The organism is Paracoccus sp. (in: a-proteobacteria), from assembly GCF_035556475.1.
GTDB lineage: Bacteria > Pseudomonadota > Alphaproteobacteria > Rhodobacterales > Rhodobacteraceae > Paracoccus.
In genome coordinates this window covers 1-46,327 of the sequence record NZ_DATMFA010000068.1, presented here as the reverse complement: position 1 = coordinate 46,327, position 46,327 = coordinate 1, and the positions used below count along the sequence as shown (strand labels likewise).

Genomic DNA, 46,327 nt, shown 5'->3' with positions numbered 1-46,327 from the left:
AAAACAACCCAAACCGCGCCATTTCCTTCGTGGCGCCGTCCAAGCCATCTCATTCCCGAATTTTCCCAGAACCAACCGCCGTCACCAACGCCTCGCTCCGTCCCGTCTCAGCGTCTCGCCGTTTCGGTGAGGCGGTATTTACGGATCACCACCACCACCCGCAAGTGCAAAAATGAAGGAAATGCGAATTATTCTTTAACTAACTGATTTTACAATATAATTATAGGAGATTGCCCCATGCCGGTCCGACTCGCCTCCCGACGGGACCAGGGCTGGGCAGAAGGCTTTCCCGGCCGTCCGTAGCGCTTCGCCCAGCATATGCTGGCCTTTTCCCGATCACTGCCGCCGAAGAATCGGCGAGTCACCCGAATCCCGTGCCGGGGTCATGCGGCACGAGCGACAGGTTTTCACCTTCGAGCCAGACGGCAGCACTCCCTCCTCGAGATGCATGGGAGCGCAGGCCGTCCCGATCCCTGCCCTCGGGCCAGAAGCGCAGCCCGGGCGGATCGGCCATCCTGACCCTGCCCATTTTTGTCCCAGTGCTGGTCGCGGACATGGAGAGCGTGATCTTAGAGGGGGGAGGTGTGAACATAGGGCGAGCCGATTCCTTTCCTCGGACCGCACGATCCGCGGGTATATGCACGACATCTCGCGGGTCGAGGCGGTCGGTGCCCCCGCGGCAGAGTGAGGGCGACAATTCACTCTCCCGTCAACTGGCCTTGCGCCGCCCCGAATTCCACGCGGTTTCAGGCGGCGCGGTGCTATAATCGGATCGAAATTGAACCAGGGCGTGGCTGAGACGCAGTTGGACCCCCTGCCCTCGCGCACAGCGCGCCGGAGGCGGACGATCCCTCGCCATGACCGGCCCCGGCATCGAGGGAGGAGGAGATGAAACCGCCGGTCCGCCTACTTGCATGGCTGCTGGTCGGGATGCTGGCCGCCAGCCCGGCGGCTGCGTCGAAATGGCTTTATGAACTGGACGGAACGTCGCAGGTCGCGTTCTCGGCCGATTCCGGCGCGGGCCGGATCACCGGGTCGATCCCCGTCACCGATGCGAGGCTGCGCCTCGACCTCGATCGGGTTTCGCAAAGCAGCATCAGCGTGGTCCTGAATGCGGCATCCGCCAAGGCAAACTCGCCCTTCGCGGCGGTGGCGATGAAGGGTCCGGGGATCCTCGACACGGGACATTATCCGACGATCGAGTTCCGCAGCACCTCGGTCACGCGTCGCGGAAGCGGAGTGCAGGTTATCGGGGATCTGACGATCCGCGGCATGACGCGGCCGTTAAAGCTGGAAGGCGCGCTTTCGCGCAGCCAGCAGACCGATCCCGAAAGCCTCGATCACCTGCGCATCCACCTGACCGGCGCGATCCACCGCAGCGCCTTTGGCGCGTCGGGATGGTCGGACACCGTGGGCGATGTCGTCCGCCTCGACATCATCGCCCGGATCTCGCGCAGGCAATGAACGTCCTCAGGCTTTTCCGGGCGCTGGGGCCGAACGGTCAGCCGGCCTTTCGGCCCAGCTCAAGCTCGGGGAAGGCGCGCCAGGGCACGTCGTCGCGGTTGCAGATGGGATGGTCCAGCGTTCCGCCCGCCAGCTTGCCGTCCCGGATCGGGATGCCGATGCTGCGCACGCCGATATAGCGGCCCGAGACGTTCTTGCTGTCAGCCCGGACGCAGACCCCCTGCAGCCCGTCCGAGAAGGTGGCGACATTCGAGATCTCGGCCTTTCGGATCGACGTCGGATCATAGATCAGCTGTTCTGCCCCTTTGACGATCTCGGCCTTCAAGGCTTCGCTTGGTGGGACCGACCGCGCAATGACCTCACCATATCTGTCCTGGGCCGCGCAGGCCGCCAGGAGCGCGAGGCTGCCGCCGATGGTCAGTACGAGCTTCATGTTCCGTCCCTTTTCGCGTGAGAGGCTTTCCACCGGCGACGGTAAGGACGAATGGAAACGAAGGAAAGGGCGCCGCCGGCCGATCCGCGAATTTTGGAAGGACCGTCGCAAATGAACATCGGAAAGCTGTCACGGCAGAGGTCAGGAACCTGCCTTAACCTGCTGAATTATACCGCTAAAGATTGATGGCGGACAGTGAGGGATTCGAACCCTCGAGACGGTTCCCCGCCTACACACTTTCCAGGCGTGCGCCTTCGACCACTCGGCCAACTGTCCGTGGCGGTCCGTCTAGCGTGATCTAGGGACCGGTGCAAGCCGTCACAGCTTTGAAATTCGCTTCTGAAGCTCGGCAAGCTGGCGGCGGATCTCGTCCATGTCCTCGCCCTCGGCAGAGTTGCGAAAACCGGCGCGGCGCGGGGCGGCCGGGTCGTCCTCATCGGCTTCGGGTCCGCTGCTGCCGCCCGTTGCCCAGCCGGCGGTCAGCGCCTTCAGGAACAATTGCTGCTGACGCTGGAGAGCCTCGAAACCCGGCATCGACGACATCGGGTTCGGGAATGTCGCCATGTTCTCCATGATCTTCGACTGTCCCTCGCGCAGCATCTCGAAGCTTGCTGCAAGAAATTGCGGCACGACCGATTGCGCCTGCGTCGTATAGCTGCGCACGAGGTCGGTCAGCACCTCGATCGGCAACACGTTCTCGCCCCGGCTCTCGTGCTCGGCGATGATCTGGAGGAGATATTGCCGCGTCAGGTCGTCGCCGCTTTTCAGGTCGACGATCTGGACCTGCCGTCCGGCACGGATGAAGCCCGCAATATCCTCAAGCGTGACGTAGTCGCTGGTCTCGGTGTTGTAGAGACGTCGGCTGGCGTAGCGCTTGATCAAAAGGGGCGAGTTATTGTCAAGCTCGGCCATGAACCCTCCGGCAATGCATTTGCAGCATGATGGGAAAACAGTCGGACAAATGCAAAGAAAATCGCCCGCGGGAAAACCCGGGGCGATTCCATGACAGGCAAGAGCCGGGCGGACGCTCCGCCCCGCTCATGTCGATCCGAAGATCAGGCCTTGGCGGGGGCCGGCGGCACGATCCCGGCTTTTTTCACGGCAGCCTGAGTTTCACGCGCAGCGGTCTCGGCGACCTTCTGGGTCTCGGCGGCAATGTCCTTGCCGGCGGTCAGCATCAGATCGACGGTGTCCATCTGCACTTTCTTGGCAACCTCGGCGAAGGCGGCCATGTGCTCGGCAGCCATCTCGGCCGCGGCGGTCGCGAAGTCGCTGACAGCCTTGGCATATTCCGACGGCTCTTCCTTCGAGCTGGTCAGCTCGCCCATGCGGGCGATGGTGTCCTTGGCCCATTGGGACGAAATCTCGGTCGAGCGCTCGGCAGCGGCCAGCGCGACCTTGGCCATCTTCTCGCCCAGCGCGGTCTGCGATTTGAAAGCGTCCTGGAAGGACGAGGTATCCACCGGGAATTTCGCCATCATCTCTTGCAGGGTCTTGGTGAAGTCAGGGGTCTTGACCATTTTCCGTCTCCGTTATGCGGCGCATGAGATACCGGGCGCCCGTTAGCCATCTACCTGACCGAATATAAATGCTGCAGCGCAGCATTTCAACATATTTCGCTGCATCGCAGCAATAAACTTCCTACGCCCTTTCATGCACATATTGGCCCGGCGCCGGACCGAAGCCCTCGCCCGGGTCGCGTGCCGGGACAAGACCGCCCGCGCGCGGGCCGAGCCAGTCGCCCCAGGTCGGCCACCAGCTCCCCTCGCAGAAGCTCGACTGATCGCGCCAGCCCTCATAGCCGCGGGCGAAACCGCCATCCGAAACGTAATGGCCGTATTTCTTCTTGCCGGGCGGGTTGATGATTCCGGCGATATGGCCCGATTGCGACAGGATGAAGGTCTTGTCGGCCGCGCCCATCAGCGAGACGCCACGCCAGCTGTCCCGCGCCGGAGCGATGTGATCGCTCTCGCAGGCGATGGCGCAAAGCGGCACGGTCACCTCCTTCACGTTCAGGGTATGGCCGAAAAGCTCGAACCCATCCGTGACGAAGCGGTTCTGCTGGCAGAGGCCGCGCAGATATTCCAGCGCCATCCGGCGCGGCAGGTTGGTGCCGTCGCCGTTCCAGAACAGCAGGTCGAAGGCCGGCGGCCGCTCGCCCATCATATAGCTGCGGATCGCCGGGCCCCAGATCAGGTCATTGGCGCGCAGGAAGCTGAATGTCCGCGTCATCAGCTGCGAACTCAGCACGCCCGTCCTCGCCGCCTCCTGCTCGATCCCCGAGACGAAATCCTCCTGCAGGAAAGCGGTGAACTCTCCCTGATCCGAGAAATCGGTCAGCGTCGTGAAGAAGGTCGCCGAGTTGACGCGGTCGTCCCCCCGCTGCTTCAGCAGGGACAGTGTCAGTGCCAGCGTGGTGCCCGCGATGCAATAGCCGACCACGTTCAGCTTGGGCTGGTCGGTCAGGTCCAGAACGCGGTCCATGACCTCCAGATAGCTGGAGACGTAATCATCCATCCCCGTCTCGCCATAGCTGGGATCGGGGTTCTTCCAGGCCACCACGAAAAGCGTATAGCCCTGATCGACGATCCACTTGATCAGGCTGTTCTGCGGTTTCAGGTCGAGGATGTAGAACTTGTTGATCCATGGCGGAAAGATCACCAGCGGGATCTCATGCACCTGCTGGGTGGTCGGCTTGTACTGGATCAGCTCGTAAAGCGGCGTCCGGGCGACCACGGTTCCCTCGGTCGTGCCGATATCCTCGCCCACGCTGAAGGCGTCGCGATCGGCCAGCGAGACGATCATCTCGCCCCCGTGCTGCTCGACATCCCGGACGAGGTTCTCGAGACCCTTCACAAGGCTCTCGCCCTCGGTCGCGACGGCCCGCTCCAACGCGTCGGGATTGGTGGCCAGGAAGTTCGTCGGCGACATCATGTCGATCATCTGGCGCGTGAACCATTCCACGCGGCGGCGGTCGGTCATGCTGGAAAGGTCCAGATCACTCGCGGCCTGCCGCATCGCCTCGGCATTGATCTGATACTGGCGCTTGATGAAGTTGAAGAAGGGATGGCTTTCCCAAAGCGGGTTGGCGAAGCGGCGATCCTTCTCCCCCTCGTCACGAGGAGCGCGCAGCGTGCCGCTGGCAAGGGCCGCCTGCGCCTCGGCGAAATGGCGTAATGTCTCGCCCCAATAGCTGACCTGCTGGCCCAGCACGCGCTCGGGCTGCTCGGCCACAAGCTTGACCCAGGCGGCGGCGGCGGTGGTGAACAGATCTGCCCCCGGCGCCTCGACTCCCGGATTCTTGGGCCGGCGCAGGGCAAGGGCATTCACCAGCCGCTGCGTCAGGCTTTCGATTCGCTCGATATTCTGGGCAAGCTGCTCGGGCAGGCGGCTCTGGGCGCCGAAGGCAGCCTCCATGAACTCCGCGCTCAGCGGCGACGGCGCTGCGCCCGTGGCCGGCTCACCCTGCGGCGGAATCTCTCCTCTTGCCCCAGCCTCGGCAACCGGCCCCGCAGAGGAGAGCGGCTGCGGCGCGGCATCGGCAGGCGACAGTTCGGCGGTTTTGCTTGCCCGGCCCGGCTTTCGATGCGTCGTCGTCCGTGTGTCGGCGCGTTCCGGGCTACGCGCCCGCGCCCCGGCACCGCGCACGCCGGGCTTCGATTTCGCCGCCGCTGCCTTGGGCTTTGCCACTTCGGCCTTCGCGGCTGCGGGCTTCGTGGGCTCGGGCCGGGCGGCCTTGGCAGCAGCCGACCGTCTCGCGGCGGTTTTCGCGGCCGCGGGCTGGGCGGCCGCCGGAGCTTTCGTCGCCGCGGCACTGCGGCCGGCACCTGCCTTCGCGGCAGCAGCGCCCGACGAAGCGCGCGGCTTTCTTGCAGGCTTTTCGGCGGTCGAGACCGTCTCCGGTTGGCTCGTCTCGCTGGCCGCGCCCGGTTTCCTGGCGCGCGTGCGGGCGCCCGATCCCGAAGCAGTCCTGTTGCGCGGAGGTTTGCCCTGAATGTCGTCCTTGTCAGCCATAATTGACAATCCTCCTTGACCGTAAAATCATTATGCCTGTCCCGAAACGCAGGTAAAGCCGTGTCCTGCACGGCAAGCCTCGATCATACAGGTTCAGTGGATGGCGACTTACAAGGGCGTGAAGGGAATTGTTTCCTACGACGCGATGGAAACGATCCGTAACACCAACGAATGGCTTGGGGCGACCGCACGCGCCCTCGGCTCCTACCCCGCCTTCGCGCTGGTGCCCAATCCGATGTTCAAGCTGATGTCCGCATGGGGCCGCGTGACCGAGCGCAGCTTCGCGCGCATGGTCATCAAACCCAGCTGGCGCCTGGCCCCGATCGTGTCCGAGGACGGGCAGGACCACATCGTCTATGTCGAGCCGGTGCTGAAGCGTGATTTCGGTGATCTGGTGCATTTCCGTGTCGCGCGGCGCGACCCGATGCCGCGCAAGGTCCTCCTCGTCGCCCCGATGTCCGGCCATTATGCGACCCTCGTGCGAAGCACGGTCGCATCATTGCTGCCCGATTGCGAAGTCTATGTGACGGACTGGCACAATGCGCGGGACATCCCGGTCAGCGCCGGCAAGTTCGATATCGAGGATTATACCCAATATCTCGTCGACTTCCTGCGCCATCTCGGCCCCGGAACCAACGTGATCGCGGTCTGCCAGCCCGCGCCCTTGGCGCTGGCCGCGACCGCCATCCTTGCCGAGGACGAGCCCGCGCTGCAGCCAAGCTCGCTGATCCTGATCGGCGGGCCGATCGACCCCGACGCCAAGGCCACCGAAGTCACCGATTTCGGCAACCGCATGACGATGGGCGAACTCGACTATCTCCTGATCCAGCAGGTCGGCTTCAAATATCGCGGCGCCGGGCGCATGGTCTATCCGGGGCTGGCCCAGCTCAGTTCCTTCATCGCGATGAACGCCGATACCCATGCCAAGGCCTTCGTCGACCAGATCTTCGCCGAGGCGCGGGGCGAGGCATCAGACAGCGACCGCCACAACACTTTCTATGACGAATATCTCGCGGTCATGGACATGACGGCCGAATTCTACCTCTCGACCGTCCAGCGCATCTTCAAGGAAAACCAGATCGCGCGGAACGCCTTCACCGTGAACGGCCGCAAGGTCGATCTGGGCGCGATCAAGGATGTCGCGATCATGACGGTCGAGGGGGCGAATGACGACATCTCGGCGCCGGGCCAATGCGTCGCGGCGCTGGACCTCTGCACCGGCGTCCCGGCCGAACGCAAGACCCAGCATCTCGAGCCGAATGCCGGCCATTACGGCATCTTCGCCGGGAAAAGCTGGCGGCTGAACATCCGCCCGCTGGTCCTGGACTTCATCGACGAAAACCTCAGCGCGAAGCCCGGGGGCAAGCGCCGCCGCAACGGCCCGCAACCCGTCGATTGCGGCCGCGTGACGCCGAACGAGGAAGACGGCAAGATCGCGATCTGACCGGAAAATTGAGAGGGTCGCGGGATCAGCCCGCGGCCCGCTCCAGCACCTCGCCGAGCATCGCCCCGACCAGATCGAGGCAGTCGGGCGTCGAAAAGCGGTGATCCGCCCCCTTCACCAGAACAAGGCGCATGTCCTCCCCCTCGGCATGGGCCAAGAGGTCGGTCGCCCATTCGACGGGCACGTCCTCATCGGCAGTCCCTTGCAGGAACCGCGCCGGAAAGGGCAGCGCCAGCGGGTGCGACAGCACCAGATGATCGCGCCCATCCTCGATCAGGCGCCGGGTGATCACATAAGGCTCGCCATAGTCGCTCGGGCGCAGCAACCGCCCCTCGCGCATCAGCTCCGCCCGCTCGGACTCGCTGAATTCCGGCCAGAACCCGCGTTCGGTGAAATCGGGCGCCGCCGCGATGGTGACAAGCCCCGCGACTCGCCCCGGCAGGCTCCGCGCGACCAGAAGGCTCAGCCAGCCGCCCATGCTCGACCCGACCAGCACCTGCGGCCCCTCGGTCAGCGCCGTGATGGCGGCGGTCGCGTCGGCCAGCCAGTCGCCAATGCTGCCGTCCTCGAAGGCGCCCTCCGACTCGCCATGCCCGGAATAGTCGAAGCGCAGGAAGGCCCGCCCCCGCGCCTTCGCCCAATCCTCCAGCCAAAGCGCCTTGGTGCCCTGCATGTCGGACCTGAATCCGCCCAGAAACACCACGCCGGGCCCCTGCCCTTCGGTCCGATGATAGGCCAGCTGCCCATGCGGCCCGTCCAGAAACTCAGTCATTCACCGTTTCCCAAAATACCCTGCGGGGGGAGTCGCGCTCGCGCGACGGAGGCGCAAAGCCCCCCTCTCCCTAACCGCATTGACAACGCCCGGCAATCGCGCGACACCCGCGCGACATAACCCGCAACCGGGCGTTCCGTGGGCGCCAAACCGACGAGGAGGACTTCATGTCCCAGATCTCCCTCACCTTCCCCGATGGCAATTCGCGCGACTATCCCGCCGGCATCACCGCCGCCGAAGTCGCGGCCTCGATCGCGCCAAGCCTCGCGAAGAACGCGATCTCGGCCAATCTCGACGGCCAGCATATCGACCTGGCCTGGCCGATCGAGCGCTCGGGCAAGATCGCCATCAACACCATGAAGGACCGCGACCCCGCGCTGGAGCTGATCCGCCACGACCTCGCCCATATCATGGCCCGCGCCGTTCAGGAACTTTGGCCCGACGTGAAGGTCACCATCGGCCCGGTCCGCGATCAGGGCTGGTTCTACGATTTCGACCGCGCCGAGCCCTTCACCCCCGACGACCTCGGCCAGATCGAGGCGCGGATGAAGCAGATCATCGCTGCCCGCGACCCGGTCCGCACCGAGGTCTGGGACCGCGCCCGCGCCCGCGCCCATTACGAAGCCGCGAACGAGCCCTTCAAGGTCGAACTCCTCGATCGCATTCCGGGCGACGAGCCGATCCGCATGTATTGGCATGGCGACTGGCAGGATCTGTGCCGGGGCCCGCATCTGCAGAATACCGGGCAGGTTCCGGCCGACGCGTTCCGGCTGACCCATGTGGCGGGCGCCTATTGGCTGGGCGACAGCACGCGCCCGATGCTGCAACGCATCTACGGCGTCGCCTTCAGGAACCGCGACGACCTCAAGGCGCATATGACCATGCTCGAGGAGGCCGCGAAGCGCGACCACCGCAAGCTGGGCAAGGAAATGGAGCTGTTCCACTTCCAGGAGGAAGCGCCGGGCATGGTCTTCTGGCACCCGAATGGCTGGACGATCTATCGCGAGCTTGAGGCCTATATGCGTCGCCGCCTGATCCGCGCCGGCTACAAGGAGATCAAGACCCCGCAGGTCGTCGACCGCATCCTGTGGGAGAAGTCGGGCCATTGGGAAGCCTATCGCGAGAACATGTTCATCGTCGAGGTGGACGAGGAAGGCGCAAAGGAAAAGCGCATCAATGCGCTGAAGCCGATGAACTGCCCCTGCCATGTCCAGGTCTACAACCAGGGCCTGAAATCCTATCGCGACCTGCCGCTGCGCCTGGCCGAGTTCGGCTCCTGCCACCGCTACGAATCCTCGGGCTCGATGCACGGGCTGATGCGGGTGCGCGGCTTCGTTCAGGACGACGCGCATATCTTCTGCACCGAGAACCAGATCGAGGCGGAATGTGCGGGCTTCATCAGCCTCTTGTCCTCGGTCTACAAGGATCTCGGTTTCGCGAAATTCGACATCAAGCTTTCGACCCGGCCGGATGTCCGCGTCGGCTCCGACGAAATCTGGGACAAGGCCGAGGCCGCGCTTTCCGGCGCGATCGAGCATCTGGGCCTGCCCTATGAGGTCAATCCCGGCGACGGCGCCTTCTATGGCCCGAAGCTCGACTTCAAGCTGACCGACGCGATCGGCCGCGAATGGCAATGCGGCACGTTCCAATGCGACTTCAACCTGCCCCAGCGCCTCGAGGCGGAATATGTCGGCGAGGACGGCGCCAAGCACATGCCCGTCATGCTGCACCGCGCCGTGCTGGGCAGCTTCGAGCGTTTCATCGGCATCCTGATCGAGAACTATTCGGGCAAGATGCCGCTCTGGCTCGCCCCGCGTCAGGTCGTGGTCGCCTCGATCGTCTCGGGCGCGGATGACTATGTCCATGAGGTCGTCGAGGCTCTTCGCGCCGCCGGATTGCGCGCCGAAGCCGATACCAGAAACGAGAAGATCAACTACAAGGTGCGCGAGCATTCCCTTGGCAAAGTGCCGGTCATCATGGCGATCGGCATGAAAGAGGTTGAGGAGCGCAGCGTATCTTTGCGCAGGCTCGACAAACAGGGTAGTGAAAGCCTCGAATTGACCCAAGCGGTTGAGTCGCTTCGCCTGGAAGCCACTCCTCCCGACCTGCGCTGAGACACCGGCAAGTATCAGCGACAATTTGTTTAGCTTCGCGTGCATTCTGGTCTGTGATCAGAATGCTAGGCGCTTTATTGCTTGCGTTTTTTAAGGAATCGTTCATCCTCTCGGACGCGTGAGCACGACTTTCTACCCGCCTCCCTTCACGGGGCAGCCGGACTTACGGGAAAGGGCTGCACGGCCCGGGCGCAATCTCGCCCCGGGAGAACTGAAGGAGAGACGGTATATGGCTACCGGCACTGTGAAATGGTTTAATGCCACCAAAGGCTACGGCTTCATCGCACCCGATGATGGCGGCAAGGATGTGTTCGTGCACATCTCGGCTGTCGAACGTGCGGGTCTTACCGGCCTGAATGACAACCAGAAAATCGCCTACGAACTGCAGTCGGGCCGCGACGGCCGCAGCTCGGCTTCGGATCTGAAACTGCTCTGAGCAGACGATCCGGTGATTACCAAGCGGCCCGTCCTTGACGGGCCGTTTGCGTTTTCGGCGACCTTCTTCCCTGCCCTCCTGCGCGCAAGAATCCGGCGCCGTCCGCCTGAAGCAGGAAGGTCGCCGCGCCCCGGCATTGGCCCGGTTTCCCACCCTCTTGCTGCATTTGCCGTCTACGCCCCGAATCAATGCAACGTCAACGATTCGAATGCCGAATCACGACGCTACAGGATGGTCTTCAACCCCCTCTGCGGCAGCGGAAGCGAGATCGTCTCGCGCCGGACAAGCGAGGGGCCGGATACCAGCAGCCGCCGCGCATTTCCAAGGGCGGTTCCCGCGACAAGCCAGGTGATCGGGGTCAGGGTCGCATTCGGGATCAGGTCGACAATGTTGGTCGCCACTGCCACGGCCATCGCCGCGACCAGATAATGCTCGGTCTCGATGTCCTTGCCGGCGCGCGCCACCGCACGATAGGCAAGGACCACGGGCGAGGCGAGCAGCAGGAAAGTCGCGAGATAGCCGATCATCCCCCGCGCCCCAAGATAGATGACCCAAAGCCCGTCGGGAATGACCGTCACCTTACCGTCGAAAGGATCAATGATCAGCGACCGCCCCGATCCGCCCCATCCCCAGAGCGGCTTTTCCATGGCGCGGACAAGCAGATCCTCTTCGTTCATCAGCCGGAATTCCAGCGACCGGCCCCGCTCCTCCGAGACGCTTTTCGCCATCTCGACGATACGTTCGGCCGGCATCAGGGGCGTTGACCGCAGCATCGGATAGGCCACCGCCGCGGCGACCAGCGCGCAGGCGACCAGAAGTGCCAGCCGCGGCCGCAGGAACCCCAGCAAAGGAATGAACAGCGCCGAAAGCAGCAAGGCCCCCGCCGATTTGCAGATCAGGAGCAGCCAGCCCAGATACAGCATGATCGTTCTGGAGCGGGAATCCCGGTTGGCGCGGAAAATCCCGATCGAGAACATGAAGGCCGTCGCCGTCAGCGAGGCGACCCATAGCGGGTGTTCGAGAAAGACGATCGGGCGGAAGCCGCCATAGCGGATGGTCTGGATGAAATCGTGCTGGAAAAAGCCATAGACCCAGACATTCATCTGGGGGCTTAACCTGACCTCGGCCAGCATCAGGATCGAATACCACAGCATCGCCATCACCACCAACCGGCAGGTCAGTTCCGCGCCGCGGGCATCGCCCAGATAGCGATAGCCCAAGAGGAAGGGCAGGATCTGCACATAGGCCTTCATCATGTCCTTGACGCCGCTGACGACGGTAAGGCCCGGTCGATGCGCGTTTCCGTCGATCAGTTCATTGCCGTTCAGCAGGTTCGAGACCAGCGGAGAGCCGATGAAGATGATGATCAGCGTCAGCAGGACAAAGCCGTAGGGCGGCACCTCGCGAAGACGGGCCTCCCGCCCCTTGCCCACGAGGAGCAGCGCCGCCATCACCGTCGGCAGCGTCGACTTGTCGAATGGCGGCAGTCCCGGGACATAGAAGGCGATCAGGGGCGGAAGTATCAGATATCCCACCAGAATCGAGAGGATCAGCGCCCTCTGGATATCCAGCTTCGAGAACAGCATCATCACGACCAATGGCCAGGACAGCAAAACCAGATTGGCCATGACCTCATCTCCGATGACCTGCTTCAGCGTCCCGCAGGAGGCGCCGATTGCCGCAGGAACTCTCTCGGACTCTGGTCCGGTTTCGCATCCGCGATCAAGGCCTTGTTGGCCGCTCGGCTGACAAAGGCGCGCGCCGCGACGGGAAGGGCGGCGGCTCCGTCAGGATGGCGAGACCCGGAGGCCGGTTGCCACGGGTGCGGGCTTCCGGCACAGGAACAGGAACAGCCCCATCAGGCAAAGCAGGCTCAGCTCCCTCGTCCGGGCCATCAGTTCCATGTCGAGCTTTTCCCATATGCGCTGCGGGAAGAAGAGGACGCAGACCAGAAAGACGATCAGCGCCAGATATTGGGGCTTGCCCCGCGCGGCCATCAGCATCGGATAGGCCATGATCGCCACCGGCGCGACGTCATAGTCATGCGCGTAAAGAAACAGGTTCGACACGATCAGGATCACGTTCAGGAGCCATATGCCCTCATATCGCCGCCTGCCCCAGTAGAGCGCCGCGACCACGGCGATTGCCAGCGGCAGCAGCGAGGGAAGGATGACCCCGACGGACGCCAGCGTGCTGCGCAACCCGAACACATGCTTGAACGCAAGGGTGTTGTAGGCGCCGCCCTGATAGTCCCTGAGCGAGTGCAGCCAGGCCAGCCATGACCCGTCGATCCCGTTCGCGATCACCGGCCAGACCGACAGCAGCAGGGTCGTGGCGGCCGCCGTGGCCAGCAGCAGCCAGCGGCGGTCCAGCAGGAACCAGACCCCGACCAGAAAGACCAGCTGCGGCTTGAAGGCGCTGAGCCCCAGCAGCACCCCGGCGAGGACGTCCATCCTCCGGTCGGCCAGCAGCCAGCAACCGAAGAGGAAGGCCGCGGCGATCAGCGTCGTCTGCCCCATCCAGACGACATGCGCCGTGAAGGGATTGCCGATCATCACCGCCGAGGCGACCAGCACGACCGCCCGCGAGGTCGCCTCATCCCCCATGGGGACGCGGCGCGCGGCGGCATCGATGAAATAGACGAGGAACGCGATGGCGGCGAGGTTCAGGATGCCGATAACGAGAGCCGCCGCATCGGGCGACCCGGCCGAAAGCAGCAGCCCCAGCGGCGAGGAATTGGGCGGATAGGCATAGCTGACCGAGTCGATATTCGCGATCGACTTCATACTCTGCTTGAAGGCCCCGACATCATAGGGCGAGGAGAACCCCTCCCACATTTCGCCCGCGACATAGAGATAGCGCATGTCGAAGGCGAAATTTCCACCGCCGCGCCCGATCCCCATGAAGCCGAAAAAGGTCAGCGCCAGCAGCGCAAGACCCAGCAGCAGAACCGGAATGGCCGTGAGGTAGAACCTGTTGGACCCTGAAACAGCTTTCATCAATAACAACTCCGACTGCGAAAACAACGCGGCAGGTCACGGACCTGACGATAGCAGACACTCCAGAGTTGCGCCAACCTGCCCTTTTGGTCGGATCGGGACATTGCGGGAAGGGGGCGACGCCCCCTATCCTGCGGCGGCGGACTGCCCCCGCCTCCGGGTGGCAGCGCGAGGGAGGATAAACAGGATGCCCGTATTTCTGATCGCCGAAGTGAAAGTCACCGACGACGCGTGGATCCCCGATTATGCCGCGAAGGTCCATGACATCGCCGCCAAGCATGGCGGCCGCTATCTGTCGCGCAGCGGCAAGATCGAGACGCTCGAAGGCCCTGAGACGGATGAGACCCTGATCGCGCTGATCCAGTTCCCCTCGCGCGAGGCGGCGAAGGCCTTTGCCGGCGACCCGGAATACGCGCCCTTCGCCAAGGCGCGCCAGGACGGCTCGGAAAGCCATTTCCGGCTGATCGACGACACCGATGTCGCGGGCACGATCCCCTATCTTAGCAAACCGGCCTGACCTGATCGGGCCGGACCCGCGGCCAGCTTCCGCTGGCCGCCCCTGACCATCCCGCCTATAGTGGCGCCGAAACCCGTGCCGGCGCTGCCCGGCCCCTCCACCCCTTTCGCAGACGGAACCTCAAATGCGCCTTTATTCAATGCCTTCCTCGGGAAACAGCTACAAGGTGCGGCTGCTGCTCTCGCTCCTGGGACGGGCATGCGAGACCGTCGATGTCGAATACGAGACCGAGGCGATGACGCAGGCCAAGGCCGAAGGACGCCTGCCTTTCGGCAAGGCTCCGGTCCTGGAACTGGACGACGGCCGCCTGCTGCCGGAGTCGAACGCCATCCTGTACTGGCTGGGCGAAGGCAGCGGCTTCGTTCCCGCCGATCCTTATGAGCGCGCCCAGATGCTCGGCTGGATGTTCTGGGAGCAGAACCAGCACGAGGGCGTCATCGCCGTGCGCGCCGCACTGCTGTTCTATCCGCAACGCCGCCACCTCGCCACGCCCGAGCGTCTGGCGGAACTGCTGGAGCGTGGGCACGACCTGTTGCAGATCATGGAAAACCACCTCTCGGGCCGCGAATGGCTGGTCGGCAATGCCCCGAGCCTCGCCGATATCAGCCTTTACGGCTATACCCATACGGCGGGCGAAAACGGCGGCTTCGACATGACGCGCTTCCCGGCGATCAATGCCTGGCTGGGCCGCGTCAAGGCTTTGCCGGGCTACAAGGAGCTCAAGGCATGAAGCGCGAGGGTTCGGCGGGGCGGTCTTGCGCATGACCGAGCTTTTTGCATGGACCGACGGCGCGTGCAGCGGCAATCCCGGGCCGGGGGGCTGGGGCGTGCTGATGCGCGCGATGGACGGCGAAAGCATCCTGAAGGAGCGCGAGCTTTCCGGCGGCGAGGCGGCGACGACCAATAACCGCATGGAGCTGATGGCGGCCATCGCTGCGCTGGAGGTTCTGACCCGCCCCACCAGCCTGACCGTGACCACCGACAGCGCCTATGTGAAGAACGGCGTGACCCAGTGGATCCACGGCTGGAAGCGCAATGGCTGGCGCACGGCGGACCGCAAGCCGGTGAAGAATGCCGAGCTTTGGCAGCGTCTCGACGCGGCGCAGGCACGCCATCAGGTGCGCTGGGAATGGATCAAGGGCCATGCCGGCCATCCCGAGAACGAACGCGCCGATGAACTGGCGCGGGCCGGAATGGCGCCCTACAAGCCCCAGAAAGCCGCTGGATGACGCCAGAGCTGCTGACCGAGCTTCTGGACCATGCGAGCGTCCTGATCTTTGCCCTGACCGGGGCGCTGGTCGCAAGCCGGGCGCAGCTCGATCTCGTCGGCTTCATCTTCTTCGCCACATTGACCGGCATCGGCGGCGGCACGCTGCGCGACCTGCTTCTGGGCCAGGATCCGGTCTTCTGGGTCGGGCGCCCCTCGCTCTTGATCCTGACTTCGGCGGCGGCGACGCTGGTGTTTTTCACCGCCCACCTCTTTGAAAGCCGTTACTGGCTGCTGCTCTGGCTCGACGCGCTGGCTTTGGCCGTCGCGGTGCCGGCAGGCGTCGGTGTGGCGATCGAGGCGGGCGCCCATCCCGCAGTCACAGTGGCGATGGGCGTGATCACCGGAACCTTCGGCGGCATGGCGCGCGATGTCGTGGCCAACGAACTGCCCATGGTGCTGAAACAGGGCGAGCTTTACGTGACCGCCGCCTTTGGCGGCGCGGTCGCGACCGTGGTGCTGATGGCGGTGGGATGTCCACAGCCCTATGCCCTCCTCGCCTGCGCGGTGGTGGTGCTGGGCTTGCGGGTGGGCAGCCTGACCCTTGGCTGGCAACTGCCCACCTATCGCGCGCGGCCGCCCCGCAACTAGCGTTCGGACCAGACCGCCATCTCGGTCCCGCCCGGCTCGCGGAACTGAAAGCGGCGGCCGCCGGGGAAGGCGAAGATCGGCTTCGTGATTTTGGCCCCCGCCCCCGCCACACGCTCCAGCGCGGCTTCGAGGTCATCCGCCTTCAGGATCACCAGCGGCGGCGCAAGCGGCGCGGCGGCGATCCCGCCCGAGATCCCCGCATCGGCGAGTTCCTGATATTCGGGACCGTAATCGTTGAACCCCCAGCCAAAGGCCCGGGCGAAGAAGTCCTTGGTCGCTGCGATGTCGGGAGAGGTGAATTCCAGATAGTCGATCTTCATGGCAACCTCCGGTTTGTTCCCGTTTTGTTTTAGGTTGCCGGATCGCTCAGCGCAAGACCGGAGGTCCGCCGCCACGCCGGGCCATGTTCTCGACCCCCATGCGCAGACCCGCGCCGATGCGATGGGCAAGCGCCGACCAGCCCTTTGCCGTCTCCTCGGGCAGAGTGCGCCGCAGCGTTTCGTCAAAGAGCATCAGCCAGATCGCGAAATGCGCTGGCTCGACATTCCCGGCCCGCCGATGGGCCTGCATCGGGCTGCCGTCATAGCTGCGCTCGTAAAGGATCGCGTTGCGCCAGAAGGCCGCGATCTTTGCCTCATGCGCGGGCCAGTCGGTGATATGCGCGGCGAAGACCGGGCCAAGCACTTCGTGGCGGCGGATGGCGGCATAGAAGACCGCGACGACGCGGTCGATCTGCTCGGATGTGACGGGAAAGCGCGGAGGGATCATGCCGCCGATATGGGTCGAGGGCCGGCGCGACGCAAGGCGGCGGCTTGTCGCGCTTGCAGGGGCCGCACCCGTTTCCTATAACCGCGCGCATGTTCATCGAGGGCCGGATCTTTCGAATTATCCGCCCGGCGGCGTAGGGGTTCCTCGCCGCCGGGTTAAGCGCGCCTGCCCCGTGACCGAAGGATTCCCGCCAGATGAGCGAAACTACAGATACCGCGCCCGACTATCGCGACACCGTTTTCCTGCCCCAGACCGATTTCCCCATGCGCGCCGGCCTGCCCAGCCGCGAGCCGGAATGGCTGGACCGCTGGGAGCGGATGGGCATCTATGACCGCCTGCGCCGCAAGGAAGGCCGCAGCCCCTTCATCCTGCATGACGGCCCGCCCTATGCGAACGGCCATCTGCATATCGGCCACGCGCTGAACAAGGTGCTGAAGGACTTCATCACCCGCAGCCAGCAGATGATGGGCCGCGACGCGCGCTATGTGCCGGGCTGGGATTGCCACGGGTTGCCGATCGAATGGAAGATCGAGGAACAGTATCGCCTGAAGCAGCAGAACAAGGATGACGTCGACGTCGTCGAGTTCCGCCAGGAATGCCGCAAATTCGCCGAAGGCTGGGTCGAGACCCAGCGCGAGGAGTTCAAGCGCCTCGGCATCATCGGCAAGTGGGAAGACCCCTACCTCACCATGAACTATCACGCCGAGGCGGTGATCGCGGCCGAGTTCATGAAGCTTCTGATGAACGGCGCGCTGTATCAGGGCTCGAAGCCGGTGATGTGGTCGCCGGTCGAAAAGACCGCGCTGGCCGAGGCCGAGGTCGAGTATCACGACCATACCAGCCACACGATCTGGGTGCGGTTCCCCTTGCAGGCCTCGCAGGGTATTTGGGAAACGATGAAAGACGCGAGCGTGGTGATCTGGACCACGACGCCCTGGACCATCCCGCAGAACCGGGCCGTGGCCTATAACCCGACGATCGCCTATGGCCTATATGAGGTCGGAGCGGTGGCGGAAAACTCGACCGCGAAGACTGGCGAAAAGCTGATGCTGGCCGATGCGCTGGCCGAAGCCGTGATGAAAGCCGCGAAGGTCGAGGGCTTCACCCGGTTGCGCGACGTTCCTGCCGCGGAGCTTGAGGGCGTGGTGCTGGCCCATCCCTTCCGCGGGGTCGAGGGCGGCGAGGGCGAATGGGATTACGACGTTCCGCTGCTGCCGGGCGATCATGTCACCGAGGATGCCGGGACGGGCTTTGTCCATACCGCGCCCAGCCATGGCGATGACGATTATCAGCTTGGCCTGAAGTTCGGGCTGCCGATGACCTATAATGTCGAGCCGGATGGCAGCTATCGCGCCGACCTGCCGCTGTTTGGCGGTCAGGCGATCCTGACCCCCGAGGGCGCCGAAGGCCCGGCCAATGTCAGCGTCATCAAGCAGCTTGCCTATGCCGGCGCGCTGCTGGCCAAGGGCAAGATCAAGCACAGCTATCCGCATAGCTGGCGCTCGAAAGCGCCGCTGATCTATCGCAACACCCCGCAATGGTTCGCCGCCATCGACAAGAAGCTCGAGGACGGCATGGGTGAATATGGCGACACGATCCGCACCCGCGCGCTGGCCTCGATCGACAAGCTGGTGCGCTGGACGCCGCAGACCGGCCGCAACCGCCTGTTCTCGATGATCGAGAACCGCCCTGACTGGGTTCTCTCGCGCCAGCGCGCCTGGGGCGTGCCGCTGACCTGTTTCGTGAAGAAGGGCGCGCGCCCGGACGATGCCGATTTCCTGCTGCGCGACCCGCGCGTCAATGACCGTATCATCGAGGCTTTCGAGAAAGAGGGCGCAGATGTCTGGTATCTTGCCGATTTCAAGGCGCGGATGCTGGAAGGCGTGGCCGATCCCGAGGCTTACGAGCAGGTCATGGACGTGCTGGACGTCTGGTTCGATTCCGGCTCGACCCATGCTTTCGTGATCCGCGACCGCGCCGATGGCTCGCCCGACGGGATCGCGGACCTGTATCTGGAAGGCACCGACCAGCATCGCGGCTGGTTCCATTCCTCGCTGCTGCAAGCCTGCGCCACCAAGGGCCGCGCGCCCTACAAGGGCGTGCTGACCCACGGCTTCACGCTGGACGAGAAGGGCATGAAAATGTCCAAGTCGCTTGGCAATACCGTGGCCCCGGCTGATGTGATCAAGGAATATGGCGCCGATATCCTGCGCCTCTGGGTCGCGCAATCCGACTATACCGCCGACCTGCGCATCGGGAAGGAGATCCTGAAGGGCACCGCCGACAGCTATCGCCGCCTGCGCAATACGCTGCGCTTCGTGCTGGGGAACCTCGACGGTTTCAGGGACGCCGAGCGGGTCGCGGTCGAGGACATGCCCGAGCTGGAGCAATGGGTGCTGCACCGGCTGGCGCAGATCGACCACCAGCTGCGCCGGGGCTATGACGCCTATGACTTCCAGGGCGTGTTCCAGACGGTGTTCCAGTTCGCGACCGTGGACCTGTCGAGCTTCTACTTCGACATCCGCAAGGACGCGCTTTACTGCGACGCGCCGGACAGCCTGCGCCGCCGCTCGGCCCGGACGGTGCTGGACATCCTGTTCCATCGGCTGGTGACCTGGCTTGCCCCGATCCTGCCCTTCACCATGGAAGATGTCTGGCTGAGCCGCTTCCCCGGCGAGGAAGAATCGGTGCATCTGCGCGACTTCCCGGTCACGCCCGCCGATTGGCTGAACGAGCCGCTGGCCCGGAAATGGGAGGCGATCCGCCGCACCCGCCGTGTCGTGACCGCCGCGCTGGAGGTCAAGCGGACCGACAAGGTGATCGGGGCCAGCCTCGAGGCCGCGCCGGTGGTTCATGTCGAGGACGCCGAGGTGCTGAAGGCGCTGAAATCGGTCGATTTCGCCGATATCTGCATCACCTCGGACCTGAGCCTGACAGCCGATCCCGCGCCGGGCGAGGCATTCCGGCTGACCGACGTGGCGGGCGTGGGCGTTGTCTTTGAACTGGCCGAGGGCGAGAAATGCCAGCGTTGCTGGAAGATCCTGCCCGATGTCGGAACCCATCCGCATCCCGCGACCTGCGCGCGCTGCGATGACGTCCTGAGCCACGCGGAGTGAAGAAACGGGGCGTCGCGAAAGCGGCGCCCTATCGTTTCCAGAGGCCCTGTTTCTTCAACTGCTGCCGGGTGCGCCCTTCGTTCAGGGGCAGGCTGCGGTCGAACATCGGACGGATCCGATCGCGGCCGACCCCGTTCACCACGAAATCCTGCGCCATCGGCCAGTCGCCGATCCTGTCGCTCAGCGGGGGCTGCCGCATGAGCGCCTCTAGCGTATTGACCGCACGATCATCTTCACGGGCGTAAAGCAGCGCGAGGTCGCGGTAATGGCAGGTCACCGCGCCATCCAGCCCATCGAGTTCGGGGCCGGGCCGCCCTCCGCCAAGCGCATGGATCACCAGCGGCAGCGCGACTTGATCGAGCAGAACCTCGACCGACTGGCAGGCCAGCGCCTCGCCCGGCTCGTCGCGGATCCCGAGGGCGAAGTCTAGGAAGCGCTCACCGAAGGCGCGCGGATCGGGGCCGAGAAACCAGCCGGCGTTGAAATAGAGATAACGCTCCCAATGCTCGTCAGGCTGGGTCTTGTCCAGCGAGCTGGCGAAATCCAACCCGAAGCGGTCGTAGAGCGAGCGCCAGATGTCGCTGTATCCCGGTCCGTAAAGCGGCGGTTCGGGCCAGGTGCCGGTCCGGCGCATCGAGGCCGTGGGCCGCGAGAAGTCGATGGCAAGTTCGGCCAGTTCGCCCGTGACCAGCGTGTCGCTGTCGAAAAACACGAAAGGCGCGCCCGCAGGCAGCACAGACAGCGCCTCGATCTTGTTGCCATGGGGGTAGCCCTGGCCGAAATGCTGGGCGGTGAAGGGCGTGATCTCGGCCCCGAAGGCGGCGAGGGCGGCGCGTTCGGCATCGGTCAGGGCGACATCCGCCCCCGCCCAGGCCCCGTCCGCGCGCGGCTCGGCGATGATCAGGCGTCCGCGCCAGTCGGGCGCGTTGCGGCGAAGGCTCGCGGCAAAAAGCAGCGCCTCGCGCGCAAGCCGGCCTTTCTGGGCGATGACGAGGATGTTGAAGGCGGCGGGTTCCCCCCCGGCGCGGCCCCTTGCCCCGGAGGGCAGTTCCTTGCCCGTGACACGCGAGGCGCGCCGCGCCTCTCGCTCCTGCTGGCGGATCGCTTGCCGCTCCTGTCGCAGCGCCTCGCGCTCGGCCCGATTTGCCGCTTGTCGCACTGCGCGTAATGCCGCCTTGTCGTCCAGGTTATTTCTGTCTGAAACCGGAGGATTATCCCCAGTCTGCTTCGGAGTTTCAGACAAGGCCACGTCCTGCACCTCGGAAATTGAAAATCGGGACACCAAGGTCCGTTTGCAGTTCACTCAATCGCCGGGAGAGTTTCAAGCCTTGAGATGAAAACAGATTGAGAAACGCAATTTATGGTTGAGAGGTGCGGATAATCGGCAGCGCATTGCAACAACTGACGCGGTGATCGAAATTTCACGCAAAACTTCACCAAAAAGTCAGGTTTCAACTGCTCCGCTTTCAGGGCAGTTTGAACGCGCCAGAGTAGTGATCATTTTGTTATCTTGTAAGGCCGACCGGGTGAGGCGGGCAAGGCTCTCACCCGGTCGAGATTTCTTAATATATTCTTAAACAATTCGTCGCTGTCGATATTCAAGTGAATTCAATGGCGCCAATTCGCCGAAATTCTTTGCTCCGGCCCTATGGCTATGCCGCGACATCCTGCCAATCCGCAAGAAATTCCGTTCTCGGCGGCGCAGTTGGATGATTATGCTTGATAATTAAGCGCGTGCCGCGACGAGGGGCAATTGCCTTGCCCCTTCAGGTCGCTGGTCGCCCGGCTCGAATCAAGACGCCCTGCCAAATCGACCACCGGGGTCAGACCGAAATGCCCTGCCGCCCCGCGAGATCGGTGAAGAACTGCCAGGCCACGCGACCCGAGCGCGCGCCACGGGTGGCCTGCCACTCGATCGCTTCGGCGCGCAGCTCCTCGTCGGCGACGCGGACGCCATAGGCGTCGCAATAGCCCCGGACCATGGCAAGGTACTCGTCCTGATTGCAGGGATGGAAGCCCAGCCAAAGCCCGAAGCGGTCCGACAGCGAGACCTTCTCCTCGATCGCCTCGCCCGGATGGATCGCGGTCGAGCGTTCGTTGTCGATCATGTCGCGCGGCATCAGGTGGCGGCGGTTCGATGTGGCATAGAGGATCACGTTCGAGGGCCGTCCTGCGATGCCGCCATCCAGCACCGCCTTCAGCGACTTGTATTGCGTGTCGTCATGGCTGAAGGAGAGGTCGTCCGAGAAAAGGATGAAGCGCCGGTCGCTGGCCCGGCCGAGGATCGCAAGCAGCCGTGAGACCGAGCCGAGATCCTCGCGCGCGATCTCGACCAGCACCAGCGGCAGGCCGCGCCCGACAGCCTCGGCATGGACGGCCTTGACCAGCGAGGATTTCCCCATCCCGCGCGAGCCCCAGAGCAGCGCATTGTTGGCGGCATGGCCGCGCGCGAATTGCAGCGTATTGGCCAGCAGCGTATCGCGCGCGCGGTCGATGCCGATCAGCTGGACCAGATCGACTCGGCTCACTTCGGCCACCGGCTCGAGCCGGTCGGGATCGGGCTGCCAGACATAGGCCGTCGCCTCGGTAAAGCTGGGTTCGGGCGCAGGCGGGGGGGCCATACGCTCCAGCGCGGCGGCGATACGGGTCAGGGCCTGATCAGACATCTTCTTCTTCCAGTTCGCGCTTCTTCTCCATCCGGCGGACAAGGAAGATCGAGATTTCGTAAAGCCCGTAGATCACGCTGAACAGCACGACCTGACTGATGACATCGGGGGGCGTGACCATGGCCGCGAGGATCAGGATCACGATCACCGCATAGCGCCGGACGCTGGCCAGCCCCTCGGAGGAGACGAGCCCGGCCTTGCCCATCAGGGTCAGCGCGACCGGCAACTGGAAGCTGAGGCCGAAGGCCAGGATGAACTTGGTGGTCAGCCGCAGATATTCCTCGACCGAGCCTTGGAAGACGATCCCGGCCCAGGGGTGGTCGGGATCGGGCGGCGCCGCCGCGCCTGCCGCCGCCGTCGGATCGTCGGGCAGCATCAGCGGCCCCTGCTGGAAGCCCAGGAAGAAGTCGAAGGCCCAAGGCAGGATGACGTAATAGGCGAAGGCCGCGCCGATCAGGAACATGACCGGAGAGGCGATCAGGAAGGGCAGCAGCGCGTTCTTCTCGCTGCGGTAGAGACCCGGCGCGACGAAGCGCCAAAGCTGGTAGCCGACGACCGGGAAGGCCAGCACGAAGCCGCCGAAAAAGGCGATGCGCATGGCCACGAAGAAGCCTTCCTGCAATTTCAGCAGGATCAGGCCGCAGGTCTGGCCGCGCTTTTCCAGCGCATGGCAGATCGGCTGGGTCAGGAAGTCGAAGATCGGGTTCCAGACGAAATAGCACAGGACCATGGCCAGAACGAAGGCCAGCACCGACCAGATCAGCCGCGTGCGCAGCTCGGCCAGATGCTCGATCAGGGGGGCGGAAGAATCGTCGATATCATCCGACTTGGCAGATTTAGTCGCCACGCGGCAGCCTTTCCTGTCCTATTGGTCCGAGCGGCGGACCGCGTGCAATCGCCGCCTGCCGCCTGCCGTATCGCCCTCGGCCCCCGCAGCCGGCAAGGGCGCGGCAATGCCGGGCGCGGGCGGAAGCGCGTCTTCAGCAGCCGGTTGCGCGGGCGCGGCAACCTCCTTCGGCGCCGCCGGGGCCGAGGGATCGGGCACGGGAGAGGTCTTGCCCGCCGCATCCTTCGGATTCAGCGGATCCCATTTCTCGAACCGCTCGGTCGCCCGTTCCAGCGCGTCGAGGCCAAGCGCGCGCTTGGAGGTGAGCGAATTCACGTCCTTCAGCGCCTTGCCCGCCTCGTCGAGACCGGAGGACTTGGCCGCGTCCTCCATGGCGCTGGTGAATTCGCGCGCCATGCCGCGCGCGCGCGCCGTCAGCCTTCCCAGCGTATGAAACAGCTTGGGAAGATCCTCGGGACCGATGACGATCAGCGCCACAACGCCGATCAGCAGAAGCTCACTCCAGCCGACATCCAGCATGACCGTTCGATGCGCGCCGGATCAGAGTTTGTTCTGATCGGCCGGCGTCACGTCGCGCAGCCCGCCATCCGCAGCCACGCGGGCGCGCTCGGCGTCAAGTTTCGCGCGCTCGGCCGCCAGTTCGGCGCGGGCCTTCGCGATATCCTCGGGAGAGTTGAGTTCGAGTTCCTTGGCCTCGACCTTGTCCTCTTCCGCGCCGTCCTTGACGCCCTTCTTGAAGGCGGTGATTCCCTTGCCGACCTCGCCCATCAGGGACGAGACCTTGCCGCGCCCGAACAGGACCAGAACCACGATTGCGATCAGCAAAAGCGCCATGGGGGAAGGTGCGTGCATGTGTTTACCTCCGTGACACGACATTTCGCTGCCGTGCATTAGCATAGACTGCATCTGATATAGGACCCGCAGGGACTTGGCGAAAGCCCCAAACGCGTGATGCGCCAAAGCGTGACGGGGCCGCTTCACAGGTGCCGCGTTACAGGCCATACTGGCCTAACCCATGGACATGACCCAGATCATCAGCGCATTTGTGACACTTTTCGTGGTCATCGACCCGATCGGACTGGTGCCGATTTTTATCGTGCTGACCCAGGACATGCCGCCGATCCAGCAGCGCCGAATCGGCTGGCGGGCAATCGGCATCGCCGCCATCCTGCTCATGCTCTTCGGCCTTGCGGGAGAGGCGCTGCTGACCGCAATCGGGATCTCGCTACCGGCCTTCCGCATCGCGGGCGGGCTTTTGCTGTTTCTGACCGCGCTCGACATGTTGTTCGAAAGACGCACCCGCCGGCGCGAGGGGCAGACCCGCGACACCCCGCCGGGCGACGACCGCGACGACCCATCGGTCTTTCCGCTGGCGACGCCCCTGCTGGCGGGGCCGGGCGCGCTGACCACCATCATCCTGCTGATGAACCAGAGCCCGGGCGCCGCGCATACGGCAATGATCCTTGTCGTCGTGCTGGTCGTGCTGGCGATCGTCGCGCTGCTTTTCGTGCTGGCCGGGCCGATCGCGCGGCTTCTGGGACGGACGGGCACGATGGTGATGACGCGGCTGTTCGGAATGCTGCTCGCCGCGCTCTCGATGCAATTCGTGATCGACGGGCTGAAGGGGTCGGGGCTGGTCTGATGGGGGACGGGATCGCGCGTTTCGCCTATCTCGTGCTGCTGCTGGTCGCCATCGGGGGCTTCCTGCTGGTCGAATTGCGGGCCCAGCCCGGCCGCACGCTGCGGCTGGCGGCGGCATGGGGGATGATCTTTCTGGGCGTCATTGCCATCGCCGGGCTGTGGGGCGACATCCGCCACAGCATCATACCGCAGGCGCGGATGATCGGCGACGACCGGATCGAGGTGCCGATGGGCCCTGACGGCCATTTCCACCTGACGGCCCAGGTCAACGGAACGCCCGTCCGCTTCATCGTCGATACCGGGGCGACGACGATCGCCCTTGGCCAGCGGGACGCCCGCCGGGTCGGGATCGATCCTTCGCGCCTCGGCTATGCCGGGCAGGCGCGCACCGCGAATGGCACGATCGCGACGGCAAGCGTGATGCTCGACACCGTGACCATCGGCGAGATCAGCGACAGCGACGTGCCGGCGCTGGTGCTGCGCTCGGACCTCGACCTGTCACTGATGGGGATGTCCTATCTTTCACGCTTCGCCCGCGTCAGTATCGAGGGGAACCAGCTGGTGCTGGAACGCTGACGGGCGCAAGGGGGCGCTACTGCTTGCGCTCCCAGCGGCCATCGGCCTCGGACCAGTATTCCGCGGTGACGCCGGCGGCCCGGATCTCGCGCCATTGGGCGCGCGCCCGCTCCAGCGCCTCGGGATCATTGCCGTCGAAAAGAATGCAGATCCGGTCCAGGCCCGCGCATTCGTCCTCTGCCACGGCAGCGCCGTCGAGTGCGATCAGGCAGCGGGGCGCGTTCGCCGCCGCCTGACCCTCGACCGTCAGCAGGACGGGCTGGCGGGTGTCATGCGGCCCTCCGGCAAGGCCATGGGGCAGGAAGCCCTCGCCCAGCCAGAGGGTTTCGTCCAGTGCCGCCTGTCGCGCGCGATCCCTGCCCCGCAGCTCGACCCGCCAGCCGGCCTGCAGGCTTTTGCCGATCAGCATTGGCAAAAGCTGCGCCGGCCCCGAACGGGTCAGGTGATAGAACAGGGCCGAGCCCATCAGGCCTTGGCCTCGAACCGGTCGCGGATCAGCCGGTTCAGCGTGGCGACACCCCAGCCGCTGGCGCCCTTGGGCGCCATGTCGGTCGCGGCGGGCGGCAGCGCCACCCCGGCGATGTCCAGATGGATCCAGGGCGTGTCCTTCTTGACGAAGCGCTGGAGGAACTGCGCCGCCGTGATCGACCCGGCCGCCCGGCCGCCGCTGTTCTTCACATCGGCGAGGCGCGAGTTGATCAGCTCGTCATAGGCCGGGGCCAGCGGCAGGCGCCACGCCCCCTCGCCCTCGGCGCGCGCGGCGGCAAGCAGCTGGTCGGCAAAGCCGTCGTCATTGGCAAAGACGCCGGCATTCTCGTGGCCCAAGGCGACGATCACCGCACCCGTCAGCGTGGCAAGGTCGACCATGGCCTTGGGCTGGAACCGCTGCTGCGCATACCAGAGCACGTCGGCCAGAACGAGGCGGCCCTCGGCGTCGGTATTGATCACCTCGATCGTGTCGCCCTTCATCGAGCGCACGATGTCGCCCGGCCGCTGGGCCTTGCCGTCCGGCATGTTTTCGACCAGCCCGACCAGTCCGACGACATTGGCCTTGGCACGACGCAGGGCCAGCGTGCGCATGACACCGGCGACGACGCCCGCGCCGCCCATGTCCATGGTCATCTCCTCCATCCCGGAGGCGGGCTTGATCGAGATGCCGCCGGTATCGAATACGACGCCCTTGCCGATCAGCGCCAGCGGCGCTTCATCCCCGCCGCCGTTCCAGCGCATCACCACGACCTTCGAGGGGCTTTCCGACCCCTGCCCGACGCCCAGCAGCGCGCGCATTCCCAGTTTGGCCAGCTCCGCCTCGTCCAGAACCTCGACGTCGAGGCCAAGCTCGCGCATGGCAAGCAGCCGGTCGGCGAAATCGCCGGTCGTCAGCACGTTCGCGGGCTCGCTGACAAGGTCGCGGGTGAAATGGACGCCCTCGACCAGCGCCGCGCCATCCGCCGCCTTGCGGGCCAGCCCCTCGGGATCGGCATGGACAAAGACCACGCGCCCGCGACGCGCCGGACTGGCCGTGACGGTCTCGGCGGCCTCGCCCGTCCCGGCGGCATCCGAAAGGCGCGCATCCTCGGCCGCGCCGGTATGGCTGGTCGTTTGCGCGGGATCCGCCGCAGCCTCGCTTTCGCTGACCGTGACCGGGCCCGATTTCGCGGATTTGTAGGCGTTGAAGTCATAGGCCCGCAGCGCCAGCCCCAGCGCGACCTCGGCCGCCTGCGGATGATCGCCGGCCAGAACCACCGTCTCGGCCTTGCCAAGCTTCGCGCCGATCGTCGCGCCGGCCTTGCGGGCGGTCAGGGCGTCGGTCCGCCAGGGCAGCGCGACAAGCTGGATCGCCTGCGCCTCGATCCCGGCCGGGAAGGCAAGCTCAAGCGACCCGCCCGGCTTCACCTCTTTCCATGCATCCGAGCCGACGGCGCGCAGCAAGGCGGCGCGCGTCACGCGCGGCAGGCGCGTCGGCAAACGACCGCTCGGAGGCACGAGAATGGCGATGCGTCCCTTGCGCGTGGCAAGATTGGCGCTTTCGCCTGATGTGAAAGAGATTTCAACCGGATGAGTCATCGTGCTGCTCCTCGCATTGATCCGTCTGGGCGGAAACTAGTCGGCGATGCGCAACTTGACCAGAGCCGGGGCTTTCGCAGAGGCTATACTCCGGCTAAGCAACGAAAAAGAGCCTCAGCGAAAGCGCCCATGCCACGGATCGATCGTTACATCCTGACGCAGTTCCTGACCTTGTTCGGGTTCTTTGCGCTGGTCCTCGTCTCGGTCTACTGGATCAACCGCGCCGTGTCGCTGTTCGAGCAGCTGATCTCGGATGGCCAGACCGCGCTTGTGGTGCTTGAGTTCACCGCCCTGACGCTGCCCTTGGTGATCTCGGTCGTGCTGCCGATCGCGGCCTTCACGGCCACCGCCTATGGGACGAACCGGCTCTCCTCGGAATCCGAGCTGGTGGCGATGCAGGCCACCGGCATGTCGCCCTGGCGGCTTGCCCGGCCGGTGCTGGTCTTTGGCGTTCTGGTCGGGCTGATGGTCGCGCTGCTGGTCCACGCGATCGTTCCGCTTGCGCGCGGGCGCATGGCCGACCGACAGGCCGAGATCGCCCAGAACGTGACCGCCCAATTCCTGCGCGCGGGCTCGTTCCAGTTCCCGGTCAAGGGCGTCACGCTATATATCCGCGATGTCGCGGGCGACGGCGTGCTGAAGGACTTCTTCCTCGAGGATGCGCGCGACCCCTCGAACCAGACCACCTATACCGCGACCGAGGCGCTGGTGGTCAGGACCGAGGCCGGCCCGCGGCTGGTCCTGATGCGCGGCATGGCCCAGACGCTGCGCGTCTCGGGCGGGCGGCAACAGCTTTCGGTCACGCGCTTCGACGAGCTGGCCTATGACATGGCCTCGCTGATCGAAAGCGACGAGGCGCGGAAGCGCGACATCCGCGCCTATTCGACCCTGCGCCTGCTGCGCCCCGATGCGCAGCTTCTGGCCGACACCAGCTCGACCCGCGACAAGGCGCTGGCCGAGGCGCATGGCCGTCTGGCGAAACCCCTGCAATCGCCGGTCGCGGCGATGCTGGGCTTTGCCATGCTGCTTCTGGGCGGGTTCAGCCGCTTCGGGGTCTGGCGGCAGGTGATCTGGGCGGTGATCGCGCTGATCTTCGTCCAGTTCCTGACCACCGCCGCCGAAAATCAGGTCGCGCAGAATGCCGCGCGCTGGCCGCTGATCTATCTGCCCCCGGCGATCGGAGGGCTGATCTGCGCCGCAATCCTGTGGACGGCGACACGGCCGAGGCGGCTCCGGCGCTCACGCCCCGACACCGGCAAGGCGGAGGCCGCGACATGATCCTTTCCGCCTATGTCGCGCGCCGCTTCCTGCGCCTTTTGCTGCTGATCGCCGCGCTCTTTGCGGCAATCCTGTTCCTGATCGACATTGTCGAGCAGATCCGCCGCTTTTCCGAGCAGGGGATCGGCCTCAGCGGTGCGGCGGGGCTTTCGGCGCTGAACATCACCTCGAGCTTCTATTCGATCCTGCCGCTGATCACCGTGCTGGCGGGGATCGCGCTTTTCCTGAACCTGTCGCGCAGTTCGGAGCTGGTCGCGATCCGCGCCTCGGGCCGGTCGGGCATCCGGGTGCTGGCGGCCCCGGCCATCGCCGCCGCCCTTGCGGGCATCCTCGCGGTCGCGGTGATGAACCCGATGGTTGCCGCGACGACCAAGCGCTATGACGACGCCGTGACCCGCATCCGCAGCGATGGCGGGCAGACGGTCAGCCTTGGCGATAGCGGGGTCTGGCTGCGCCAGGCCCTGCGCGGCACCGCGCCGGACGGGACCGAGACCTCGGGCCAGGTGGTGATCCGCGCGACCCGCGCCAGCCCCGACGCGACCACGCTTTACGATGCGACCTTCATGGTCTTTGCCCCCGATTCCGGCCCGACCCGCCGCATCGACGCGGCCGAGGCGCATTTGCAACGCGGCTCATGGCGCCTTGACGGGGTCAAGGAATGGCCCCTGACCGATCCCAACCCCGAGGCCACGGCCCGCACGGTCGAGACCATCGAATTGCCGACCGACCTGACCGCGGCCCGCATCCGCGACAGCTTCGGCCGCCCCGAGGCGATCCCGGTCTGGCAGCTTCCCGCCTTCATCGGCGGGCTTGAGCGGGCGGGCTTCTCGGCCCAGCGGCACAAGGTCTGGTTCCAGATGGAACTGGCCCGGCCGCTGCTGATGGCGGCGATGGTCGCGATCGCGGCGGTCTTTACCATGCGCCACATGCGCGGCCGCAAGATGGGAATGCTGGTCCTTTGCGCCTTCGGCTGCGGGATCGGTCTGTTCTTCCTGCGCAACCTCGCGCAGGTGCTGGGAGAGAATGGCGACATTCCCGCCGCGCTGGCGGGATGGGCCCCACCCTTGGTCGCCTTGCTGTTCGCGCTCGGGGCACTCTTGCGTCTGGAGGACGGCTGATGAACGCGCGCGCCATCTCACTCAAGGGCAAGCGCCCGGCCCCTCGCCGCGCCGCCTGGCTCGTCGCGGCTTTCGCCGCCCTCGCGCCCGCGCCCATGCTGGCGCAGGGCCTCCTGGCCGACGGCCAGACCCTCCCCGCCTATGATGGCAGCGAGGGGTTCTGGACCGACAATGACCAGGGCCCGGCGCTGGCCCCGACCGAGACGCCGGACGGCAATACCCGTTTTGCCGACGGGACCGAGGCGATCAACCTGCCGTCGGTCGCGTCCCGCTCGCGCCCGGTTCGGATCGCGCCGAGCCCGAACGCCCCCGCACGCGGCACCGCCGCGACGGTGCTGGCCGATCAGGTGACGCTCGATGGCGAGCGGAACCTGACCGCCTCGGGCGGGGTGGTGATCTGGTATCAGGGCACGCGGCTGATCGCCTCGCGCGTGATCTATGACGGCCAGACCGGCAGCGCGGTGATCGAGGGTCCGATCCATGTGACCCAGCCCGACCGCCGCGGCACCCGCGACGAAACCATCGTCGTCGCCGACAGCGCCCAGCTTGACCCGAACCTGCAGGACGGGATCCTGCGGGGCGCGCGGCTGGTCCTCGCGCGCGAGTTGCAGCTTGCCTCGCGCCAGATGCGGCGCGAGCAGGAGGGCCGCATCACCGTCATGGACAACGTGGTCGCGTCGAGCTGCCAGATCTGCGCCGAGGATCCTGTGCCGCTATGGGAGATCCGCGCCCGCAGCATCACCCATGATGCCGAGGCGCGGACCCTGCATTTCGAGCAGGCCCAGTTCCGGGCCTTTGGCGTGCCGCTGGCGGCGCTGCCTTCGCTGACCACGCCCGATCCCACGGTTGAGCGGATGACCGGCTTCCTGCGCCCGCAGTTCCGCACCACCTCGAAGCTGGGCCTCGGGATCAAGCTGCCCTATTTCATCACGCTGGGCGATCATGCCGACCTGACGGTCACGCCCTATGTCGCGGCGAACCGCACCTCGACGCTGGAGATGCGCTATCGCCAGGCCTATGCGAATGGCGAGATGGAATGGAACGGCGCCATCAGCCGCGACGACATCGAGCCGGGCGAGACGCGCGGCTATCTGTTCGGCGCGGCGCGGTTCGAATTGCCGCGCGGCTACCAGCTTGGCGTCCAGCTTCAGATGGCGACGAACCGCGCCTATCTGCTGGATTACGACGTGACCGATGCCGACCGGCTGTGGAGCGGCGTGACGCTGGACCGGGTCCGGCGCGACCGCATGGTGATGGCGCGGGTCGGCAACTACGAATCCCTGCGCGATGACGAGCCGGACGACATCACCCCTTCGCTGGTGGCGGATGCGCTGTGGCAGCGGCGCTGGGAGCCCGACCGGATCGGCGGCATCGCCACGCTGGAATGGTCGATGCACGCGCATCGCCGGTCCTCGAACGAGGATATCCTCGGCCGCGACATGGCCCGCGCCTCGGTCCTGCTGGACTGGCGCCGGAGCGAGATCCTGCCCGGAGGCGTGGTCGGCGCTCTCGAGGCGCAGGTGAACACCGATTTCTACAGCATCAATCAGGACAGCCGCTATGACGATTTCGTCGCCCGCGCCGACCCGACGCTGGCGGCCGAGCTGCGCTGGCCGCTCGCCCGCCATTCCGGCGGAGTGACGCAGATCATCGAGCCGGTGATGCAGGTGATCTGGTCGCCCGAACGCGATGCCGAGGACCAGGTGCCGAACGAGGATAGCCCCCTGATCGAGTTCGACGAGGGCAACCTCTATTCGCTGGACCGCTTTCCCGGCTGGGATGCCCGCGAATCGGGTTTGCGCGCCAATCTGGGCGTCACATGGACGCGGATCGACCCCGCCGGCTGGCAGCTTGGCCTGACCGCCGGGCGGGTGCTGCGAAGCCAGCCCGACCTTGCCTTCGACGGCACCGGCCCGCTGGGCGGCAAGCGTTCGGACTGGCTGCTCTCGGCCAATTATTCGGGCATGAACGGGCTGGCGCTGGTCAACCGCGCGCTGTTCGACGACAGCTTCTCGATGAGCCGCAACGAGTTGCGGCTGGGCTGGCTGAAGCCGGGGCTGCAGCTTTCGGCGGGCTATCTCTGGCTCGACTCCGACCCGCGCGAGGACCGGATGGACGATGTCTCGGAACTGACCGCGACCGCCGGCTGGCAGATCCGCGACGGCTGGTGGGCCAGCGCCGAGACGCGCTATGATTTCTCGGCCGATCGCGCGCAGAAGGCAGAGCTGGGCCTTGAATATCGCAACGAATGCGTGACGGTCGAAATGTCGGTCGAGCGGCGGTTCAGCTCCTCCGAGACGCTGAGTGAGGATACCAGCTTCGACCTCGGCATCCGGCTGGGCGGCTTCGGCAAGCAACAGTCGGGTCCGGGAACGGTGGCGCGTCGCGCCTGCCTGCGATAAGGTCCGGCAAAACCAAACGGCGAGGGAGCTGATGCGGCGAATTCTTCTGGGGGCGGCCATGGCCGCAATGCTGACGGGGACGCAACTCGCGCCCGGCATCGGCGCGCATCCGGCCGCGGCCCAGTCGGGCGGCATGTTCCAGCCGGTGGTTTACGTGAATGACGGAGCCGTCACCCGGTTCGAGATCGACCAGCGCATGCGTTTCATGGAAATCCTGCACGCCCCCGGCGCGGATGCCGCCTCGGCCGAGAAGGCGCTGATCGACGACCGGCTTCGCAGCTTTGCCGCCAAGCAGGCCGGAATCCGCGCGACCGAGGAGCAGGTCAATGCCGGGCTGGAGGAATTCGCGAGCCGCGGCAACCTGACCGTCGACCAGTTCGTGCAGCTTCTCGGCCAGAACGGCGTCGAGCGCCAGACTTTCGAGGATTTCGTGGTCTCGGGCATCGTCTGGCGCGATTTCGTCCGCCAGCGCGTCGTCGGCCAGGTCCGCGTGACCGATGCCGAGGTCGACGAGGAGATGAAGAAGATCATCGAGACGCCGCAGACCACCCATGTCGGGCTGTCCGAACTGATCATCCCCGCCCCCGAGGGGAAGGAGGACGAGGCCATGGCGCTGGCCGAGCGCATCGTGAGCCAGACCCGGTCCGAGGCCGATTTCGCCGCCTTCGCCCGGCAATATTCGGCGACGCCCTCGGCCGAGCGCGGCGGGCGGCTGCCGCTGACGCCTTTGGCGAACCTGCCGCCGACGCTGCGACCGATCCTGCTGCAATTGCCGCCCGGAACCGTCAGCCAGCCGCTGACGGTGCAAGGGGCCGTGGTCCTGTTCTTCATGCGCGAGACGCGGGGCACGCTGCGGCCCGGCGCGACCGAGCAGGTGCTGGATTATGCCCGCCTGCGCCTTGCCACCGCCGAGGAGGCCGCGCAGATCGCCACCCTCTCGGATACCTGCGACGACCTGACCGTCCAGGCGAGCCGTCTGCCCGCCGACCGGCTGCTGCGCCAGACCCTGCCCCAGGGCCAGATCCCGACCGGCGAGGCGGTGCGGCTGGCGGTCCTCGACGATAACGAGACCACCATCGTCAATTACGGCGGCACGGTCGACCTGCTGATGCTATGCAAGCGCAGCCCGGCGCTGCTGGCGAACCGCCCTGACGCCCCGGTCGCGACCAGCAACGAGGGCGACCAGTCGGTTCCCTCGGACACGCTGCCGGCGCGCAATGACGTCCGCAACCAGATCTACAACCGCAAGGTCGGCGAAGCCGCCGAGAGCTATCTGGCAGAGCTGCGCGCGAATGCCGTCATCCGCCGGCCCTGAAACGGCCCGCCGGGGGCGCTTCGCCCCCCGGACCCCCCGAGGGTATTTTTGAAACAGTGAAGACGATGCGTGAACCTCGCCCCATCATCCTGACCTGCGGCGAGCCTGCGGGTATTGGCCCCGAACTTGCGCCGAAGGCGCTGGCCTCGGGCATTCCCTTTGTCTATCTGGGCGATCCGCGCCACCTGCCTGAGGGCACGGCATGGGCCGAGGTCTCGGACCCCGGCGAGGCGGTCGCGGAAGGCGTGCTGGCGGTCCTGCGCCATGATTTTCCGGCGGAAGCCCGGCCCGGGCGGCCCGATCCCGCCAATGCGGCTGGGGTGATCGAGGTCATTGCGCGCGCGGTCGGGCTTGCCAGTTCGGGCGCGGCAGGCGGGATCTGCACGCTGCCGATCAACAAGGAGGCGCTGAAGCGCGGGGCGGGCTTCGCCTTTCCGGGTCATACCGAATACCTCGCCCATCTGGCGGGGGACGTGCCTGTCGTGATGATGCTCGCCTCGACCACGATCGAGCCGCCCTGCCGGGTCGTGCCGGCAACGATCCATATCGCACTGAGCGAGGTGCCGCGGAAACTGACGCCGGATGTGCTGGAAGAGGCGATCCGGGTGACGCGGGCCGGGCTTGTGCGGGATTTCGGGATCCCGGCGCCGCGCATCGCCGTGGCCGGGCTGAACCCCCATGCCGGAGAGAATGGCGTCATGGGCGTCGAGGAGCTGCGCTGGATCGCGCCTTTGCTTGAGCGCCTGCGGGCGGAGGGGATGGATCTCGCCGGTCCGCTGCCAGCCGATACCATGTTCCACGCCCCGGCGCGGGCGGGCTATGACGCGGCGATCTGCGCCTATCACGACCAGGCGCTGATCCCGATCAAGACGCTGGATTTCGCGGGTGGCGTCAATGTCACGCTGGGTCTGCCCTTCGTGCGGACCTCGCCCGATCACGGTACGGCCTTTGACATCGCCGGGCGCGGCATTGCCGATGCGGGCAGCGTGATCGCAGCCTTGCGCATGGCTCATGAGATGGCGGGACGCAGATGAGCACGATCGACGGTTTGCCGCCCCTGCGCGAGGTCATCGCCCGGCACGAGCTGAAGGCGAAAAAGCAGCTGGGGCAGAACTTCCTGCTGGACCTCAACCTGACCGCCAAGATCGCGCGGGCGGCCGGGGATCTGAGCGGTTGCGACGTGATCGAGGTGGGGCCCGGACCGGGCGGCCTGACTCGCGGCCTGCTGGCCGAAGGAGCGCGTCATGTGCTGGCGATCGAGAAGGACGCCCGCGCCCTGCCCGCTTTGGCCGAAATCGCCGAGGCCTATCCCGGTCGGCTGGAGGTGATCCACGGCGATGCGCTGGAGATCGACCCGCTGGCGCATCTGACACCGCCGATCCGCATTGTCGCGAACCTGCCCTATAATGTCGGGACGGAATTGCTGGTCCGCTGGCTGACGCCGAAAAGCTGGCCGCCCTTCTGGCAGTCGCTGACGTTGATGTTCCAGAAAGAAGTGGCCGAGCGCATCGTGGCGCGGCCCGGCGGCAAGGCCTATGGCCGGTTGGCCGTGCTGGCCCAATGGCGCAGCGATGCCCGGATCGTCATGACGCTGCCGCCCGAGGCCTTCGTGCCTCCGCCCAAGATCCATTCGGCGGTCGTGCATCTGACCGCCCTGCCCGAGCCGCGCTTTCCCGCCGATCCGGCGGTGCTGAACCGTGTCGTGGCCGCGGGCTTCAACCAGCGCCGCAAGATGCTGCGGGCGTCGCTGAAGGGTTTGCATCCGGGGATCGAGGATCTGCTGCTGGCCGCTGGCATTCCGCCGACGGCGCGGGCCGAGGAGATCGGGCTGGAGCAGTTCTGCGCGCTGGCGCGGGGTCTGGCCGCCGCGCCGCGCTGACCTTGTTGTCGGGCGATTACTCGCCCGACGCGCGTTCGGGAACGGCCGGGGCCGCAGCCTCGTCACCGCCCTTGGGCTTGGCCGGGGACTTGCGGCGCGGGCGCGGAGCGGCCGGCGCATCCGGGGAAGCTGCCGCCGCGCTGCGCGTGCGGCGACGCGGGGTCGGCGCAACCTCGGCCTCTGCCGCAGGTTCGGCGGCCGGAGCCGGCTCTTCAGCCGCTTTTACCTCGGCCTTCGGCTCTCTTGCCGGTTTCGGGGCACGCGTGGCTTCGGGCGCGGGCTTGGCCGGAGTGGTTTCCGGCGTCTCGACCGGGCCGCGATCCTCGTCGGCCGAGATGGCCAGAGGCAATCCCGGCTGCTCGACCGCCTGCGCGGCGGGAGCGGGGGCCGGTCGCTCGTCCCTGCTGCGGTCTTCACGACGGTCCTCACGGCGGTCTTCGCGCCGGTCGTCCCGGCGATCGTCGCGACGCTCGCCCTGGCGGTTGTCGCGGCGGTTGTCGTTGCGCGCCTCGTCACGGCGGTTGTCGTCCCGGCGCCCTTCGTCCCCGCGATCGTTGCGGTTCGACTGGTGGTAGCCGTTGCCATTGCCATTCTGGCCGTGGCCGCCCTCGCCCGAGGTGCCGTCTTCGCGGTCGTCGTCGCGCGTGCCGCCATTCTGCTGCTGCTGACGCTCGGCCTGCTCGCGCTGCGCCTCGCCCAGCATGCGGGTATAATGCTCGGCATGCTGAAGGAAGCTCTGCTCGGCCACGCGGTCGTTCGAGAGCTGGGCGTCCCGCGCAAGCGTCAGATATTTCTCGATAATCTGTTGCGGGGTACCGCGCACCTTGCCCTCGGGGCCCGAGCTGTCAAAGACGCGGTTGACAATGTTTCCCAGCGTGCGCTGGCGGTTCGACTTGTTACGCGAACGGGATTTGGATGATCTCATCAGCTTGCTGTCATTCGTGGACCGGCATTGGCCGGCTCAGGTTAGGGTCATCTCTTGCAGCGGGTGCCAGTTCAGGAGGAGCCCGGGGGCCAGGTTTTCCTGTGTGACCAGTTTGAGGCTGGGAGGGCAACTGACCCGTGCGTGGGCGCTTGGCCCCCGTCACATCTGTCACTAAACATCCTGCACCGTTGCTGACAAGCAGAAACTTTGCCAGATGCGGGCTTTTCGGTGATTAAATTGCCCGAGCAGCCGGTTTTCGCCCCATGACGACGCGATCGCGCCCGTCGAAGTCCTGGTGAACCTGGACCTCGACCAGTCCCGCCTGCCGCATCTGGGATGCGACGGCCTCGCCCTGGCTTGGTCCGATTTCGACCATCAGCCGCCCGCCGGCGTTCAGATGTTCTGCCACGTCGCGGCAGATGGCCCGATAGGCGGCAAGTCCGTCGCCGTCGTCCGTGAGGGCAAGGCGCGGCTCCCAATCCCGGACCTCGGGGGAAAGCCCCGCCATCTCGTCCTCTGCGATATAGGGCGGGTTGGAGACGATCAGGTCGAACCGACCCGAAACGGCCGCGAACCAGTCCGACAGGACGAATTCGGCCGCTGTCCCGATCATCTGGGCATTCCCGCGCGCCACATCAAGGGCCGCGGGCGAGAGATCGGCCCCGACCCCCCTTGCCCCCGGCCGCTCGGCCAGAAGCGAGATCAGGATCGCCCCCGTCCCGGTGCCAAGGTCGAGAACCGAGGCGAAAGGCTCGCTCAGCGCAAGCTCGACCAGCCGCTCAGTCTCGGGGCGGGGGTCGAGCGTGTCGGGCGTCACGCGGAAATCATGCTTCCAGAATGCCCGCCGGCCGATGATCTGGCTGACCGGCTGGCGCGTCGCCCGCGCGGCGATCATGGCCTCATAGGCGGCGGCGGCGGCAGGCGATACGGGCGCGGTCAGGTGATCGCGCAGAGAATGGCGGGCGACCGGCTGGCCCAAGGCGCGCGAAAGCGCGTTGAGGAACAGGGTCTGCGCGTCGCCTGCGGCATTCTCGACCCCGGCCGCGCGAAGCCGGGCCTCGGCCGCGGCGCAAAGCTCGCGCCCGGTCCGGCTCATCCGACCTCGGCGGCAAGGCGCGCCGCCTGGTCATGGGCGATCAGCGCATCGGTGATCTCGCCCAAATCGCCCGCAATGATTCGGTCCAGCGCGTAAAGCGTCAGCCCGATCCGGTGGTCGGTCATCCGGCCCTGCGGGAAATTATAGGTGCGGATACGCTCGGAGCGGTCGCCCGACCCGACCTGACTGCGCCGGTCGGCTGCGCGTTCGGCGTCAGCGCGCGAGCGTTCCATGTCATAGAGCCGCGCGCGCAGGACCGCCATCGCATTGGCGCGGTTCTGGTGCTGCGATTTCTCGGAACTGGTGACGACGATCCCGGTCGGCAGGTGGGTGATCCTGACGGCGGAATCGGTGGTGTTGACGTGCTGGCCACCCGCGCCGCTGGCCCGCATCGTGTCGATGCGGATGTCGCCGGCGGGAATGTCGATATCGACCTCCTCCGCCTCAGGCAGGACGGCGACGGTCGCGGCGCTGGTGTGGATGCGGCCGCCGGATTCGGTCTCGGGGACGCGCTGGACGCGGTGGACGCCGGATTCGTATTTCAGCCGGGCAAAGACCCCCTCACCCTCGATCCGGGCCACGGCCTCGCGCACGCCGCCAAGCTCGGATTCGGAAAGCTCCAGAAGCTGGAAGTTCCAGCCCCGCGATTCCGAGAAACGGCGATACATGCCCAGAAGGTCGCCCGCGAACAGCGCCGCCTCCTCGCCTCCGGTGCCGGGCCGGATCTCGAGGATCGCGGGCCGGGCATCGGCCGCGTCGCGGGGCAGAAGCGCGATGCGAAGCTGCTGCTCAAGCTCGGGCAGCGAGGCGCGCAGGCGGGCCAGTTCATCCTCGGCCAGTTCCCGCATCTCGGGATCGGCCAGCATGGCCTGCGCCTCGCGGATGCCGCTTTCGGCGGCGTTCCATTCGGTGATCTGGGCGACGACGGGCTTCAGCTCGGCATATTCGCGGCTGATCCGCGCGATTTCATCGGCAGAGGGACCGGCATTCAGCTGCGCCTCGAGAAACTCGAAACGCTGAACGATCTGGGAAAGTCTGTCCTGGGGCAGCATGTGGGCGGGATTATCCGCTGCGCCGCCCTGCTGCAAGGCTGATCGCTGCCGCAGGCCCGCCCACCGGAAACGGTGGAAGGAAAATTCGGTGATTGGCAGATGCGATCCATAGGGATACACCTGTCCTTACGAAGACAGAGACTTACGCGTATTTTCCTGCCCGTTTTTTTCTGACGCGGGTCGCAAGTCCCGCATGCAACTGAATGCAGAACCACCCTACTGGAACAGCACAGGAGCACGATCGTGAAATCCCCCCTCATCATTGGCGCATTGGTACTTGCCGCAAGTGCCTGCGCCAACCAGACCCCCGAGCAGCAGCATGAGGTTGCCTGCATCGGTGGCAGCTTCATGGGCGCAGTCCTTGGCGGCGCGGCCGGCAGCCTGATCGGCGGCGGCGTCGGCCGCGACGTCGCCATTGCCGCAGGCTCGGTCGCCGGCGGCTATGCTGGCCAGCGCTATTCCTGCGGTTAAGGAGATATGACCATGAAAAGGACAATTTCTGCCACCGCTGCGCTGCTGCTTGCAGCCCCCGCCCTGGCACAGGTCACAGCGGACCATCTGGCCGCGATGGATGCGAATGGCGACAAGAAGGTCGACGCCGCCGAATATGCCGCCTTCGCCGACAAGGTGTTTGCCAAGCTGGACGCTGACGGCAACGGGGCGGTTACCCCGGCCGAGGCCGGCAGCACGGTTTCAGCAGACCAGTTCCGCGCCGTCGATACCAATGGGAATGGCAGCCTCAGCAAGGCCGAGTTCACCAAAGCAACCACCGCGGACTTCACGGCGTCGGACCTCGACAAGAACGGCGCGCTGGACTGACCCCGCCGTCCTGCGTGGGCATTTTGCAAAGAAAAAGGGCCCGTCGGGGCCCTTTTTCCATTGTCGCGCCTCTGCGCTTATCCGGCCTTGATTGCCTCGACGGTGATCGAGACCTCGACCTCGTCCTCGACCGCCGGGGCGAATTTCCCGAGATTGAACTCCGAGCGGTTGATCTTCGTCTCGCCGTCGAAACCTGCGGCTTCCTTGCCGGTCATCGGATGGGCGGCGACCTGGTTCAGGTCGATGTCGAGCACGATCGTCTTGGTCACACCGTTCAGCGTGAAATCGCCGGTCACTTTCGCTTCCTTGTCGCCATCGGGCTCGACCTTGGTGGATTTGAACGTTGCGACGGCCTCGCCCTGATCGGTGTCGAAGAAATCCGCCCCGAACAGATGCTTGTCGAGATCGGCCGAAACCGTCCGCAGCCCCGAGAGCGGGATCGTCGCCTCGACGCTGGAATTTGCCGGGTTCTCGGCATCCAGCATCAGCTTGCCGGTGACGCCGTTGATGATGCCCGTGCTGGTCGAGAAGCCCATGTGGCCATATTCGAACACCACCTGGCTGTGCGACGGATCGAAGTCATAGGCCACCGGCTCAGCAAATGCTGCGGTCGCGCCGACAACGGAAAATGCCGCGAGGGGAGCGAGAAGGGATTTCATGCGAAAGCTCCTGATTGATTGGTCACGCCGCGACTTGTGCGGGGGAAATGTGACAGTCGCAACAAGGGTTTCGGTGAAATTTCCTGACATTATCGTGTTGCCGCTCTGCGTGGAAACAGTTTCGCCGTCAGGGCGACTTTCCGGGCTTGCGGTGGTTTTTCCTTGCATTCACTGGCTTCGCCGCTATAAGGCCGCATCCTTCCGCAAATGCGAAACCGGCGCAGCCTCTCGTGGCGGGGAGCGGAATGGATGTCCCGCCGTTGAAGTGCGCCCCGAATGAAGGTTGCAGTCATGCCGCTTTATGAGCATGTGCTGATCGCCCGCCAAGACCTGTCGAATGCACAGGCCGAGGGGCTGATCGAACATTTCTCGACCGTTCTCGCCGACAATGGCGGCAAGGTCGTCGAAAACGAATATTGGGGTGTGCGCACCCTCGCCTACAAGATCAACAAGAACCGCAAGGGCCACTATGCCTTCCTGCGTTCGGACGCGCCCTCGGCCGCCGTGCAGGAGATGGAGCGCCTTGCCCGCCTGCATGACGACGTCATGCGCGTGCTGACCGTCCGCGTGGACGAGCACAAGGAAGGCCCCTCGGTCCAGATGCAGAAGCGTGACGAGCGCGAGCGCGGCGACCGTGGTGATCGTGGCGAGCGCCGCGACCGTGACGGTGATCGTGGCGAACGCCGCGAGCGTCGTGACCGCGACGAGCGGAACTGAGGGAAGGAACCAGAACAATGGCAAACAAACCCTTCTTCCGCCGCCGGAAAGTCTGCCCCTTCTCGGGCGACAACGCTCCCGCGATCGACTACAAGGACACGCGCCTTCTGCAGCGTTACATCTCGGAACGCGGCAAGATCGTGCCCTCGCGCATCACCGCCGTCTCGGCCAAGAAGCAGCGTGAACTGGCCCGCGCCATCAAGCGCGCCCGCTTCCTCGCCCTGCTCCCCTACGCCGTGAAGTAAGGAGAGACGATCATGCAAGTCATCCTGCTGGAACGTGTGGCCAAGCTGGGCCAGATGGGCGAAGTCGTCAAAGTCAAAGACGGCTTTGCACGCAACTTCCTGCTGCCGCAAGGCAAGGCGATGCGCGCCTCGGACGCCAACATCAAGGCTTTCGAAGAGCGCAAGGCCGACCTGGCCGCCCGCAACGACGAAACCCGCGACGAGGCCCTGAAAGCCGCCGAGAAAATCGACGGTCAGGTCTTCGTCATCATCCGCTCGGCTTCGGATGCCGGCGCGCTTTACGGCTCGGTCACCCCGCGTGACGCCGCCGAGGCCGCTGCTGCCGAAGGTTTCTCGGTCGATCGCCGTCAGGTTGTCCTGACTGCTCCGATCAAGGATCTGGGCCTGCACGACGTGCGCGTCCACCTGCACCCGGAAGTCGATGCGACGATCACCCTGAACGTCGCCCGTTCGGTCGAAGAAGCCGAACTGCAGGCCTCGGGCAAGTCGATCCAGGAACTGGCCGCGGAAGCTGACGCCGCCGCCGATTTCGAGATCGCGGAACTCTTCGACGAGATCGGCTCGGCCGGTCGCGACGAGGACGATGTCGCGAACTGATCGCGCCCTCAGCCGTTGAAACAGGAAGAACGCGCCGCAACCCGGCGCGTTTTTTCATGCTTGCTGCGCCCGTCCAGTCAACGGAACATTCGCCCGGCTGCCGTGTTGACCCGGGCAGCAGCGCGCCTCGCACAAGGATCAGACCGATGAGCCATCAGCACCCGCATGACGACCTCGACGCCCCCGGCATCACCCATACCGAGGCCGACGAGGCGAGCGAGACCCGCTTTGGCCCCCGCCCCGTGCCCGAGGGTCACCGCCATCCGTCGGGGCCGACTGAATCGCGCCGCATCCCGCCGCATGGCGATGTCTCGCCCGATGGGCGCCACGCCTATCCCCGGCCGTCGCGGCTGGCTAAATGGCTGGTCTGGGGCGGCACCGGGCTGGCAGCGGCGGCGCTGACCGCCGGCACCGTCTATGCGGCGCGGCATGTGGCCGACATGATCTCGGGACATGGAGGACCGAAGCCCCGCCGTCGCCCGGCCGCGCGCCCCTATCAACCTGACGATGCCGCAGCGCCCCGCATGGGGTTCAGTACGCCGGTCCATGCGGGCGACGAGCCCGCGCCGCCGCGCCCCAGACGGCACACCAACCGGCCGAGCCTGATGGAGGAGGTCGAGGCCAATACCGCCTCGCTGACGCATAGCGTCGAGGATGTGATGCGCACCGTCACCACCGCCGTCGAAGGCTTTCGCGGCGTCGCAAGCCAGGCCAATGCCATCATCCGCGAGTTCGGCGACGCGGCGGACCTCGTGCGCGACATCATCGACCGGCGCCCTAGCGAACGCCCGCCTGCCACGCCCGCCGAGGAGGATACCGGTCCCGCCGATCACGATCCCCGCAGCCACCGGCTGTAAGGACCATGGAGCAGGTAACGGGCGGCTGTCTCTGCGGCAAGGTCCGCATCCTCGCCAAGGGGGCGCCCTACCGCGTCGGGATCTGCCACTGTCTGGATTGCCGGAAGCATCACGGCGCGCTTTTCAACGCCTCGGCCATCTATCCAGAGGAGGCGGTGATGATCGAGGGCGAGACGGCCAGCTATGCGGGCCGCCACTTCTGCCCGACCTGCGGGTCCTCGGTCTTTGGCCGCACCGGGGACGAGGTGGAGGTTTGCATCGGCACCCTCGACGCTCCGAACCAGATGAAGCCCAGCTATGAGCTTTGGACCCTGCGGCGGGAAGCATGGCTCCCCGAATTTTCAGGCATGAAATCCTACCCGCGCGACCGGGACAGCACCAGCCGCCACGAGGCTCAGGCCGACTCGCCCGCTCGTCCGGCACGCTGCCCGTAAGTGCCGCCCACGACTCGACCAACACACGGATCATCCAGAAGACGAAATTGCCCGATGCCGAACGCGCACAGGGGATTGGCCAGTCGCCGTCCTGCGCTGGCGCGGCGTCTTTATCATCATGTCGTCATGGGATAATTTGGTGGAGCCAAGGGGAGTCGAACCCCTGACCTCTTGAATGCCATTCAAGCGCTCTACCAACTGAGCTATGGCCCCACCGGAGGTCCAGATGACGTTGCCGCCGTCTGCGTGGGGGGTCGTATAGGGGTGGGGCCAAATGGGCGCAAGCGGAAAAGAACGCTTTGCCACAATTATTTTGCAAGCATTTGTAATATATTGGTAAATCTCATCTTTCCCGTCATCCTGCCGGTTGGCGGTTACATATCGCCCCGCGACTCTGCGCCGAATGGGGCGGCAGTCCTTCGCGGCATGGCCGGCGCGCCCCCTCCGCACCGCCTTGGTTCTTGCTATAGGCCGCAAAATCCCCTAGCTAGCGCGCTGAAACAAAGGCGGGAGGCGCGGGGTTTTCGACCCCCGGGCCGCAGGGCTTGGATCGCCCCGCCCGCGCACAGGTTGGATGAAGGAAGTCAAATGCAGGTCAAGGAAACGCAGAACGAAGGGCTGAAGCGCGGCTATCAATTCACCCTGCCCGCGGCCGATCTGGCGGCGCAGGTCGATGCCAAGCTGAAAGAGGCCCAGCCCGAGATCGAGATGAAGGGCTTCCGCAAGGGCAAGGTGCCGATGGCCCTGCTGAAAAAGCAATACGGCCAGCGCGTCATGGGCGACGCGATGCAGGAAGCGATCGACAGCGCGCTGCGCAACCATCTCGAGACCTCGGGCGACCGCCCGGCGCTGCAGCCGAAGGTCGAGATGGTCAATGGCGAGAACTGGAAAGAAGGCGACGATCTGGTCGTCGACGTCACCTATGAAGCCCTGCCCGCGATCCCCGAGGCCGATCTTTCCGGCGTCGAGCTTGAGCGTCTGGTGGTTTCGGCCGGCGACGAGCAAGTGACCGAGGCGCTGGAGAACCTGGCCAAGAACGCGCAATCCTTCGAGGACCGCAAGAAGGGCAGCAAGGCCAAGGACGGCGATCAGGTCGTGATCGACTTCAAGGGCATGGTCGATGGCGAAGCCTTCGAAGGCGGCAGCGCCGAGGACTATCCGCTGGTACTCGGCTCGAACAGCTTCATCCCCGGCTTCGAGGCCCAACTGGTGGGCGCCAAGGCTGGCGACGAAGTCAAGGTCGAGGTGAAGTTCCCCGAGGATTACGGTCATCCGACGCTGGCCGGCAAGGACGCGGTCTTCGAGACCACCGTGAAGGCCGTGAAAGCCCCGAAAGCCGCCGAGCTTGACGACGAGCTGGCGAAGAAATTCGGTGCCGACGATCTGGAAGCGCTGAAGACCCAGATCCGTGAGCGTCTGGAATCGGAATACAAGGGCGCGTCGCGTCAGATCCTCAAGCGCGCGCTGCTCGACAAGCTGGATGCGCTGGTCAAGTTCGACCTGCCCTCGTCGCTGGTCGAAGCCGAGGCAAGCCAGATCGCCCACCAGCTCTGGCACGAGGAGCACCCGGAAGAGCATGGCCACAACCATGGCGAGATCGAGACGACGGACGAGCACAAGTCGCTGGCCGAACGCCGCGTGCGCCTTGGCCTGCTGCTGGCCGAAATCGGCCAGAAGGCCGAGATCACCGTCTCGGATCAGGAAATGACCCAGGCCGTCCTGCGTCAGGCCCGTCAGTATCCGGGTCAGGAGCGCGCGTTCCTGGAGTTCATCCAGCAGAACCCGCAAGCTCAGCAGCAGCTGCGCGCCCCGATCTTCGAAGACAAGGTCGTCGACCACATCGTCGAAGGCGCGAAGGTCTCGGACAAATCCGTGACCAAGGAAGAGCTGGAAAAGGCCATCGAGGCTCTCGACCAGTTCTGATCGGCAGCTCTGCCGAAAGATCAGGCCGCCCTTTCGGGGCGGCCTTTTTCATTGCCGGCCCGCAGGGAGCAGGCATAAAAAAACGCCCCCGCGAGGGGGCGTTTTCGATCAGACCTCGGAGTCCGATCAGAAGCGGTAGGACGCACGGACCTGGAACAGGTCGGTGTCCAGATCAGCGCCATCGACATCGTCGATATCGTTGAAGTCGTTGCGGGTATATTCCGCGCCGACGGTGAACTTGTCGTTGATCATGTAGTCAGCGCCAAGGCCGTAGGTGATGCCGGTTTCCGACAGGTCGCCAAGCTCGAGCTGAGCGACGCCGAGGGTGGCGTAGGGCAGGAATTTGCCCATGTCATAGCCAGCGCGGCCGCGCAGGCGCCACAGATCGCCATCTTCGTCGGTGTCGTCGAGGCTGACGCGGTTGTAGTCAAGCTCGCCGCCCAGGACGAAATTGCCGAAGTCGCGCATGTAGCCAGCGTGCAGGCCATAGCCGTCGAAATCACTATCCGCGGACGCGCCCGCATAGTCGAGTTCGGCATTGCCCTTGCCGTACTGAATACCGGCATAGAAGCCGGTCCAATCAGCCGTCTCGACCGGCGCGACGACCGGTGCAACGACGGGCTGTTCGACGACCGGCGCTGCATAACCACCCGCCTGCGCCGCGGTCGCGGCGAACCCGGCGAGGATCGCATAACATGCCAATTTCATGTTCTGTACTCCTGTAGTAACGCGGCCGGACTAACAGCCAGAGCATTGAACCTGAAGGCAATTCATTGTGATGGAAATGTGTTCGGATGAGAGGAAGCCTGCCGATGCGGGCGGGAATCCGCGCAGACATATGCGTGGAATGGCCGCGGAAATCGGGCCGCTGCAGGGTTGCTTCGTCAAGGGGGAATTTGATGGTGCGGGTGGAACACGCCGCCCCCTGCAAGACGCCTCCCCCGTGCATTGAGGCATACGACCGCCCCGCACGTTTCCCGATCTCGATCGCGAGGACCGAATAGCCAAACGAAACATGCCTCCTGACGCCCCCCACATCCTGGAGGATCTCGCTGACGCGGGCATCGGGGCCAAAACGGACCTTTGCACGGTCGCGCTTGTCGGCACCTATCTCGCCTATCTGACGAAACTCGGCCACTTCCCGGGTGCGGGCGTTGATCTGCTCGGACGTGATCTGCCGGGTCAGGTGGCTGCCCGGGATCCCCGAAGCAGGATGCTGCTGATCCTCTTGCGTCGTTTCAATGCCGCCATGCCACCAGCGGCGTGGTCAGATGTCGGG

At 65.5% G+C, this 46,327-nt stretch carries 48 protein-coding genes and 2 tRNA genes; 27 read left to right on the top strand and 23 right to left on the bottom strand.

Annotated features, from left to right (window positions below):
• Positions 1 to 888 precede the first annotated feature (888 nt).
• Positions 889 to 1,464 carry a YceI family protein gene (locus tag VNQ78_RS08530; RefSeq protein ID WP_325688652.1) on the top strand — a complete coding sequence of 192 codons (576 nt, stop codon included), beginning with the start codon at positions 889 to 891 and terminating at the stop codon, positions 1,462 to 1,464.
• A 37-nt stretch (positions 1,465 to 1,501) separates the two neighbouring features.
• Here the strand turns inward: VNQ78_RS08530 and VNQ78_RS08525 are convergent, their stop codons facing one another.
• The 5 genes from VNQ78_RS08525 to VNQ78_RS08505 all read right to left on the bottom strand — a co-directional run bounded on the left by VNQ78_RS08525 (position 1,502) and on the right by VNQ78_RS08505 (position 5,314).
• Entirely contained in the window at positions 1,502 to 1,897 is a 396-nt protein-coding gene (locus VNQ78_RS08525; RefSeq protein WP_325688650.1) for a hypothetical protein, read from the bottom strand.
• Between the two features lie 186 nt (positions 1,898 to 2,083).
• Positions 2,084 to 2,173, bottom strand: a tRNA-Ser gene (locus tag VNQ78_RS08520).
• A 42-nt stretch (positions 2,174 to 2,215) separates the two neighbouring features.
• A complete protein-coding gene (gene phaR, locus VNQ78_RS08515; RefSeq protein WP_325688648.1) occupies positions 2,216 to 2,809 on the bottom strand; it encodes a polyhydroxyalkanoate synthesis repressor PhaR in 594 nt (197 codons plus the stop codon).
• Between the two features lie 143 nt (positions 2,810 to 2,952).
• Positions 2,953 to 3,417 (bottom strand): phasin family protein, encoded by a 465-nt coding sequence (locus VNQ78_RS08510; RefSeq protein WP_325688646.1) that lies wholly within the window; start codon positions 3,415 to 3,417, stop codon positions 2,953 to 2,955.
• A gap of 121 nt (positions 3,418 to 3,538) precedes the next feature.
• Positions 3,539 to 5,314: a class I poly(R)-hydroxyalkanoic acid synthase gene (locus VNQ78_RS08505; protein WP_325688644.1), complete on the bottom strand. Its 1,776-nt coding sequence runs from the start codon at positions 5,312 to 5,314 to the stop codon at positions 3,539 to 3,541.
• Here VNQ78_RS08505 and VNQ78_RS08500 point away from each other — a divergent pair.
• On the top strand, positions 5,313 to 5,891 hold the full coding sequence (locus VNQ78_RS08500) for a hypothetical protein (protein ID WP_325688642.1): 579 nt from the start codon (positions 5,313 to 5,315) through the stop codon (positions 5,889 to 5,891). The two genes, VNQ78_RS08505 and VNQ78_RS08500, sit on opposite strands and share 2 nt — an antisense overlap.
• A gap of 138 nt (positions 5,892 to 6,029) precedes the next feature.
• A complete protein-coding gene (phaZ, locus tag VNQ78_RS08495; RefSeq protein WP_325688656.1) occupies positions 6,030 to 7,355 on the top strand; it encodes a polyhydroxyalkanoate depolymerase in 1,326 nt (441 codons plus the stop codon).
• A 25-nt stretch (positions 7,356 to 7,380) separates the two neighbouring features.
• Here phaZ and VNQ78_RS08490 read toward each other — a convergent pair whose 3' ends face one another.
• Positions 7,381 to 8,127 carry an alpha/beta hydrolase gene (locus VNQ78_RS08490; protein ID WP_325688640.1) on the bottom strand — a complete coding sequence of 249 codons (747 nt, stop codon included), beginning with the start codon at positions 8,125 to 8,127 and terminating at the stop codon, positions 7,381 to 7,383.
• A 167-nt stretch (positions 8,128 to 8,294) separates the two neighbouring features.
• Here VNQ78_RS08490 and thrS point away from each other — a divergent pair, with 167 nt between their 5' ends.
• Both thrS and VNQ78_RS08480 read left to right on the top strand, forming a co-directional pair.
• On the top strand, positions 8,295 to 10,241 hold the full coding sequence (gene thrS / locus VNQ78_RS08485; protein ID WP_325688638.1) for a threonine--tRNA ligase: 1,947 nt from the start codon (positions 8,295 to 8,297) through the stop codon (positions 10,239 to 10,241).
• 229 nt (positions 10,242 to 10,470) lie between these two features.
• Positions 10,471 to 10,677, top strand: a complete 207-nt coding sequence (locus tag VNQ78_RS08480) for a cold-shock protein (protein ID WP_011747293.1) — start codon at positions 10,471 to 10,473, stop codon at positions 10,675 to 10,677.
• A gap of 224 nt (positions 10,678 to 10,901) precedes the next feature.
• On the opposite strand, the gene VNQ78_RS08475 is transcribed toward VNQ78_RS08480, so the two are convergent.
• On the bottom strand, positions 10,902 to 12,305 hold the full coding sequence (locus tag VNQ78_RS08475) for a hypothetical protein (protein WP_325688636.1): 1,404 nt from the start codon (positions 12,303 to 12,305) through the stop codon (positions 10,902 to 10,904).
• A 159-nt stretch (positions 12,306 to 12,464) separates the two neighbouring features.
• Entirely contained in the window at positions 12,465 to 13,676 is a 1,212-nt protein-coding gene (locus VNQ78_RS08470) for a glycosyltransferase family 87 protein (protein WP_325688634.1), read from the bottom strand.
• Between the two features lie 187 nt (positions 13,677 to 13,863).
• Here VNQ78_RS08470 and VNQ78_RS08465 point away from each other — a divergent pair, with 187 nt between their 5' ends.
• The 4 genes from VNQ78_RS08465 to VNQ78_RS08450 all read left to right on the top strand — a co-directional run bounded on the left by VNQ78_RS08465 (position 13,864) and on the right by VNQ78_RS08450 (position 16,051).
• Entirely contained in the window at positions 13,864 to 14,193 is a 330-nt protein-coding gene (locus VNQ78_RS08465; protein ID WP_325688632.1) for a DUF1330 domain-containing protein, read from the top strand.
• A gap of 124 nt (positions 14,194 to 14,317) precedes the next feature.
• Complete coding sequence (locus tag VNQ78_RS08460; protein ID WP_325688631.1) at positions 14,318 to 14,923, top strand: glutathione S-transferase family protein; 606 nt, start codon at positions 14,318 to 14,320, stop codon at positions 14,921 to 14,923.
• 31 nt (positions 14,924 to 14,954) lie between these two features.
• Positions 14,955 to 15,422 carry a ribonuclease HI gene (gene rnhA / locus VNQ78_RS08455; RefSeq protein ID WP_325688629.1) on the top strand — a complete coding sequence of 156 codons (468 nt, stop codon included), beginning with the start codon at positions 14,955 to 14,957 and terminating at the stop codon, positions 15,420 to 15,422.
• Positions 15,419 to 16,051 carry a trimeric intracellular cation channel family protein gene (locus tag VNQ78_RS08450; RefSeq protein ID WP_325688627.1) on the top strand — a complete coding sequence of 211 codons (633 nt, stop codon included), beginning with the start codon at positions 15,419 to 15,421 and terminating at the stop codon, positions 16,049 to 16,051. The genes rnhA and VNQ78_RS08450 overlap by 4 nt, the downstream gene beginning before the upstream one ends.
• Here VNQ78_RS08450 and VNQ78_RS08445 read toward each other — a convergent pair.
• The gene (locus VNQ78_RS08445; protein ID WP_325688625.1) at positions 16,048 to 16,371 is read right to left on the bottom strand and encodes a VOC family protein; all 324 of its coding nucleotides are present in this window, start codon (positions 16,369 to 16,371) and stop codon (positions 16,048 to 16,050) included. The two genes, VNQ78_RS08450 and VNQ78_RS08445, sit on opposite strands and share 4 nt — an antisense overlap.
• A gap of 46 nt (positions 16,372 to 16,417) precedes the next feature.
• On the bottom strand, positions 16,418 to 16,819 hold the full coding sequence (locus VNQ78_RS08440) for a group III truncated hemoglobin (RefSeq protein WP_325688624.1): 402 nt from the start codon (positions 16,817 to 16,819) through the stop codon (positions 16,418 to 16,420).
• Between the two features lie 194 nt (positions 16,820 to 17,013).
• Between VNQ78_RS08440 and ileS the strand changes: the two genes are divergently transcribed.
• On the top strand, positions 17,014 to 19,935 hold the full coding sequence (gene ileS, locus VNQ78_RS08435; RefSeq protein ID WP_325688622.1) for an isoleucine--tRNA ligase: 2,922 nt from the start codon (positions 17,014 to 17,016) through the stop codon (positions 19,933 to 19,935).
• Between the two features lie 28 nt (positions 19,936 to 19,963).
• Here the strand turns inward: ileS and VNQ78_RS08430 are convergent, their stop codons facing one another.
• The 5 genes from VNQ78_RS08430 to VNQ78_RS08410 form a co-directional block, all read right to left on the bottom strand.
• Complete coding sequence (locus VNQ78_RS08430) at positions 19,964 to 21,094, bottom strand: hypothetical protein (protein ID WP_325688620.1); 1,131 nt, start codon at positions 21,092 to 21,094, stop codon at positions 19,964 to 19,966.
• 664 nt (positions 21,095 to 21,758) lie between these two features.
• Positions 21,759 to 22,601, bottom strand: coding sequence for an ATP-binding protein (locus VNQ78_RS08425; protein ID WP_325688618.1), 843 nt, complete (start codon positions 22,599 to 22,601; stop codon positions 21,759 to 21,761).
• On the bottom strand, positions 22,594 to 23,448 hold the full coding sequence (gene tatC, locus VNQ78_RS08420; RefSeq protein WP_325688616.1) for a twin-arginine translocase subunit TatC: 855 nt from the start codon (positions 23,446 to 23,448) through the stop codon (positions 22,594 to 22,596). The genes VNQ78_RS08425 and tatC overlap by 8 nt, the downstream gene beginning before the upstream one ends.
• 18 nt (positions 23,449 to 23,466) lie before the next feature.
• On the bottom strand, positions 23,467 to 23,967 hold the full coding sequence (tatB, locus tag VNQ78_RS08415; protein WP_325688614.1) for a Sec-independent protein translocase protein TatB: 501 nt from the start codon (positions 23,965 to 23,967) through the stop codon (positions 23,467 to 23,469).
• Positions 23,968 to 23,988: 21 nt separating this feature from the next.
• Positions 23,989 to 24,300 (bottom strand): twin-arginine translocase TatA/TatE family subunit, encoded by a 312-nt coding sequence (locus VNQ78_RS08410; RefSeq protein ID WP_325688612.1) that lies wholly within the window; start codon positions 24,298 to 24,300, stop codon positions 23,989 to 23,991.
• Positions 24,301 to 24,463: 163 nt separating this feature from the next.
• On the opposite strand from VNQ78_RS08410, the gene VNQ78_RS08405 reads away from it, so the two are divergent.
• Positions 24,464 to 25,090, top strand: coding sequence for a MarC family protein (locus tag VNQ78_RS08405; RefSeq protein WP_325688610.1), 627 nt, complete (start codon positions 24,464 to 24,466; stop codon positions 25,088 to 25,090).
• Positions 25,090 to 25,665: a retropepsin-like aspartic protease family protein gene (locus VNQ78_RS08400; RefSeq protein WP_325688608.1), complete on the top strand. Its 576-nt coding sequence runs from the start codon at positions 25,090 to 25,092 to the stop codon at positions 25,663 to 25,665. The genes VNQ78_RS08405 and VNQ78_RS08400 overlap by 1 nt, the downstream gene beginning before the upstream one ends.
• Positions 25,666 to 25,681: 16 nt before the next feature.
• Here VNQ78_RS08400 and VNQ78_RS08395 read toward each other — a convergent pair whose 3' ends face one another.
• Both VNQ78_RS08395 and VNQ78_RS08390 read right to left on the bottom strand, forming a co-directional pair.
• On the bottom strand, positions 25,682 to 26,131 hold the full coding sequence (locus VNQ78_RS08395) for a DNA polymerase III subunit chi (protein WP_325688606.1): 450 nt from the start codon (positions 26,129 to 26,131) through the stop codon (positions 25,682 to 25,684).
• Complete coding sequence (locus VNQ78_RS08390; RefSeq protein ID WP_325688605.1) at positions 26,131 to 27,732, bottom strand: leucyl aminopeptidase; 1,602 nt, start codon at positions 27,730 to 27,732, stop codon at positions 26,131 to 26,133. The genes VNQ78_RS08395 and VNQ78_RS08390 overlap by 1 nt, the downstream gene beginning before the upstream one ends.
• 129 nt (positions 27,733 to 27,861) lie before the next feature.
• On the opposite strand from VNQ78_RS08390, the gene lptF reads away from it, so the two are divergent.
• From lptF to rsmA, 6 genes are all read left to right on the top strand, one after another.
• Positions 27,862 to 29,010: an LPS export ABC transporter permease LptF gene (lptF, locus tag VNQ78_RS08385; RefSeq protein WP_325688603.1), complete on the top strand. Its 1,149-nt coding sequence runs from the start codon at positions 27,862 to 27,864 to the stop codon at positions 29,008 to 29,010.
• Entirely contained in the window at positions 29,007 to 30,128 is a 1,122-nt protein-coding gene (gene lptG, locus VNQ78_RS08380) for an LPS export ABC transporter permease LptG (protein ID WP_325688599.1), read from the top strand. Before lptF ends, lptG begins: the two co-directional genes overlap by 4 nt.
• Positions 30,128 to 32,530, top strand: coding sequence for an LPS-assembly protein LptD (locus VNQ78_RS08375; protein WP_325688596.1), 2,403 nt, complete (start codon positions 30,128 to 30,130; stop codon positions 32,528 to 32,530). The genes lptG and VNQ78_RS08375 overlap by 1 nt, the downstream gene beginning before the upstream one ends.
• Before the next feature lie 31 nt (positions 32,531 to 32,561).
• Complete coding sequence (locus tag VNQ78_RS08370) at positions 32,562 to 33,845, top strand: peptidylprolyl isomerase (RefSeq protein ID WP_325688594.1); 1,284 nt, start codon at positions 32,562 to 32,564, stop codon at positions 33,843 to 33,845.
• A gap of 65 nt (positions 33,846 to 33,910) precedes the next feature.
• Positions 33,911 to 34,879, top strand: coding sequence for a 4-hydroxythreonine-4-phosphate dehydrogenase PdxA (pdxA, locus tag VNQ78_RS08365; protein WP_325688592.1), 969 nt, complete (start codon positions 33,911 to 33,913; stop codon positions 34,877 to 34,879).
• Positions 34,876 to 35,724, top strand: coding sequence for a 16S rRNA (adenine(1518)-N(6)/adenine(1519)-N(6))-dimethyltransferase RsmA (gene rsmA, locus VNQ78_RS08360; RefSeq protein WP_325688590.1), 849 nt, complete (start codon positions 34,876 to 34,878; stop codon positions 35,722 to 35,724). Before pdxA ends, rsmA begins: the two co-directional genes overlap by 4 nt.
• A 16-nt stretch (positions 35,725 to 35,740) precedes the next feature.
• Here rsmA and VNQ78_RS08355 read toward each other — a convergent pair whose 3' ends face one another.
• From VNQ78_RS08355 to prfA, 3 genes are all read right to left on the bottom strand, one after another.
• A complete protein-coding gene (locus VNQ78_RS08355) occupies positions 35,741 to 36,649 on the bottom strand; it encodes a DUF4167 domain-containing protein (RefSeq protein ID WP_325688588.1) in 909 nt (302 codons plus the stop codon).
• A 232-nt stretch (positions 36,650 to 36,881) separates the two neighbouring features.
• Positions 36,882 to 37,745 carry a peptide chain release factor N(5)-glutamine methyltransferase gene (gene prmC, locus VNQ78_RS08350; RefSeq protein ID WP_325688586.1) on the bottom strand — a complete coding sequence of 288 codons (864 nt, stop codon included), beginning with the start codon at positions 37,743 to 37,745 and terminating at the stop codon, positions 36,882 to 36,884.
• Positions 37,742 to 38,797: a peptide chain release factor 1 gene (gene prfA, locus VNQ78_RS08345; RefSeq protein WP_325688584.1), complete on the bottom strand. Its 1,056-nt coding sequence runs from the start codon at positions 38,795 to 38,797 to the stop codon at positions 37,742 to 37,744. Before prfA ends, prmC begins: the two co-directional genes overlap by 4 nt.
• Before the next feature lie 243 nt (positions 38,798 to 39,040).
• Here prfA and VNQ78_RS08340 point away from each other — a divergent pair, with 243 nt between their 5' ends.
• Together VNQ78_RS08340 and VNQ78_RS08335 are read left to right on the top strand one after the other, a co-directional pair.
• Complete coding sequence (locus VNQ78_RS08340; protein WP_325688582.1) at positions 39,041 to 39,268, top strand: glycine zipper 2TM domain-containing protein; 228 nt, start codon at positions 39,041 to 39,043, stop codon at positions 39,266 to 39,268.
• Positions 39,269 to 39,280: 12 nt separating this feature from the next.
• Entirely contained in the window at positions 39,281 to 39,616 is a 336-nt protein-coding gene (locus tag VNQ78_RS08335; RefSeq protein WP_325688580.1) for a hypothetical protein, read from the top strand.
• A gap of 77 nt (positions 39,617 to 39,693) precedes the next feature.
• On the opposite strand, the gene VNQ78_RS08330 is transcribed toward VNQ78_RS08335, so the two are convergent.
• Positions 39,694 to 40,275: a YceI family protein gene (locus VNQ78_RS08330; protein WP_325688578.1), complete on the bottom strand. Its 582-nt coding sequence runs from the start codon at positions 40,273 to 40,275 to the stop codon at positions 39,694 to 39,696.
• Positions 40,276 to 40,566: 291 nt separating this feature from the next.
• Between VNQ78_RS08330 and rpsF the strand changes: the two genes are divergently transcribed.
• The 5 genes from rpsF (at position 40,567) to VNQ78_RS08305 (ending at position 43,125) form a co-directional block, all read left to right on the top strand.
• Positions 40,567 to 40,992 carry a 30S ribosomal protein S6 gene (rpsF, locus tag VNQ78_RS08325; protein ID WP_325688654.1) on the top strand — a complete coding sequence of 142 codons (426 nt, stop codon included), beginning with the start codon at positions 40,567 to 40,569 and terminating at the stop codon, positions 40,990 to 40,992.
• Positions 40,993 to 41,009: 17 nt separating this feature from the next.
• Positions 41,010 to 41,237 (top strand): 30S ribosomal protein S18, encoded by a 228-nt coding sequence (gene rpsR / locus VNQ78_RS08320; RefSeq protein WP_011747229.1) that lies wholly within the window; start codon positions 41,010 to 41,012, stop codon positions 41,235 to 41,237.
• A gap of 12 nt (positions 41,238 to 41,249) precedes the next feature.
• Positions 41,250 to 41,834, top strand: coding sequence for a 50S ribosomal protein L9 (rplI, locus tag VNQ78_RS08315; RefSeq protein ID WP_325688576.1), 585 nt, complete (start codon positions 41,250 to 41,252; stop codon positions 41,832 to 41,834).
• Positions 41,835 to 41,980: 146 nt separating this feature from the next.
• Positions 41,981 to 42,691 carry a hypothetical protein gene (locus VNQ78_RS08310; protein ID WP_325688574.1) on the top strand — a complete coding sequence of 237 codons (711 nt, stop codon included), beginning with the start codon at positions 41,981 to 41,983 and terminating at the stop codon, positions 42,689 to 42,691.
• A 5-nt stretch (positions 42,692 to 42,696) separates the two neighbouring features.
• Positions 42,697 to 43,125, top strand: coding sequence for a GFA family protein (locus VNQ78_RS08305; RefSeq protein WP_325688571.1), 429 nt, complete (start codon positions 42,697 to 42,699; stop codon positions 43,123 to 43,125).
• A gap of 137 nt (positions 43,126 to 43,262) precedes the next feature.
• On the opposite strand, the gene VNQ78_RS08300 is transcribed toward VNQ78_RS08305, so the two are convergent.
• Positions 43,263 to 43,338, bottom strand: a tRNA-Ala gene (locus VNQ78_RS08300).
• Positions 43,339 to 43,713: 375 nt separating this feature from the next.
• Between VNQ78_RS08300 and tig the strand changes: the two genes are divergently transcribed.
• Positions 43,714 to 45,048, top strand: coding sequence for a trigger factor (tig, locus tag VNQ78_RS08295; protein WP_325688570.1), 1,335 nt, complete (start codon positions 43,714 to 43,716; stop codon positions 45,046 to 45,048).
• Positions 45,049 to 45,174: 126 nt separating this feature from the next.
• On the opposite strand, the gene VNQ78_RS08290 is transcribed toward tig, so the two are convergent.
• A complete protein-coding gene (locus VNQ78_RS08290) occupies positions 45,175 to 45,756 on the bottom strand; it encodes a porin family protein (RefSeq protein ID WP_325688568.1) in 582 nt (193 codons plus the stop codon).
• A gap of 307 nt (positions 45,757 to 46,063) precedes the next feature.
• Here VNQ78_RS08290 and VNQ78_RS08285 point away from each other — a divergent pair.
• On the top strand, positions 46,064 to 46,327 hold a 264-nt coding region (locus VNQ78_RS08285), incomplete at its 3' end, for a hypothetical protein (protein WP_325688566.1).

Coding starts and splice junctions, on each gene's coding strand:
- VNQ78_RS08505 (WP_325688644.1), bottom strand. CDS start 5,314: ATGGAGGCTGCCTTCGGCGCCCAGAGCCGCCTGCCCGAGCAGCTTGCC.
- rplI (WP_325688576.1), top strand. CDS start 41,250: ATGCAAGTCATCCTGCTGGAACGTGTGGCCAAGCTGGGCCAGATGGGC.
- VNQ78_RS08330 (WP_325688578.1), bottom strand. CDS start 40,275: ATGAAATCCCTTCTCGCTCCCCTCGCGGCATTTTCCGTTGTCGGCGCG.
- VNQ78_RS08480 (WP_011747293.1), top strand. CDS start 10,471: ATGGCTACCGGCACTGTGAAATGGTTTAATGCCACCAAAGGCTACGGC.
- VNQ78_RS08375 (WP_325688596.1), top strand. CDS start 30,128: ATGAACGCGCGCGCCATCTCACTCAAGGGCAAGCGCCCGGCCCCTCGC.
- rsmA (WP_325688590.1), top strand. CDS start 34,876: ATGAGCACGATCGACGGTTTGCCGCCCCTGCGCGAGGTCATCGCCCGG.
- VNQ78_RS08470 (WP_325688634.1), bottom strand. CDS start 13,676: ATGAAAGCTGTTTCAGGGTCCAACAGGTTCTACCTCACGGCCATTCCG.
- thrS (WP_325688638.1), top strand. CDS start 8,295: ATGTCCCAGATCTCCCTCACCTTCCCCGATGGCAATTCGCGCGACTAT.
- VNQ78_RS08530 (WP_325688652.1), top strand. CDS start 889: ATGAAACCGCCGGTCCGCCTACTTGCATGGCTGCTGGTCGGGATGCTG.
- pdxA (WP_325688592.1), top strand. CDS start 33,911: ATGCGTGAACCTCGCCCCATCATCCTGACCTGCGGCGAGCCTGCGGGT.
- VNQ78_RS08440 (WP_325688624.1), bottom strand. CDS start 16,819: ATGATCCCTCCGCGCTTTCCCGTCACATCCGAGCAGATCGACCGCGTC.
- phaR (WP_325688648.1), bottom strand. CDS start 2,809: ATGGCCGAGCTTGACAATAACTCGCCCCTTTTGATCAAGCGCTACGCC.
- VNQ78_RS08450 (WP_325688627.1), top strand. CDS start 15,419: ATGACGCCAGAGCTGCTGACCGAGCTTCTGGACCATGCGAGCGTCCTG.
- ileS (WP_325688622.1), top strand. CDS start 17,014: ATGAGCGAAACTACAGATACCGCGCCCGACTATCGCGACACCGTTTTC.
- VNQ78_RS08390 (WP_325688605.1), bottom strand. CDS start 27,732: ATGACTCATCCGGTTGAAATCTCTTTCACATCAGGCGAAAGCGCCAAT.
- VNQ78_RS08425 (WP_325688618.1), bottom strand. CDS start 22,601: ATGTCTGATCAGGCCCTGACCCGTATCGCCGCCGCGCTGGAGCGTATG.
- VNQ78_RS08370 (WP_325688594.1), top strand. CDS start 32,562: ATGCGGCGAATTCTTCTGGGGGCGGCCATGGCCGCAATGCTGACGGGG.
- VNQ78_RS08475 (WP_325688636.1), bottom strand. CDS start 12,305: ATGGCCAATCTGGTTTTGCTGTCCTGGCCATTGGTCGTGATGATGCTG.
- VNQ78_RS08355 (WP_325688588.1), bottom strand. CDS start 36,649: ATGAGATCATCCAAATCCCGTTCGCGTAACAAGTCGAACCGCCAGCGC.
- rpsF (WP_325688654.1), top strand. CDS start 40,567: ATGCCGCTTTATGAGCATGTGCTGATCGCCCGCCAAGACCTGTCGAAT.
- lptF (WP_325688603.1), top strand. CDS start 27,862: ATGCCACGGATCGATCGTTACATCCTGACGCAGTTCCTGACCTTGTTC.
- prmC (WP_325688586.1), bottom strand. CDS start 37,745: ATGAGCCGGACCGGGCGCGAGCTTTGCGCCGCGGCCGAGGCCCGGCTT.
- lptG (WP_325688599.1), top strand. CDS start 29,007: ATGATCCTTTCCGCCTATGTCGCGCGCCGCTTCCTGCGCCTTTTGCTG.
- VNQ78_RS08525 (WP_325688650.1), bottom strand. CDS start 1,897: ATGAAGCTCGTACTGACCATCGGCGGCAGCCTCGCGCTCCTGGCGGCC.
- VNQ78_RS08465 (WP_325688632.1), top strand. CDS start 13,864: ATGCCCGTATTTCTGATCGCCGAAGTGAAAGTCACCGACGACGCGTGG.
- VNQ78_RS08410 (WP_325688612.1), bottom strand. CDS start 24,300: ATGCACGCACCTTCCCCCATGGCGCTTTTGCTGATCGCAATCGTGGTT.
- VNQ78_RS08395 (WP_325688606.1), bottom strand. CDS start 26,131: ATGGGCTCGGCCCTGTTCTATCACCTGACCCGTTCGGGGCCGGCGCAG.
- VNQ78_RS08405 (WP_325688610.1), top strand. CDS start 24,464: ATGGACATGACCCAGATCATCAGCGCATTTGTGACACTTTTCGTGGTC.
- VNQ78_RS08305 (WP_325688571.1), top strand. CDS start 42,697: ATGGAGCAGGTAACGGGCGGCTGTCTCTGCGGCAAGGTCCGCATCCTC.
- VNQ78_RS08445 (WP_325688625.1), bottom strand. CDS start 16,371: ATGAAGATCGACTATCTGGAATTCACCTCTCCCGACATCGCAGCGACC.
- VNQ78_RS08290 (WP_325688568.1), bottom strand. CDS start 45,756: ATGAAATTGGCATGTTATGCGATCCTCGCCGGGTTCGCCGCGACCGCG.
- tatB (WP_325688614.1), bottom strand. CDS start 23,967: ATGCTGGATGTCGGCTGGAGTGAGCTTCTGCTGATCGGCGTTGTGGCG.
- VNQ78_RS08335 (WP_325688580.1), top strand. CDS start 39,281: ATGAAAAGGACAATTTCTGCCACCGCTGCGCTGCTGCTTGCAGCCCCC.
- VNQ78_RS08490 (WP_325688640.1), bottom strand. CDS start 8,127: ATGACTGAGTTTCTGGACGGGCCGCATGGGCAGCTGGCCTATCATCGG.
- tig (WP_325688570.1), top strand. CDS start 43,714: ATGCAGGTCAAGGAAACGCAGAACGAAGGGCTGAAGCGCGGCTATCAA.
- VNQ78_RS08460 (WP_325688631.1), top strand. CDS start 14,318: ATGCGCCTTTATTCAATGCCTTCCTCGGGAAACAGCTACAAGGTGCGG.
- rnhA (WP_325688629.1), top strand. CDS start 14,955: ATGACCGAGCTTTTTGCATGGACCGACGGCGCGTGCAGCGGCAATCCC.
- rpsR (WP_011747229.1), top strand. CDS start 41,010: ATGGCAAACAAACCCTTCTTCCGCCGCCGGAAAGTCTGCCCCTTCTCG.
- VNQ78_RS08400 (WP_325688608.1), top strand. CDS start 25,090: ATGGGGGACGGGATCGCGCGTTTCGCCTATCTCGTGCTGCTGCTGGTC.
- VNQ78_RS08500 (WP_325688642.1), top strand. CDS start 5,313: ATGAACTCCGCGCTCAGCGGCGACGGCGCTGCGCCCGTGGCCGGCTCA.
- VNQ78_RS08310 (WP_325688574.1), top strand. CDS start 41,981: ATGAGCCATCAGCACCCGCATGACGACCTCGACGCCCCCGGCATCACC.
- VNQ78_RS08510 (WP_325688646.1), bottom strand. CDS start 3,417: ATGGTCAAGACCCCTGACTTCACCAAGACCCTGCAAGAGATGATGGCG.
- prfA (WP_325688584.1), bottom strand. CDS start 38,797: ATGCTGCCCCAGGACAGACTTTCCCAGATCGTTCAGCGTTTCGAGTTT.